The sequence below is a fragment of the Rhizobium sp. P32RR-XVIII genome (assembly GCF_012641395.1).
Classification (GTDB): domain Bacteria; phylum Pseudomonadota; class Alphaproteobacteria; order Rhizobiales; family Rhizobiaceae; genus Rhizobium.
Genome location: NZ_JABAIH010000007.1, coordinates 111,526 through 168,792, shown reverse-complemented (window position 1 = coordinate 168,792; position 57,267 = coordinate 111,526). Strand labels below are relative to the sequence as shown.

General features: G+C 60.1%; 50 protein-coding genes and 2 riboswitches (2 of these 52 cut by a window edge). Of the genes, 33 read left to right on the top strand and 17 right to left on the bottom strand.

Going from position 1 to position 57,267, the window contains the following annotated elements:
- The 3 genes from HGP14_RS20845 to HGP14_RS20835 form a co-directional block, all read left to right on the top strand.
- Positions 1–5,535: the 3' portion of a GH36-type glycosyl hydrolase domain-containing protein gene (locus HGP14_RS20845; RefSeq protein ID WP_168831793.1), read on the top strand. Its footprint begins 2,958 nt before the window's first position; only the last 5,535 of its 8,493 coding nucleotides appear in the window; the start codon falls outside the window, past its left edge; the stop codon is at positions 5,533–5,535.
- A 97-nt stretch (positions 5,536–5,632) separates the two neighbouring features.
- Complete coding sequence (locus HGP14_RS20840) at positions 5,633–6,871, top strand: OpgC domain-containing protein (RefSeq protein WP_168831792.1); 1,239 nt, start codon at positions 5,633–5,635, stop codon at positions 6,869–6,871.
- A 279-nt stretch (positions 6,872–7,150) separates the two neighbouring features.
- Positions 7,151–7,474, top strand: a complete 324-nt coding sequence (locus tag HGP14_RS20835; protein WP_168831791.1) for a DUF6074 family protein — start codon at positions 7,151–7,153, stop codon at positions 7,472–7,474.
- Positions 7,475–7,652: 178 nt separating this feature from the next.
- Here the strand turns inward: HGP14_RS20835 and HGP14_RS20830 are convergent, their stop codons facing one another.
- The gene (locus HGP14_RS20830) at positions 7,653–9,416 is read right to left on the bottom strand and encodes a glucan ABC transporter ATP-binding protein/ permease (protein ID WP_168831790.1); all 1,764 of its coding nucleotides are present in this window, start codon (positions 9,414–9,416) and stop codon (positions 7,653–7,655) included.
- 291 nt (positions 9,417–9,707) lie between these two features.
- On the opposite strand from HGP14_RS20830, the gene HGP14_RS20825 reads away from it, so the two are divergent.
- The 3 genes from HGP14_RS20825 to HGP14_RS20815 all read left to right on the top strand — a co-directional run bounded on the left by HGP14_RS20825 (position 9,708) and on the right by HGP14_RS20815 (position 14,668).
- The gene (locus HGP14_RS20825) at positions 9,708–10,448 is read left to right on the top strand and encodes a LuxR family transcriptional regulator (RefSeq protein ID WP_168831789.1); all 741 of its coding nucleotides are present in this window, start codon (positions 9,708–9,710) and stop codon (positions 10,446–10,448) included.
- A gap of 107 nt (positions 10,449–10,555) precedes the next feature.
- Positions 10,556–14,020 carry a pyruvate carboxylase gene (gene pyc / locus HGP14_RS20820; RefSeq protein WP_168831788.1) on the top strand — a complete coding sequence of 1,155 codons (3,465 nt, stop codon included), beginning with the start codon at positions 10,556–10,558 and terminating at the stop codon, positions 14,018–14,020.
- A 72-nt stretch (positions 14,021–14,092) separates the two neighbouring features.
- Complete coding sequence (locus HGP14_RS20815) at positions 14,093–14,668, top strand: NADPH-dependent FMN reductase (protein ID WP_168831787.1); 576 nt, start codon at positions 14,093–14,095, stop codon at positions 14,666–14,668.
- A 47-nt stretch (positions 14,669–14,715) separates the two neighbouring features.
- On the opposite strand, the gene HGP14_RS20810 is transcribed toward HGP14_RS20815, so the two are convergent.
- The 3 genes from HGP14_RS20810 to HGP14_RS20800 form a co-directional block, all read right to left on the bottom strand.
- Positions 14,716–15,477, bottom strand: coding sequence for an amino acid ABC transporter ATP-binding protein (locus tag HGP14_RS20810; RefSeq protein WP_168831786.1), 762 nt, complete (start codon positions 15,475–15,477; stop codon positions 14,716–14,718).
- Positions 15,474–16,154 carry an amino acid ABC transporter permease gene (locus HGP14_RS20805; RefSeq protein ID WP_168831785.1) on the bottom strand — a complete coding sequence of 227 codons (681 nt, stop codon included), beginning with the start codon at positions 16,152–16,154 and terminating at the stop codon, positions 15,474–15,476. Before HGP14_RS20805 ends, HGP14_RS20810 begins: the two co-directional genes overlap by 4 nt.
- A 210-nt stretch (positions 16,155–16,364) precedes the next feature.
- Positions 16,365–17,138: an amino acid ABC transporter substrate-binding protein gene (locus HGP14_RS20800; RefSeq protein WP_168831784.1), complete on the bottom strand. Its 774-nt coding sequence runs from the start codon at positions 17,136–17,138 to the stop codon at positions 16,365–16,367.
- Positions 17,139–17,380: 242 nt separating this feature from the next.
- Between HGP14_RS20800 and HGP14_RS20795 the strand changes: the two genes are divergently transcribed.
- The 3 genes from HGP14_RS20795 to ispG all read left to right on the top strand — a co-directional run bounded on the left by HGP14_RS20795 (position 17,381) and on the right by ispG (position 20,755).
- The gene (locus tag HGP14_RS20795) at positions 17,381–18,163 is read left to right on the top strand and encodes a DeoR/GlpR family DNA-binding transcription regulator (RefSeq protein ID WP_168831783.1); all 783 of its coding nucleotides are present in this window, start codon (positions 17,381–17,383) and stop codon (positions 18,161–18,163) included.
- A gap of 53 nt (positions 18,164–18,216) precedes the next feature.
- Complete coding sequence (locus HGP14_RS20790) at positions 18,217–19,410, top strand: MFS transporter (protein WP_205927255.1); 1,194 nt, start codon at positions 18,217–18,219, stop codon at positions 19,408–19,410.
- 94 nt (positions 19,411–19,504) lie between these two features.
- Positions 19,505–20,755 (top strand): flavodoxin-dependent (E)-4-hydroxy-3-methylbut-2-enyl-diphosphate synthase, encoded by a 1,251-nt coding sequence (ispG, locus tag HGP14_RS20785; RefSeq protein ID WP_168831782.1) that lies wholly within the window; start codon positions 19,505–19,507, stop codon positions 20,753–20,755.
- Between the two features lie 5 nt (positions 20,756–20,760).
- On the opposite strand, the gene HGP14_RS20780 is transcribed toward ispG, so the two are convergent.
- Positions 20,761–21,399, bottom strand: a complete 639-nt coding sequence (locus HGP14_RS20780; RefSeq protein WP_168831781.1) for a LysE family translocator — start codon at positions 21,397–21,399, stop codon at positions 20,761–20,763.
- A gap of 118 nt (positions 21,400–21,517) precedes the next feature.
- Positions 21,518–22,432: a polyprenyl synthetase family protein gene (locus tag HGP14_RS20775; RefSeq protein WP_168831780.1), complete on the bottom strand. Its 915-nt coding sequence runs from the start codon at positions 22,430–22,432 to the stop codon at positions 21,518–21,520.
- A gap of 133 nt (positions 22,433–22,565) precedes the next feature.
- Here HGP14_RS20775 and mtgA point away from each other — a divergent pair, with 133 nt between their 5' ends.
- The 4 genes from mtgA to HGP14_RS20755 all read left to right on the top strand — a co-directional run bounded on the left by mtgA (position 22,566) and on the right by HGP14_RS20755 (position 24,925).
- Entirely contained in the window at positions 22,566–23,312 is a 747-nt protein-coding gene (gene mtgA / locus HGP14_RS20770) for a monofunctional biosynthetic peptidoglycan transglycosylase (RefSeq protein ID WP_205927254.1), read from the top strand.
- A gap of 73 nt (positions 23,313–23,385) precedes the next feature.
- A complete protein-coding gene (locus HGP14_RS20765; RefSeq protein WP_168831778.1) occupies positions 23,386–24,033 on the top strand; it encodes a glutathione S-transferase family protein in 648 nt (215 codons plus the stop codon).
- 155 nt (positions 24,034–24,188) lie between these two features.
- Positions 24,189–24,374: a 50S ribosomal protein L32 gene (rpmF, locus tag HGP14_RS20760; RefSeq protein ID WP_003543812.1), complete on the top strand. Its 186-nt coding sequence runs from the start codon at positions 24,189–24,191 to the stop codon at positions 24,372–24,374.
- Positions 24,375–24,517: 143 nt separating this feature from the next.
- Entirely contained in the window at positions 24,518–24,925 is a 408-nt protein-coding gene (locus HGP14_RS20755; RefSeq protein ID WP_168831777.1) for a hypothetical protein, read from the top strand.
- 3 nt (positions 24,926–24,928) lie between these two features.
- Here HGP14_RS20755 and phaR read toward each other — a convergent pair whose 3' ends face one another.
- Positions 24,929–25,501, bottom strand: coding sequence for a polyhydroxyalkanoate synthesis repressor PhaR (gene phaR, locus HGP14_RS20750; RefSeq protein WP_168831776.1), 573 nt, complete (start codon positions 25,499–25,501; stop codon positions 24,929–24,931).
- 239 nt (positions 25,502–25,740) lie between these two features.
- Between phaR and HGP14_RS20745 the strand changes: the two genes are divergently transcribed.
- The 3 genes from HGP14_RS20745 to HGP14_RS20735 all read left to right on the top strand — a co-directional run bounded on the left by HGP14_RS20745 (position 25,741) and on the right by HGP14_RS20735 (position 28,049).
- Entirely contained in the window at positions 25,741–26,922 is a 1,182-nt protein-coding gene (locus HGP14_RS20745) for an acetyl-CoA C-acetyltransferase (RefSeq protein WP_168831775.1), read from the top strand.
- Positions 26,923–26,990: 68 nt separating this feature from the next.
- Entirely contained in the window at positions 26,991–27,716 is a 726-nt protein-coding gene (locus HGP14_RS20740; RefSeq protein ID WP_168831774.1) for a beta-ketoacyl-ACP reductase, read from the top strand.
- 9 nt (positions 27,717–27,725) lie between these two features.
- Positions 27,726–28,049 carry a hypothetical protein gene (locus HGP14_RS20735; protein ID WP_168831649.1) on the top strand — a complete coding sequence of 108 codons (324 nt, stop codon included), beginning with the start codon at positions 27,726–27,728 and terminating at the stop codon, positions 28,047–28,049.
- Between the two features lie 9 nt (positions 28,050–28,058).
- Here HGP14_RS20735 and HGP14_RS20730 read toward each other — a convergent pair whose 3' ends face one another.
- Positions 28,059–28,325, bottom strand: a complete 267-nt coding sequence (locus HGP14_RS20730) for a YMGG-like glycine zipper-containing protein (RefSeq protein ID WP_168831773.1) — start codon at positions 28,323–28,325, stop codon at positions 28,059–28,061.
- A 26-nt stretch (positions 28,326–28,351) separates the two neighbouring features.
- Positions 28,352–28,507: a DUF3309 family protein gene (locus HGP14_RS20725; RefSeq protein ID WP_168831772.1), complete on the bottom strand. Its 156-nt coding sequence runs from the start codon at positions 28,505–28,507 to the stop codon at positions 28,352–28,354.
- A gap of 619 nt (positions 28,508–29,126) precedes the next feature.
- Between HGP14_RS20725 and HGP14_RS20720 the strand changes: the two genes are divergently transcribed.
- From HGP14_RS20720 to HGP14_RS20700, 5 genes are all read left to right on the top strand, one after another.
- Positions 29,127–32,210 carry a helicase-related protein gene (locus tag HGP14_RS20720; protein ID WP_168831771.1) on the top strand — a complete coding sequence of 1,028 codons (3,084 nt, stop codon included), beginning with the start codon at positions 29,127–29,129 and terminating at the stop codon, positions 32,208–32,210.
- Between the two features lie 3 nt (positions 32,211–32,213).
- A complete protein-coding gene (locus HGP14_RS20715) occupies positions 32,214–32,618 on the top strand; it encodes an RNA-binding S4 domain-containing protein (RefSeq protein WP_168831770.1) in 405 nt (134 codons plus the stop codon).
- Positions 32,619–32,812: 194 nt separating this feature from the next.
- Positions 32,813–33,151 carry a ferredoxin FdxA gene (gene fdxA / locus HGP14_RS20710; RefSeq protein ID WP_168831769.1) on the top strand — a complete coding sequence of 113 codons (339 nt, stop codon included), beginning with the start codon at positions 32,813–32,815 and terminating at the stop codon, positions 33,149–33,151.
- A 388-nt stretch (positions 33,152–33,539) separates the two neighbouring features.
- On the top strand, positions 33,540–34,112 hold the full coding sequence (locus HGP14_RS20705) for a CarD family transcriptional regulator (protein WP_168831768.1): 573 nt from the start codon (positions 33,540–33,542) through the stop codon (positions 34,110–34,112).
- Positions 34,113–34,479: 367 nt separating this feature from the next.
- Positions 34,480–35,343, top strand: a complete 864-nt coding sequence (locus HGP14_RS20700) for an RNA polymerase factor sigma-32 (RefSeq protein WP_168831767.1) — start codon at positions 34,480–34,482, stop codon at positions 35,341–35,343.
- A 54-nt stretch (positions 35,344–35,397) separates the two neighbouring features.
- On the opposite strand, the gene HGP14_RS20695 is transcribed toward HGP14_RS20700, so the two are convergent.
- From HGP14_RS20695 to HGP14_RS20675, 5 genes are all read right to left on the bottom strand, one after another.
- The gene (locus HGP14_RS20695) at positions 35,398–36,942 is read right to left on the bottom strand and encodes a M48 family metalloprotease (RefSeq protein ID WP_168831766.1); all 1,545 of its coding nucleotides are present in this window, start codon (positions 36,940–36,942) and stop codon (positions 35,398–35,400) included.
- 273 nt (positions 36,943–37,215) lie between these two features.
- Positions 37,216–37,884, bottom strand: a complete 669-nt coding sequence (locus HGP14_RS20690) for an ATP-binding cassette domain-containing protein (RefSeq protein WP_168831925.1) — start codon at positions 37,882–37,884, stop codon at positions 37,216–37,218.
- A gap of 16 nt (positions 37,885–37,900) precedes the next feature.
- Complete coding sequence (thiP, locus tag HGP14_RS20685) at positions 37,901–39,532, bottom strand: thiamine/thiamine pyrophosphate ABC transporter permease ThiP (protein ID WP_168831924.1); 1,632 nt, start codon at positions 39,530–39,532, stop codon at positions 37,901–37,903.
- On the bottom strand, positions 39,532–40,554 hold the full coding sequence (gene thiB / locus HGP14_RS20680; protein ID WP_168831765.1) for a thiamine ABC transporter substrate binding subunit: 1,023 nt from the start codon (positions 40,552–40,554) through the stop codon (positions 39,532–39,534). Before thiB ends, thiP begins: the two co-directional genes overlap by 1 nt.
- 47 nt (positions 40,555–40,601) lie before the next feature.
- Positions 40,602–40,715: riboswitch (TPP riboswitch) on the bottom strand.
- 53 nt (positions 40,716–40,768) lie between these two features.
- The gene (locus tag HGP14_RS20675; RefSeq protein ID WP_168831764.1) at positions 40,769–42,307 is read right to left on the bottom strand and encodes an MDR family MFS transporter; all 1,539 of its coding nucleotides are present in this window, start codon (positions 42,305–42,307) and stop codon (positions 40,769–40,771) included.
- Positions 42,308–42,424: 117 nt separating this feature from the next.
- Between HGP14_RS20675 and HGP14_RS20670 the strand changes: the two genes are divergently transcribed.
- From HGP14_RS20670 to HGP14_RS20655, 4 genes are all read left to right on the top strand, one after another.
- Positions 42,425–42,952: a MarR family winged helix-turn-helix transcriptional regulator gene (locus HGP14_RS20670; protein WP_168831763.1), complete on the top strand. Its 528-nt coding sequence runs from the start codon at positions 42,425–42,427 to the stop codon at positions 42,950–42,952.
- Positions 42,953–42,994: 42 nt separating this feature from the next.
- On the top strand, positions 42,995–43,651 hold the full coding sequence (locus HGP14_RS20665) for a thiamine diphosphokinase (protein WP_246704519.1): 657 nt from the start codon (positions 42,995–42,997) through the stop codon (positions 43,649–43,651).
- Positions 43,632–45,479, top strand: coding sequence for an ABC-F family ATP-binding cassette domain-containing protein (locus HGP14_RS20660; protein WP_168831923.1), 1,848 nt, complete (start codon positions 43,632–43,634; stop codon positions 45,477–45,479). The genes HGP14_RS20665 and HGP14_RS20660 overlap by 20 nt, the downstream gene beginning before the upstream one ends.
- Before the next feature lie 98 nt (positions 45,480–45,577).
- Positions 45,578–46,201 carry a hypothetical protein gene (locus HGP14_RS20655; RefSeq protein WP_168831761.1) on the top strand — a complete coding sequence of 208 codons (624 nt, stop codon included), beginning with the start codon at positions 45,578–45,580 and terminating at the stop codon, positions 46,199–46,201.
- Positions 46,202–46,210: 9 nt separating this feature from the next.
- On the opposite strand, the gene HGP14_RS20650 is transcribed toward HGP14_RS20655, so the two are convergent.
- Positions 46,211–48,043, bottom strand: a complete 1,833-nt coding sequence (locus tag HGP14_RS20650; RefSeq protein ID WP_168831760.1) for an ABC transporter ATP-binding protein/permease — start codon at positions 48,041–48,043, stop codon at positions 46,211–46,213.
- A 151-nt stretch (positions 48,044–48,194) separates the two neighbouring features.
- Positions 48,195–48,272: riboswitch (SAM riboswitch) on the top strand.
- Between the two features lie 65 nt (positions 48,273–48,337).
- On the opposite strand from HGP14_RS20650, the gene metA reads away from it, so the two are divergent.
- The 6 genes from metA (at position 48,338) to HGP14_RS20620 (ending at position 54,193) form a co-directional block, all read left to right on the top strand.
- Positions 48,338–49,261, top strand: coding sequence for a homoserine O-succinyltransferase (gene metA, locus HGP14_RS20645; protein ID WP_168831759.1), 924 nt, complete (start codon positions 48,338–48,340; stop codon positions 49,259–49,261).
- A 116-nt stretch (positions 49,262–49,377) separates the two neighbouring features.
- Entirely contained in the window at positions 49,378–50,400 is a 1,023-nt protein-coding gene (locus HGP14_RS20640; RefSeq protein WP_168831758.1) for an aldose epimerase family protein, read from the top strand.
- A gap of 109 nt (positions 50,401–50,509) precedes the next feature.
- The gene (locus HGP14_RS20635; RefSeq protein ID WP_168831757.1) at positions 50,510–51,283 is read left to right on the top strand and encodes a GntR family transcriptional regulator; all 774 of its coding nucleotides are present in this window, start codon (positions 50,510–50,512) and stop codon (positions 51,281–51,283) included.
- A complete protein-coding gene (locus HGP14_RS20630) occupies positions 51,280–52,311 on the top strand; it encodes an SIS domain-containing protein (protein WP_168831756.1) in 1,032 nt (343 codons plus the stop codon). Before HGP14_RS20635 ends, HGP14_RS20630 begins: the two co-directional genes overlap by 4 nt.
- Positions 52,311–53,462: an N-acetylglucosamine-6-phosphate deacetylase gene (gene nagA, locus HGP14_RS20625; protein ID WP_168831755.1), complete on the top strand. Its 1,152-nt coding sequence runs from the start codon at positions 52,311–52,313 to the stop codon at positions 53,460–53,462. The genes HGP14_RS20630 and nagA overlap by 1 nt, the downstream gene beginning before the upstream one ends.
- A 2-nt stretch (positions 53,463–53,464) precedes the next feature.
- Positions 53,465–54,193, top strand: a complete 729-nt coding sequence (locus HGP14_RS20620; RefSeq protein WP_168831754.1) for an SIS domain-containing protein — start codon at positions 53,465–53,467, stop codon at positions 54,191–54,193.
- Positions 54,194–54,226: 33 nt separating this feature from the next.
- On the opposite strand, the gene HGP14_RS20615 is transcribed toward HGP14_RS20620, so the two are convergent.
- Positions 54,227–55,261 carry a MerR family transcriptional regulator gene (locus HGP14_RS20615; RefSeq protein WP_168831753.1) on the bottom strand — a complete coding sequence of 345 codons (1,035 nt, stop codon included), beginning with the start codon at positions 55,259–55,261 and terminating at the stop codon, positions 54,227–54,229.
- Between the two features lie 147 nt (positions 55,262–55,408).
- Entirely contained in the window at positions 55,409–55,978 is a 570-nt protein-coding gene (gene efp / locus HGP14_RS20610) for an elongation factor P (RefSeq protein ID WP_168831752.1), read from the bottom strand.
- Between the two features lie 152 nt (positions 55,979–56,130).
- Between efp and epmA the strand changes: the two genes are divergently transcribed.
- Positions 56,131–57,195 carry an EF-P lysine aminoacylase EpmA gene (epmA, locus tag HGP14_RS20605; RefSeq protein ID WP_168831751.1) on the top strand — a complete coding sequence of 355 codons (1,065 nt, stop codon included), beginning with the start codon at positions 56,131–56,133 and terminating at the stop codon, positions 57,193–57,195.
- A protein-coding gene (locus tag HGP14_RS20600) for a lysine-2,3-aminomutase-like protein (protein ID WP_168831750.1) crosses the window boundary here: on the top strand, positions 57,192–57,267 show its 5' portion. The gene runs 977 nt beyond the window's last position; only the first 76 of its 1,053 coding nucleotides appear in the window; its start codon is at positions 57,192–57,194; its stop codon lies off the right edge, out of view. The genes epmA and HGP14_RS20600 overlap by 4 nt, the downstream gene beginning before the upstream one ends.

Genomic DNA, 57,267 nt, shown 5'->3' with positions numbered 1-57,267 from the left:
CTCGAAGTTGCCGACTCGGTATCGAGCGAACTCAGAAAGGTTGCCCGCCGGACCTGGCGTTATTTCGAAGCGTTCACAACGGCGGAACAGAACTACCTGCCGCCGGATAACGTTCAGGAGACGCCACACGTCATCGTCGCGACCCGAACCTCGCCGACCAATATCGGGGTCTATCTTCTCTCGGTCATTTCCGGCCGCCAGTTCGGCTGGTTTTCGTTCGAAGAGACGATCGAGCGGCTGGAACGGACTATCGCCACCATCGACAAGATGGAAAAGTACCGCGGCCATCTCTTCAACTGGTATCACACCGATACGCTGCAGACCCTCGGGCCCCGATACGTTTCCTCGGTCGACAGCGGCAACCTCGCCGGTCACCTGATCGCCGTTTCGTCGGCCTGCCGCGATTGGGCCGAGGCGCCTTCGGCTCATATGCAGGGCAATCTCGACGGTGTCGGCGATACCGCCGGTATCCTCGGAGAAGTGCTCGCCGTTCTCCCGGATGACCGCAAGACCATTCGTCCGCTCCGTCGCCGCCTGGAAGAGCGGATCGTTGGTTTCCAAAACGCGCTCGCCGCCGTCAAGCGCGAGCACGAGTTCGCCTCCATCCGCGTCATCAACCTTGCGGTTCTCGCACGCGACATCCAGAAGCTTGCCGCGAACCTCGATCACGAAGTTAAATCAGCACAAAGCGCCGAACTCACCCGCTGGGGGGAGTCGCTCGTGAAGGTCTGTGAAGCGCATATTGCCGACAGCACATTCGATCTTTCCAATATCGATGCTTTGCGCCCGCGTCTGATCGCTCTCCGCGAAAAGGCCCGCGATCTCGCCTTCTCGATGGATTTCAGCTTCCTATTTCGTCAGGAACGCCGTCTTCTCTCGATCGGCTATCGTGTCGAAAGCAGCGAGCTCGATCAGGCCTGCTACGATCTGCTGGCATCGGAATGCCGCCTTACCAGCCTTTTCGGCATCGCAAAGGGTGACCTGCCGACCGAGCATTGGTACCGCCTGGGCCGCCAGGTCGTGCCGGTCGGTTCGCGCGGCGCGCTGGTCTCCTGGTCCGGCTCGATGTTCGAATACCTGATGCCGCCGCTGGTCATGCAGGAGCGTGGCGGGGGTATTCTCAACCAGACCAACAACCTGGTCGTGATCGAGCAGATGAACTACGGGCGCAAGCTCGGCATCCCGTGGGGTATTTCGGAAGCGGCCTTCAACGCCCGTGACCATAACCTCAACTACCAGTACACGAACTTCGGCGTGCCTTCGCTCGGCCTCAAGCGCGGTTTGGGGCACAACGCCGTCATCGCGCCCTATGCTTCGATCCTTGCCAGCCAGTACGATCCGCAGGGGGCACTCGAAAACCTGCAGCGCCTGCGCCAGGTCGGCGCGCTCGGAAAATTTGGCTTCCACGATGCCGTTGACTTCACGCCGACGCGCGTACCGGAAGGCAAGAAATGCGCAGTCGTCTACAACTACTATGCTCACCACCACGGAATGTCGATTGCGGCCATCGCAAACGTGGCGTTTAATGGGCATCTGCGCGAACTCTTTCACTCCGATCCGGTGATCGAAGCGGCTGAGCTGCTGCTGCAGGAAAAAGCACCACGGGACATTCCTGTCATGAGTGGTAAGCACGAATCCGATACGCTGCGGCCGGAGCTTCGCAAGATCTCCGACCCGCTTTCGCGGGACCGCGAACTCGTTTTCCTGTCCAATGGTCACTATTCGATGATGCTGACCGCAACCGGCGCCGGCTATGCGCGCTGGAACGGCCAGGCCGTCACCCGCTGGAAAGCCGATCCGACGGAAGACCGTTGGGGAAGCTTCATCTTCCTGCGCGATACCGCGACCAACGAATGGTGGTCGGCAACGGCTGAGCCGAAAAGCGTCGAAGGTGAAAAGGTCAACGTGCTCTTTGCCGACGAAAAGGCGGAATTCACGAAGGTCGTCGGCGACCTGAGCAGTGAAGTGGAATGCATCGTTACGACCGAGCACGATGCGGAGGCCCGCCGTCTGACGTTGTTCAATATGGGCTCCGAAGACCGCTTCATCGAGATCACCTCCTATATGGAGCCGGTGATCGCATCGGATGATGTGGACAACGCGCATCCGGCCTTCGCCCGTATGTTCGTGAAGACGGAATTCGGCAAGCGCGGCGATATCATCCGCGCCGAGCGCCAAAAGCGCGACCCGAATGAACCGAATATGAGCATCGCTCATCTGATCGTCGATGGTTCGGGTCCTGCCCGCCAGACGGAGTTCGAAACCGACCGCCGCAAGTTCCTCGGCCGCGGCCGGAGCCTCGCGGATGCTGCTGCCTTCGATCCCGGTGCAACGTTGTCGGGCACCGACGGCTTCACGCTCGATCCGATTCTGTCGCTGCGCCGTACCCTCCGCGTGCCGGCGGGCAAGAAGGTCAGCGTGATCTTCTGGACGATCGCCGCTCCCAGCCGCGACGAGGTGGACAAGGCCGTTGAACGCTATCGCCACGCTGATGCCTTCAACCACGAGCTCGTCCAGGCCTGGACGCGCACGCAGGTGCAGATGCGTCATGTCGGCGTGACGTCGCAGCAGGCTGCGGCCTTCCAGCATCTCGGCCGGTATCTGGTCTATCCGGATATGGACCTGCGTGCAGATGCTGCAGTCGTCCAGGCGGGCATGCAGTCGCAGTCATCGCTCTGGCCGCTCGCGATCTCCGGCGACTTCCCGATCTTTACTCTGCGCATAGACGATGACATGGACCTCGAAATTGTTCGCGAGGCCCTTCTGGCGGAGGAGTATCTTCGCTCGCGCGGGCTCACGGCCGATCTCGTCATCATGAACGAGCGCGCATCCTCCTATGCGCAGGATCTGCAGCACGCCGTTGACCAGATGTGCGAAAACGTGCGCCGAATTGGTCAGGCCGATGGTCTGCGCCAGCATATCTTTGCCGTCCGCAAGGATTTGATGGAAGAGGCGACGTATCACGCCCTGATCTCGGCTTCGCGTGTCACCTTGCACGCGAAAAACGGCAAAGTTGTCGATCAGATCAACCGCGCGGTTGCGCTTTCTGCGCCTTCGAAAGAAGAGCCTCAGGAAATGGAACGCGCGGAGCGGAAGGCACCGGTCAAGCGTGTAGCCGCCATCGTGCAGCCGAAGCCCGCGCCGCTTGAGATCGAAGACAAAGGCGACCTTGACTTCTGGAACGGCTTTGGCGGTTTTGCCCGCGACGGCCGCGAATATGTCACCCGCCTCGCCGGCGGCACGGCGACACCGCATCCCTGGATCAATGTGATCTCCAACGAGAAGTTCGGCTTCCACGTATCTGCGGAAGGCGCCGGTTTCACCTGGAGCGTCAACTCGCGAGACTACCAGCTGACCTCCTGGTCGAACGATCCCGTCATCAACCGCTCAGGCGAGGCAATCTACGTCGCCGATCTGGAAAGCGATGCGGTCATGACACCGTTCGCAGGACTTTCGGAGCGGAGCGATATCCGATTCGAAGCGCGCCATGGCCTCGGCTACTCGGTCTTTTCCAGCGAGCAGAACGATATTGCCCTGGAAGTGACGCAGACGGTCGATCGCCAGAAGCCCGTCAAGCTGCAGCGTGTGCGGCTGCGCAACCTCGGCGCCTCTCCGCGCAAGTTGCGGCTTTACGGCTATGTCGAGTGGGTTCTCGGCAACAACGCGCAGCGCACGGCGCCCTTCATTCTCTCGTCGCACGACGAGGAAACGGGCGCGCTGATTGCGACCAACCAGTATAGCATCGACTTTTCGAGCAGGGTTTCTTTCTTTGCTGCGAGCGAGAAGCCGTCCAGCTTCACGGTAAGCAGACGCGAATTCATCGGTAAGGCTGGTACGGTCCAGGCTCCGCAGGCGCTCAAGCCGTCCGTCGCGCTTTCCGGCGTTACGGACCTTGATGGCGATCCGGCGGCTGCGCTTGCATTCGATATCGAAATCGGTGCCGGCGAAGAGCGTCATGTCACTTTCTTCCTAGGCGACACCGGCTCGAAGGAGGAAGCTCAGGCGTTGGTCGCGGATATCCGCAAGACGTCGATCGAAGACGCCGTCCAGGCAAACCGCGACTTCTGGCAGGGCTTCACCGGCAAGGTGCAGATTTCGACACCGAACGCGGCGATGAACAACCTGATCAATACGTGGTTGCCGTATCAGAGCCTCGGTTGCCGCATCATGGCGCGTTCGGCCTTCTATCAGGCAAGCGGTGCCTTCGGCTTCCGCGACCAGCTGCAGGATACGCTGGCCTTCGTCCTTCAGGAGCCGTCGCTTGCGCGTAACCAGATCGTCAACGCCGCTTCCCGGCAGTTCCGCGAGGGTGACGTTCAGCATTGGTGGCTGCCGGGAACCGGTGCCGGTGTGCGGACGCTGATCTCGGACGACGTCGTCTGGCTCGCTTATGCAATCCACCACTATTGCAGCGTGACAGGTGACAAGAGCCTGCTTGAGGAAGAGCTGCCGTTCGTCGAGGGGCCGGAGCTGCTCGAAGGGCAGCACGACTCATTCTTCCGTCCGGAAGTTTCGGATGACAAGGTCAGCATTTACGAGCATGCGGCCGTGGCACTTGACCTCGCAATCAAGCGCAAGGGAGAAAACGGCCTGCCGCTGATCCTGGGCGGCGACTGGAACGATGGCATGAATCGCGTCGGTATCCATGGCAAGGGCACGAGCGTCTGGCTCGGCTGGTTCCTGGCTGGCGCGTTGCGGTCCTTTACGCCTTACGCTGAAGAGCGGGGTGACACTGCTCGCGTCGAACGCTGGACAAAGCATCTCGCCGAGCTGAAGGCAGCGCTCGAACGCGCCGCATGGGATGGTACTTACTACCGCCGGGGTACCTTCGACGACGGCAGCCTGCTTGGATCAAAGGAAAGTCTGGAATGCCAGATTGACTCGATCGCGCAGTCCTGGAGTGTGCTTTCCGGCGAAGGCGATCCGGATCACGCGGTAAAGGCCATCGACGCGGTCATGAACCGTCTCGTCGACAGGGAAGCACGGATCATCCGTCTGTTTACCCCGCCGTTTGCCACGTCCGCTAAGGATCCGGGTTACATCAAGTCCTACCCGCCGGGGGTTCGTGAGAACGGCGGCCAATACACGCATGCCGCCACCTGGGTGGTCATGGCGCTCGCCGAACTCAACCGAGGCGATGATGCGATGGCTTGCTTCGAGCTTCTGAATCCGATCAACCACTCTTCGGATAGGGCCTCGGCTGAACACTACCGGGTCGAGCCCTACGTCATCGCTGCCGACGTCTATGGCGAAGGGGCGCTGAAAGGACGCGGAGGCTGGACGTGGTACACGGGTTCTGCGGGCTGGCTGTACCGGGCTGCAGTCGAAGGCATTCTCGGTATCCGATTGAAAGATAAGCGCGTCTTCGTTCGCCCGGCGCTGCCGAGCGGCTGGGATGGCTTCACGGCGGAGATCGAACATTCGGGTGAGAAATACCGCATTTCGGTCTCAAAATCGTCCAATCCGGACGGCTACACTCTGTCTATCAACGACAGCGAAGTCGCCGATCCTAAATCGGGATATCCGCTCGGATAGCCGCATTTTCCACGCGCTCACTCCGGCGATTCGTTGTGGCCAGAAGGAGGAACCCTTTTGGCCACAACCGCGTTCAAATCAAACCAGGAGAGACATCATGGCGGCTTTGCCGAAGAAACCGGTCGGCGCTCGGTGTATGTCCCAGTCCCCAGTAAAGCCGCAGCGCGATACGAGACTTGATGTCTTACGGGGCCTTGCTCTCATCACGATTTTCATCAATCACGTTCCCGGCCAGATACTCGAAGATCTGACGACGAAGAATTTTGGCTTTTCCGACGCGGCCGAAGCCTTCGTGCTGATCTCGGGTATTGCCGTCGGTCTCGCTTATGGTTCAGGCTTCAAGGTCGGCCGGCGGCTGGAGATGGCGAAGAAGGCGGTGAAACGCGCTTTCACACTTTATCTCGCCCATATGATCACGACCTTCATAACGCTCGCGTTGTTCATCTGCGGCGCCTGGCTGTTCCACCGGCCGGGATTGCTGGTCGAGATCAATATCCTCGCCGTCCTGATGAACCTGAAGGAAGGCATCCCGGCTTTGCTGCTGCTCGGCCACCAGATCGGCTACAACAACATCCTGCCGATGTACGGTGCCTTGATGCTCATGGTGCCCGTGATCCTGCTCCTGAACTCGATCCATCCGCTCCTGGCGCTCGGTGTTTCGGGAGCCGTCTGGCTGCTTGCGGGCATCTATCAGATCGCCCCGCACAACATGCTCATTGCCGACTACTGGTTCCTCAATCCGCTGTCCTGGCAGTTCATTTTCACGATCGGCATCGTCGCCATCATGCATGTAAAGCGCGGCGGCAGGCTGCCTCAGCACCCGATCCTGTTCATCCTGGCCTCGGGCTATGTAGCGCTCTCCTTCGCCTGGGTGGTCGGCCACCTTTGGGCCTTGGGGAACTCGCTTGCAGCGCTTGGGCTGCCGCCGGTTCTCACCGGTTTCGACAAGACCTTCCTGTCGCTGCCGAGACTGCTGCATGTTCTGGCGCTCGCCTATCTGGTTATCAATATACCAGCGCTGTCGAGCGCGCTGCGCCGTCCGTCGGATCATCCGCTGACGATAATCGGCCGTCACTCGTTGAACATATTCGTTGCAGGAACCATCCTGGCGATGGTCGGGCAGGTGCTGCTTTACGTGACCAACCACGACCAGATCTTTGGGCCTGTCCTTGTTATTGTCGGCATTGCCGTTCAGTTCGCTTATGCCTATCACCTCGAGCGGAAACGCATCGGCGGCAGCGCGAAAACCATATCGATGGGAGGAACTGCTCCCATTCCTGTCCCCGTCCGCGTCAATGAGGACCAGAAGTTTTATCGCGATAGCCGAAACAACTAATTGCTCTGGTGTTCGGCGCAGGTTCTGCGCCGCCGGCACCGCTGGTGCTCGCAGTCAGGGGCTTCCTAAGCAGGGCTTTGGCCGAGAAAAACAGTCTAGACATGCGGACATTCGGCATATGTTTCAGACCTGACACCTAAAACCAGTCGCCGGCAGGCGGTTGCCGGGCTTGGGTCGAGCTGCGTCCAGGAAACCTCCGGCGGCCAGCCGGTCCCAAGGAGGGAAGGCAAACGTTAACCACACGAGCCTAACAGTCTCATGGAAACATGGATCGATTCGATGGCATCTTCTTTCGACACTCATTTCGCTGCGCTGACCACGAGTGAAATCGTGATATTTCCGAACCGCCCCCGGCCGGGCGATATCGAGCGCTGCGCCGCGGCTCTTGATGATCTGCATGGGGAAGCGGCTGTCGCGTTCTGGAAAGCGGAGTGCCGTCTGCTGGCGGATGAGCTGACGCGATGCGGGTTGGGCGAGGCGAAGATGCGGGAGCGCGTCTTGTCTTTCCAGGCCGCAGTTCAGGCTGCGCTGGTGGAGAGGCACCAGATGCGGGCCATAGCCGAAAGCCGTGTAGCGCAAGACAGAAAGCGCCGTAGCTTCTAACCGTCCCTCGCCTCAACTCGCCAGCCCCGGCGCCATGCATTTCTTGCGCGTTCATCTATCCAGGCGTTAAGTCCGTCGTCGATTGACGCGCCCCATTGGCGGGCCACCAAATGGAAGCCCGCCAACAAAAATGGCCGGAAGTTTCCTTCCGGCCATTTCAGTTCGTCTTTCAACATATTTAAGCGGCTTCGGTCGTATGAGCTTTGCGGACCTCTGCGTCCGTCAGGATGCCGCTGGCGCGAAGCAGGGCGGCGAAGCGGCCGTTGCTATGGCTGAGCTCGTCGAAGCTGCCCTGCTCGACAACGCTGCCGCCGTCGAGGAACAGCACCTTGTCCGCTTCGCGTACCGTCGACAGACGATGCGCAATGATGAAGGTGGTGCGGTTCTGACGGAGGTTGTCAATCGCAGCCTTCACGCGGTTCTCGGTTTCCACGTCGAGCGCGCTGGTCGCCTCATCGAGCACCAGGATCGGTGCGTCCTTGAGGATGGCACGGGCGATGGCGACACGTTGGCGCTCGCCGCCCGAGAGCCTGTTGCCGCGCTCTCCGACATGGGTCTCATACTGCTCCTCGCGCGTCTCGATGAAGTCGGCAGCGGCTGCTGCTTCGGCAGCGCGGCGCATGTCCTCTTCGCTGGCACCTTCGCGGCCCAGGCGGATGTTGTCGCTGATCGAGCGATTCAGCAGACCCGCATCCTGGAAGACGGTCGCGATGTAACGGCGCAGCGACTTACGGGTGATCTTGGTAATGTCGTGGCCATCGACCAGGATCTGGCCGCTGTCCGGATCGTAGACGCGCTGCAGGAGATTGACGAGCGTCGTCTTGCCGGCGCCGGTGGGGCCCACGATCGCAACCGTCTGGCCAGCCTTCACTGAGAAGGAGACGTTATGCAGGCCCTGCGACGAGTTGCCGAAGCCGAAGGAGACGTCCCGGAATTCGACCTCACCCTTGACGTCCTTGATATCGGCATTGCCAGCCGGCTCTTCGCGCTCGCGGACGGAGTCTTCGAGTACGTAAAAGTCTTCAAGTTTCGACCGAGCCTCGAAAATCTGCGTTGCGAACTGGCGCATCTGGTCGAGACGCGAGATCAGCAGGTTCGCAAAGCCGATAAAGGCGATGACGTCACCGATCCGCAGCTCGCCGGCCTGAACCATCAGCGTGCCGATCACCAGGATGATCATCATGGCAATGGTGGATGCCATGCGGTTCAGCGCGCCGGCAATTGCCCACCAGTCGAGCACCGGGTACTGAGCCTGCAGCAGACGGTCAGCAAAGCCTTTGAGCGCCCTGGTTTCAGCTTCGATGCGGTTGTAGCTGTGCAGCACCGAAACGTTGCTGATCGAGTCGCTGACATGCGAGAAGACGGTGTGGTAGTGGTTCTCGACCGAGGCCTGACCATCCTTCGTGCGGCTCATGACGACGCGGCCGATCAGCCAGTAGGCGAGGCCAAGCACGACCAGGACGCCCGATAGACGCAGGTCCATGGACATGGCGGTCGGAACCAGGAGCGCGATTGCGACGGCGGTCGACAGGTGATTGCGCATGAATTCGAGCCAGAGGCCGAACAGCGTTTCACAGGCGCGCAGCAACGTATGCAACGCATTCGATGTGCCGCGCTGGTGATGCCAGGAGAGCGGCATGGAAATGATGCGGCCAAATGCTTCCGTCAACAGTGTAGCGCGCCGCCCGTGCGCCAGCCTGTCTGCCTCACGCGCCACAAGGACGAACGCAATCGTATTGAAGACGGCAAATCCAGCCCACATGAAGAGGATCGGCTTGACCTCACCTTTGCCCGAGATGGCATCGATGATGCGACCGAACAGGATAGGCTCGGCAATCGTGATCGCAGCTAAAACAATGTTCGCAACGACCACCAGGGATACGCGGAGCTTGTAAGCGCCAAGGTAGCGCAAAGCTCTTGCATAGACCTTGAATAACGACACGGCGTACCTCTTGTGTGCGATCTGCAAAACGGGATGTTGCGATGCTATAAAAAGCCACCTGAACCGACGATTAACGGAGTGTTCAGATGATCCTTATCTGCAGGGTGCGACGAGATGACTCGATCGGCCGCTGTTCGGCCAGCTAAAAGTGCAACAATTTCCACTTGCATTTAAACCAAGCATTAGCACACCATAAAATTTAGTAGGACCCGTTGGTAATGACACCACTATTCCTGATTCGGCGAGCTGATCGCCGTCTTCAGGCCGCCCGTTGCCGGGCAGGGGGCACTTGTGAATATTCATACATTAGTTCAGTCTCTGGTCGTGCTTGAGGAGTGTAAGCAACCAGAGGGTGTTGTTGAGGAGCTGCGGCGAGCCGTCCACCTCTACGGTTTCGAATATTACGGGCTCCTTCGTCACCTGAAGCAGAGCGAGGAACCTTGGCGTCTGGTCCTTGCCGGGCATTGGCCCGAGAAATGGCCACAAACCTATATTGAGAAAAAGTACGTCCTCGTAGATCCCACGGTGCGGTATCTGGCTCGGGCGCAGAGACCATTTCGATGGAAGGAGAGCCTTGCGGCCTATCGGCGCGACCCAAATCAGCGGCGGATGGAACAAATGATGGCGGATGCGCATGCCCATGGCCTGCGCGACGGTTACATCTTTCCCATTCACGGGAGGAGCGGCGTGCTCGGAAACCTAAGCGTCGGCGGCGGGCCAGTTGAATTGTCGCCGGTCGAGATGTCGCTATTCGAAACGATCGCGCGCAAAGCCTTCTGGCGGCTGCTCGAGCTCAAGGGTGAAGCGAAAGCTCTCGAGAGTGCTACATCGCTCGAGATGCCGCTGACGCGGCGCGAGATGGAAATTCTGCATTATCTTGCGGAGGGGCTGACCTCCGTTGAGATCAGCAAAGTGCTCAAGATCTCCAACCACACGGTAGATTGGTATATGAATGGACTTCAGCAAAAGCTGAAGGCCAAGAACCGCCAGCAAGCGGTGGCGCTAGCCTTCCGGCACGGTCTCGTTACCTAGCTCTCCGGAAGTTCTACCGGAAGGAAATTGAACTTTCCGTGACAGCGCGTTAAGACTTCTCTTCGCGGGTGCAGCATTGCCCGTTTCAATGCCGTGAGGAGACTGCATTGCCCATTTCCAAGATACTGGTCGCCAATCGTTCCGAAATTGCCATCCGCGTGTTTCGCGCGGCCAATGAACTCGGGATAAAAACGGTCGCCATATGGGCGGAAGAGGACAAACTTGCGCTGCACCGCTTCAAGGCCGACGAGAGCTACCAGGTGGGGCGTGGCCCGCATCTTGCCCGGGATCTCGGGCCGATCGAAAGCTATCTTTCGATCGACGAAGTGATCCGGGTCGCAAAACTTTCCGGCGCCGATGCCATCCATCCCGGATACGGACTGCTTTCCGAGAGCCCGGAGTTCGTGGATGCCTGCAACAAGGCCGGCATCATTTTCATCGGCCCGAAGGCCGATACGATGCGCCAGCTCGGCAACAAGGTGGCGGCCCGCAATCTGGCGATCTCGGTCGGCGTGCCGGTCGTTCCGGCCACCGAGCCGCTGCCGGACGACATGAAGGAAGTCGCCCGCATGGCCGAGGAAATCGGCTATCCGGTGATGCTGAAAGCCTCCTGGGGCGGCGGCGGGCGCGGTATGCGCGCGATCCGAGAGGCGAAGGATCTCGCCCGCGAAGTCACCGAGGCCAAGCGCGAAGCGATGGCCGCCTTCGGCAAGGACGAGGTCTATCTCGAAAAGCTCGTCGAGCGTGCCCGGCACGTCGAAAGCCAGATCCTCGGCGACACGCATGGCAATGTCGTGCACCTCTTCGAACGCGACTGCTCGATCCAGCGCCGCAACCAGAAAGTGGTCGAGCGCGCGCCGGCGCCGTATCTCGCCGAAGCGCAGCGCCAGGAACTCGCCGCCTATTCGCTGAAGATCGCCCAGGCGACGAACTATGTCGGTGCCGGTACCGTCGAATACCTGATGGATGCCGATACCGGCAAATTCTACTTCATCGAAGTCAACCCGCGCATCCAGGTCGAGCACACGGTGACCGAAGTCGTCACCGGCATCGACATCGTCAAGGCGCAGATCCACATCCTCGACGGTCATGCGATCGGTACGCCGGAATCGGGCGTTCCGAAGCAGAAGGATATCAAGCTCAACGGCCATGCGCTTCAGTGCCGGATCACCACGGAAGATCCCGAACACAATTTCATTCCGGACTACGGCCGTATCACCGCTTATCGCTCGGCCTCCGGCTTCGGCATTCGCCTTGACGGCGGCACGTCCTATTCGGGCGCCATTATCACCCGCTACTATGACCCGCTTCTGGTCAAGGTCACGGCCTGGGCGCCGAACCCGCTGGAGGCAATCGCCCGCATGGACCGTGCGTTGCGCGAATTCCGTATCCGCGGCGTTGCGACCAATCTGACCTTCCTGGAAGCGATCATCACGCATCCGAACTTCAAGGACAACAGCTATACGACGCGCTTCATCGACTCGACGCCGGAGCTTTTCCAGCAGGTCAAGCGCCAGGATCGCGCGACGAAGCTGCTCACCTATCTTGCCGATGTGACGGTCAACGGTCACCCGGAAGTCAAGGATCGTCCACGACCGCCCGCAGACATTGCACGACCGGTTGTGCCCTACACCAACGGCGGCGGCATTCCAGACGGCACGAAACAGCTTCTGGATAGGCTCGGTCCGAAGAAGTTCGGCGAGTGGATGCGAAACGAGAAGCGCGTGCTGGTGACCGACACGACAATGCGTGACGGACACCAGTCGCTCCTTGCCACGCGTATTCGCACCCATGACATTGCCCGCATCGCCGGCACCTATGCGCATGCGCTGCCCAACCTGTTGTCGCTGGAGTGCTGGGGCGGAGCGACCTTCGACGTCTCCATGCGCTTTCTGACGGAGGATCCCTGGGAGCGTCTGGCGTTGATCCGCGACGGTGCCCCCAATCTGCTTCTGCAGATGCTGCTGCGCGGCGCCAACGGCGTCGGCTACAAGAACTATCCGGACAATGTCGTCAAATATTTCGTCCGTCAGGCGGCCAAGGGCGGCATCGACCTTTTCCGCGTTTTCGATTGCCTGAACTGGGTCGAGAACATGCGCGTGTCGATGGATGCGGTGGCCGAGGAGAACAGGCTCTGCGAAGCGGCGATCTGCTATACCGGCGATATCCTGAATTCCGCGCGTCCGAAATATGACCTGAAATACTATGCCGACCTCGCCGTTCAGCTCGAGAAAGCCGGCGCTCACATCATCGCGCTGAAAGACATGGCCGGCCTGCTGAAGCCGGCGGCAGCCAAGGTTCTCTTCAAGGCGCTGCGGGAAGCAACCAGTCTGCCGATCCACTTCCATACCCATGATACGTCCGGCATTGCTGCGGCAACCGTGCTTGCGGCGGTCGATGCCGGCGTCGACGCTGTCGATGCCGCCATGGATGCGCTGTCCGGCAACACGTCGCAGCCTTGCCTGGGCTCGGTCGTCGAAGCGCTTCGCGGTTCGGAGCGCGATCCGGGGCTCGATCCGGAATGGATCCGCCGCATCTCCTTCTACTGGGAAGCGGTGCGTCATCAGTACGCGGCTTTCGAGAGCGATCTCAAGGGACCGGCGTCGGAAGTCTACCTGCATGAAATGCCTGGTGGCCAGTTCACCAACCTCAAGGAGCAGGCCCGCTCGCTCGGCCTCGAGACCCGCTGGCACCGCGTTGCGCAGGCCTATGCCGACGCCAACCAGATGTTCGGCGATATCGTCAAGGTGACGCCGTCCTCCAAGGTGGTCGGCGACATGGCGCTGATGATGGTCTCGCAGGACCTCACCGTTGCCGATGTCGTCAATCCGGACAAGGAAGTGTCGTTCCCCGAATCGGTCGTTTCGATGCTGAAGGGCGATCTCGGCCAGCCGCCGGGCGGATGGCCGGAAGCCCTGCAGAAGAAGGCGCTGAAAGGTGAAATGCCCTATACGGTGCGCCCCGGGTCGCTGCTCGAAGACGCCGATCTCGATGCCGAGCGCAAGGCGATCGAAACCAAGCTGGAGCGTCAAATCAGCGACTTCGAGTTCGCATCCTACCTGATGTATCCGAAGGTCTTCACCGATTTCGCCTCGGCTTCCGAGACCTACGGCCCGGTCTCGGTGCTGCCGACGCCCGCCTATTTCTACGGTCTCGCGGATGGCGAGGAACTCTTTGCCGATATCGAAAAGGGCAAGACGCTGGTCATCGTCAACCAGGCGATGGGTGGCACCGACGACCAGGGCATGGTCACGGTCTTCTTCGAACTAAATGGCCAGCCACGCCGCATCAAGGTTCCGGACCGCGCGCACGGTGCGTCGGGTGCCGCCGCCCGCCGCAAGGCGGAGGCGGGCAATGCGGCCCATGTCGGCGCCCCGATGCCGGGCGTCATTTCCCGCGTCTTCGTTTCGCCGGGCCAGGCCGTCAGCGCGGGCGATGTGCTGGTTTCCATCGAGGCCATGAAGATGGAAACGGCAATCCACGCCGAGAAGGACGGCACGGTTGCCGAAGTGCTGGTGAAGGCCGGCGATCAGATCGATGCAAAGGATCTGCTGGTCGCTTATGCGGGTTGACCGGCCGCTGAAAGGTTGAGGGCGGCTTTAGGAGCCGCCCTTTTTTGTTTTGTGAATAGAGAAAGGGTTGAAATGAGTAAGATCAAGATTGCAGTCATCGTTGGAAGCACGCGCATTGGCCGCTTCGCCGATCATCCGGCGAAGTGGATTGCCGACATTGCCCGGAAGCGGCCGGAATTTGAGGTCGAGGTCCTCGATCTTCTGGACTATCCCATGCCCTTCTTCGGTGAAGCGCGTGCCTCTGAAGCCGAAAGCGAGACGGCGGAACGCTGGAAGAAAAAACTGCGCGAATTCGACGGCTTCATCTTCACCGTCGCCGAATACAATCATGGGCCGACCGCCGTTTTGAAGAATGCCATCGATCTGGGCGATTTTATCCAGAAGCCGGTCGGCTTCGTCGGCTACGGCGGTGTCGGCGGCGCTCGCGCCGTGGAGCAGCTTCGTTTGGTATTCGTGGAAATGAGCGCCGCTTCGGTGAAGACGGGCGTGCACATTTCCTTCCCGGAGTATCTGAGCGTCGTCAAGGAAGGCAAGAGCCTCGGCGACTACGCGCACCTCAACGAAGCCGTCAAGAACATGCTTGACCAGCTGAGCTGGTGGGGCAATGCGCTGAAGGCAGCCCGCGCCGTCGTCACCGCAGCCGCCTGATGAGCTGACGGTGAAGCCGGGATTGTTTCGGACGATCCCGGCTTTTCTCAGATGTCGTAAGTATGCGCGGCGTTGATCGTCGAAATGAAGCGCCTGGTGCGCTCGCGTTCGGGAGCGGTGAAGATGGTCTTTGCCGCGCCGGTCTCGACGACGCTTCCCGCTTCCAGGAACACGACGTTGTTGGCGATCTTTGAGGCGAGCCGCAGATCATGCGTCGCCATGGCCATGGTCGTGCCTTCGCGGGCGAGCTGAGCCAATACTTCCACTACTTCCGCCGACAGCTCCGGATCGAGGGCCGAGGTCGGCTCGTCGCAGAGCAGGACGCGCGGCGAGGGCGCCAGCGCGCGGGCAATCGCGACGCGCTGTTGCTGGCCGCCGGAAAGCGTCGCGGGCCAGGCATCTGCCTTGTGCGCCATGCCGACCTTGGTCAGCAATTCCATGGCGCGGGCATGTGCCTTGTCTTTCGGCCATTTGAGGACGGTGACGAGGCCCTCCATGACATTTTCGATTGCGGTCTGGTGCGGAAAGAGCTGGAAATTCTGGAAGACCATGCCCGTCTGACGGCGGATCTTCTGGATCGCCGGCCAGGCGACGCGCTTTCCGGGCGCGAAGGAGAGCGCCTCCTCGCCGAGGCGGATGGCGCCTGCGGTCGGAATCTCCAAGAGATTGATACAGCGGAGCAGAGTGCTCTTGCCGCCGCCGGAGGGGCCGACAAGGGCCGTGACGCTACCTTCCGGGATGCGGATGCTAATGTCCTTCAGGATGACGGCATCGCCGAAGCGCTTTTCGATGTGAGAAAGCTCGATCATGCATTTGCCTCCAGCATGCCGCCGTAGCGCGCAAAGCGGCGCTCGAGCCGCACCTGCAGCGCGGAAAGGACGGAGCTCAAAGCAAGGTATATCAAAGCAGCCTCGATGTAGAGGATCAGCGGTTCATAGGTCGTCGCAACGATGCGCTGGGCCGCCTGGAAAAGCTCAGGCACGGTGATCGCGGCCGCCAGAGAGGTATCCTTGACCAGCGAGATGAAGGTATTCGAAAGTGGCGGCACGGCGACACGGCCGGCCTGCGGCAGGATCGTGCGGCTCATGGCCTGGCGCCAGTTCATGCCGATCGAATAGGCGGCTTCCCATTGACCCTTGGGCACGGAGGAGATGACGGCACGGATGATCTCGGAGCTGTAGGCGCCGATATTCAGCGTGAAGCCGATGAGGGCTGCCGGGAAGGCATCGAGCAGGATGCCAATGCTCGGCAGGCCGTAAAAGATCACGAAAAGCTGCACGAGCAGCGGTGTGCCGCGGATGATCCAGACATAGAAGCGGGCAACGGCCACAACCGGCGCCGGAGCGAACAGCCGCGCGACGGCGGTGATCAAGCCAAGGATCAGCCCGAACAAAAAGGAAAGCAGCGTAAGGGGGATGGTGAACTTGATGCCGCCCCAAAGAAGCGTAGGCAGCGATTCCACCATCAATTGAAGCCAGTGCGGCACGGGGTATTCCCTCTCGCTGGTTGATGCGTTGACGTGGAATACCCTTCCCCAACCCCTCCCCACAAGGGGGAGGGGCTTAGAGGATGCGTCGTACGGGCATAAAACGGCTAATCATCCCCATTAGCGCGGTCCTTGATTGCGGAACGGCCAATAAAAAACCCTCCCCCTTGTGGGGAGGGGTTGGGGAGGGGCCTTTTGTATAGGCGGGACTTACTTCGAAACGTCCTGGCCGAAATACTTGTCAGCGATCTTCTTGTAGGTGCCGTCGGCCTTGATTTCCACCAGCGCCTTGTTGATTGCGCCCAGCAGCTCCGGCTCACCCTTGCGGATGATGATGCCGGAATAATCGGCGTTCTCCTGCTGGGCGGCGATCTTCACGTTTGCGTCCGGCTTGTGCTTCTTGAAGTCCAGGAAGGAGAGGCTGTCATTGATCGTCGCATCGGCACGGCCGGTAAGCACCAGCTGGATCGACTGGTCGAAGCCGTCGGTGCCGACGAGTTCGGCGCCGGACTGCTCGGCAAGCTTGCCGAAGTTGCTCGTCAGAGACTGGGCAGACTTCTTGCCCTTCAGGTCCGCGAAACTCTTGATGCTGTCGTCGTCGGCGCGGGCGATGAGCACGGCCTTGGACGCGATGTAAGGTTCGGAGAAGTCGTACTTCTGCTTGCGGGCATCGGTGATGCCGACCTGATTGATAACGGTATCGTAGCGCTCGGAGTCGAGGCCAGCGATCAAGCCGTCCCACTTGCCTTCGACGAATTCAGGCTTGACGCCGAGCTTGGCGGCAATCGCTTCGCCGATCTCGACGTCGAAGCCTACCAGCTTGTTGCTTCCGTCATGATAGGTGAAAGGCGCATAAGTGCCTTCCGTGCCGATCTTCAGGACCCCTGCGGACTTGATGGCGTTGAGATTGTCGCCGGCTTGAGCCGAAGCAAAGGCAGCTGCGGAGATGAGGGCTGCGGCGGCGATGGTCTTGAGCAGTTTCATTTTTTGCGTGTCCATTCTGGAGGAATTCAATGATGGATAGATTGCAGAAAATAGCGCAGCACGAAGCGTAGAAAACTGCAAAGAAATTGGGCAAGTGCGAATATTTTTCTCATTTATTTCGGTTTTTGGCGCGGCTTGTTTCATGTTGTCAGAAATCGTGTGACGGATGCCTGTTGTCTGCACGATCATATACGTTTATGCACGATTACACGTTGAATTTGTATCCGGCGGGCTAATCGAGCATGAACACGCATGAAATGCTCCTCAAGGAGCGGCAGAGCATCATATCGGGGAAGCTTCAGGCGAAAGGCCGCGTGCTCGCGACGGAACTTGCCTTGGAATTCGGGGTTTCGGAAGACACGATCCGCCGGGATCTGCGTGAGATGGCAGCCGCGGGACTTTGCGAGCGGGTCTATGGTGGCGCGCTGCCGGTTTCGCCTGCAGGCGGGAGCCTGACGCAACGCATGGGCATCGCGCTCGATCGCAAGGAACTGCTGGCTGAGGCCGCCGTCTCGCAGATAGCCCCGGGCTCGACCGTATTCTTTGACGCCGGAAGCACGAATCTTGCGATCGCCAATGCATTGCCCGTCGACCTGGCGCTGACGGCTGCAACGAACGCTCCGGCAATTGCCGCCGCCTTGATCGACAAGCCCGGCGTCGATGTCATTCTGATTGGCGGTATGGTCGACCGGCAGGTGGGCGGTGCCCTAGGCGCCAAGGCAATGCGGGATATGGAGCAGTTCTCGCCCGACCTTTGCATTCTCGGCGCCTGCGGTGTCGACCTGGAGGCGGGGGTCACGACTTTTGGCTTCGAGGATGCCGAGTTCAAGCGATTTGCGACGTCGAAAAGCAGGAAGGTTCTGGTTGCCGCGACTTCGGAAAAATTCGGAACAGCGGCTCCACACAGCATTCTGCCGATCGTGCAGTGCGAATGCCTTGTGGTGGAGCACGATGCCGACGAGGCGCTGCTTGCGGCCTTTCGCGAGCGGGGCTGCCGGACAGTGAAAGCGCAGAAGACGCGTTGATTTACGTTTGCGAGCCGGCTTAACGCCGGTTGCGGAAGGAAGACGGTATTACAATGGATAATCCTCCAAATGTTGTTAACGGCGTAAGGCGCGGCTTCCTGCCGAAAAGCAGGGTTGCTGTTTCGCTGCTGTTCCTGATGAACGGGTTTGTCGTCGGTAGCTGGGCACCGAAGATTCCGGATTTCGCCGAACGGCTGCAACTGACGAAGTTTCAGCTTGGTTTGATGATACTGGTGTTCGGTCTCGGGTCACTGACGATGATGCCGATTGCCGGCGCACAGATTGCCAAGCATGGATCGCGCGTGATTTCGCGGGCCACTGCAATTTGCGTGCTGCCGATCCTTCTCGCGCTCACGGTGGCGTCGAATGTCGTTACCGCGGCAATTGCGCTTTTCCTGTTCGGCGGCTTCATCGGTGCGATGGATGTCGCCATGAACGCCAATGCGGTTGCCGTTGAAAAATCGATGCGCCGGGCGATCATGTCGTCCTGTCATGCCTTCTGGAGCCTCGGAGGTCTGATCGGCTCAGGCCTTGGCGGTTTCGTCATCGCCAAATTCGGCGTCCTCGGCCACGCCGGACTTGCGACTTTGCTCGCGCTGATTTTCCTGGCTGGCGCCTGGGCGATCATACTTTCCGATCCGCCGCATCCGGACGAGAAGAAAGAGAAGACGCGGCTGCCGATCGACCCTCTGCCCTGGCTGCTGGGATTGATGGCTCTCTTTTCGATGGTTCCGGAAGGTGCGGTGCTGGACTGGGGTGCGCTTTACCTCCGTCAGGAGTTGAGTGCTTCCGTGGCTCTTTCCGGCTTCGGTTTTGCCGCCTTTTCATTGACGATGGCCATCATGCGTTTCGCTGGCGATCTGGTGCGAGACCGGCTCGGCGCGGTCAAAACGCTGCGCGTCTGCACCCTCTTTGCCATTGTGGGCATGCTCGCCGCCGCTTTCGCGCCGAGCGCCGAGATCGCGATCATGGGTTTTGCATTCTGCGGCATCGGCATTTCGAACATGGTGCCGATCGCCTTTTCTGCGGCGGGCAATGTTCCTGGCCTGAAAGCAGGAATCGGTCTCTCGGTCGTCACGACGATGGGCTATTCCGGGATGCTGGTCGCACCGTCTGTAATCGGTTTCGTCGCCGAACATGTCGGTTTCGGCGTGGTCTTCATGGCGTTGCCGGTGTTGCTGGTCGTCGTGCTGGTCTTCTCAAGGCTTGCACGCTACGCAGACGGCATTTCCGGCAGTGGCCACTAGCACCGCCGAGCAAAAGTGATGCGTTGGGCGTTGACAAGAAAGCAGGTATGATCCACCTGAAAGCACGAATTTGAAGGGTTCAAGAGCTCTATCCATGTCCTCAGCCAGCGATTTTGATCCGAAACCGCGCCGGGCTTCCGTCGCTGTCGACGTAGGTGGCGTCATCGTCGGCGGTGGTGCGCCGGTCGTCGTGCAGTCGATGACGAATACCGATACGGCGGATGTCGATTCCACGGTCGCGCAGGTGGCGGCCCTCTTCAAGGCAGGGTCGGAACTCGTGCGCATCACCGTCGATCGCGATGAAAGCGCTGCAGCCGTTCCGAAGATTCGCGAGCGGCTGCTACGCCTCGGCCTTGATGTGCCGCTTGTCGGCGATTTCCACTATATCGGCCACAAGTTGCTCGCCGATCATCCGGCCTGCGCTGAAGCGCTTGCGAAATATCGGATCAATCCCGGCAATGTCGGCTTCAAGGACAAGAAGGACAAGCAGTTCGCCGAAATTATCGAGATGGCGATCCGCTACGACAAGCCGGTGCGCATCGGCGTCAATTGGGGTTCGCTCGACCAAGACCTCCTGACGGCGCTGATGGATCAGAACGCCCAGGCAGGCTCGCCGCTTTCGGCCCGTCAGGTCACCCGCGAGGCAATCGTGCAATCGGCGCTGATCTCCGCCAATCTCGCAGAAGAGATCGGCTTGCCGCGCAACCGCATTATCCTGTCGGCCAAGGTCAGCCAGGTTCAGGATCTGATCGCCGTCTATTCGATGCTGTCGGAGCGCTCCGATCACGCTCTTCATCTCGGCCTCACCGAAGCCGGCATGGGCACCAAGGGTATCGTCGCCTCGTCTGCAGCCATGGGCTACGTGCTCCAGCACGGCATCGGCGATACGATCCGCGTTTCGCTGACCCCAGAGCCGAATGGCGACCGCACGCGCGAAGTGCAGGTGGCGCAGGAACTGCTGCAAGTCATGGGTTTCCGGCAGTTCGTGCCGGTCGTTGCCGCCTGCCCGGGTTGCGGCCGTACGACTTCGACGGTTTTCCAGGAGCTGGCGCAGAACATCCAGAACGACATCCGCAAGAACATGCCGGTCTGGCGCGAGAAATATCCGGGCGTCGAAGCGCTGAACGTCGCGGTCATGGGCTGCATCGTCAACGGACCCGGAGAAAGCAAGCATGCCGATATCGGCATTTCGCTGCCCGGCACCGGCGAAACGCCGGCCGCACCGGTTTTCATCGACGGCAAGAAGGCGCTGACGCTGCGCGGGCCGAAGATTGCTTCGGACTTCGAGGCGCTGGTCGTCGACTACATAGAAAAGCGTTTCGGCCAGAAGACCGCTGCTGAATAAGCCAATTAGATCCGGCTGGTGAGCAGCTTCAATCCTGCAAAGCAGTAGAAGGCAGACATCGCGCCTTCGATCCAGCGGCGCAGCCCGCGATAGACCTTCAGCGCATGCGGCGTCGAAAACAGCGCCGCATATCCCATGAAGATCGTAAAGCCGGTAATCATGCAGACGGCGATGATGAGCACGGCAACCGAAGCCGGAGCGCCTTGCGGCATGCCGAGCGCGATGATCGCAAGCCAGGCGAAGATCGCCTTGGGATTGGTGACGTGGATGCCGTAACCACGCAACAACAGGGCTTTGGTCGAGAGCTTCCTTTCGTCCGCTGTCCGTGGAATATCCTTGCCGGCGCGCATCGCCTTGAAGGCTTTGTAGGCGAGGTATAGCAGATAGAGCCCGCCGAAGACCTTCAGGATTTCCAGAGCGATGGCATAGGTCTGCAGGATCGTCGCAAGCCCGAGGGCGGCAGCGCAGGCCCAGGTGAAGGAGCCGCCGAAAATCCCAAGCGCGATCGTCATGCCCGCTTTGCGGCCCTGTGTCATCGAGGTGGATATTATCGCCATGACTGCCGGGCCGGGGCTGATGACGGCGATGATATAGGCGATGTAGGCAGGGAGAATTTGCGGCAGGTAGGACAGGGTTTCGCGCATCTTGCGTCTCTTGTTCGGCCGGTTGGCTGTATGCCCCGTTTTCTAGGCCGAGCTCCCGGCGATCGACAAGAGACTGCGTCTCGTATGTCGGCGGAAATATTGTCCCGGTGACGCTTTTTCAGCTCTTGCGTCCGGCGATGAAGCGAGCCGCTTCGGCCAGGATGGTACTGCGCTCGGCGTAAGGAGACAGCAGTGCTTCGGCCTCGCGCACATGCTCAGCAAGCCTGGCTTCCGCCCAATCGATGCCATGGAGGCCAACTAGCGTGCCCTTGCCACGTCCGGCATCCTTGCCCGTCGCCTTGCCCATTGTGGCGGCATCCGAGGTGAGATCGAGAATGTCGTCTGCGAGCTGGAAGGCGAGCCCGATCTTCTCGCCGAAGGCGCGCAGACGCTTGCGGTCATCGCTCGGCGCGCCTGCGACGATCGCACCTGCCTCACAGGCAAAGCGGATCAAGGCTCCGGTCTTCATCGCCTGCAATGTAACGATACCCGGCTCGCCGGGCGCGTTCTTCTCGGCCGCGAGATCCAGTGCCTGGCCGCCGGCCATCCCACCCAAGCCCGCGGCGCGCGCGAGCGCGAGGGTCAGAGCCACCTTGCTTTGATCGGGAAGTTTTGTCTCGTCAGCGGCGATGATGTCGAAGGCATAGGTCAAAAGGCTGTCGCCTGCGAGGATTGCGGTGGCTTCGTCGAAGGCGATGTGAACCGTTGGTTTGCCGCGGCGCAGATCGTCGTCGTCCATGGCGGGCAGATCGTCATGGACGAGCGAGTAGCAATGAACGCATTCGAGCGCCGCAGCTACTCTCAAGGCTGCCTCCTTGTCTCCGCCGAGGAGAAGCGCGCTCTCCACGACGAGGAGCGGACGCAGTCGTTTGCCACCGTTCAGCACCGCATAATGCATCGCCGCCCTCAGATTCTCGGGGCGGTCGATTTCATCGTTGAGCATGCGATCCGAAAGCAGCCTATCCAGCACCGCCTCGATTTCCCGGGCGTTGGTTTTCAAGCGTGTTTCGAAGGCTTCGGGGCTCGCGTCCATGCGCGCTCTTTGGCACGAGCAGCAGCGCGGTTGCAATGGAATTGTAGATGACTGAGGCAAGTTTTCGGTTGCGCTCTGGCCTTCAAGCCCGGCAAACGGTATGAGAACGCAGGGAACAGGTCGGGCTCGCAGATTGGATATTACGCCGGAAAGAGAGGACAGCATTGCGATGCCGGCTCATCGCCGTTTGTTCGCTTGGCTTCAGAGCCGATCGATCATGATGCGCATCGTCCTTGCGATCGCCGGACTTCTGATCCTGCCTTACGTCCTGATCTTCGTGTATCTCATCCCTTTCATTCACCCCGTCTCGACCCTGATGTTGCGTGATCTCTTGCTTTTGCGGGGTTACGACCGGCAATGGATCTCTATCGATGACATCTCGCCGGTTCTCGTCCAGTCGGTGATGATGTCCGAGGATGGGCAATACTGCTTCCACGACGGTGTGGACTGGGGGGAAATGCGCATGCTGGTCGAAGATACGCTCAATGGCGAAAGCACTCGCGGCGGCAGCACAATTCCCATGCAGACGGCCAAGAACCTGTTTTTGTGGAACAGCCGCTCCTTTGTGCGCAAGGCGCTCGAACTGCCGCTGGCGGTGGCTTCGGATCTCGTCTGGACGAAGCGCCGGCTGATGGAGATCTATCTTAACATCGCCGAGTGGGGACCGGGCGTTTACGGCATCGAGGCGGCGGCGCGTTACCACTTCAAGGTACCCGCTTCCAAGCTGTCGCGGCGCCAGGCTGCCCTTCTGGCCGTTTCGCTTCCGAACCCGATCGATCGCAATGCCGGAAAACCCGGCCGTGGCCTTCGGAGGCTTGCTGCCGTCATCGAGCGCCGGGCCCAAGGGTCCGGCGATTACATCAGATGCATTTATGACTAGGGCATGAATTATTCATTGGTCGCCGCCCTAGGCCGCCGGTAAGTTCGCTTCGAATTCAAAGCGCGGATGGCCCATGGACAAGCTTACTCTCTACATTGGCAACAAAAATTATTCCTCATGGTCGTTCCGGCCATGGATTGCGATGGAAGCGGCCGGAATTCCCTTCGAGGAAATTCTGATCCCCTTTGATTTCCCCGCAGGCAATCCGCGCTTCAGGGAAATCTCGCCGACGGGCAGGGTCCCGGTTCTGCGTCACGGCAATCTGCAGGTCTGGGAATCTCTTTCCATCATCGAGTATGTGTCCGAGCTCTATCCGGAAGCGGGGCTTTGGCCCAACGATCGAGCCCAACGCGCCGCGGCGCGCTCGGTCTCGATGGAGATGCTCTCCAGCTTCCGGGCGCTCAGAGGTGCTTGCCCGATGAACATCCGGCGCGAGAGAGCCAAGATCGCGCTTCCCGATGGCGTGATGGACGACGTTGCGCGCATCGAAACGATCTGGCGGGAAATGCGCGCCGCCTCCGGCGGTCCCTTCCTCTTCGGTGCCTTCTCGGCCGTCGATGCGATGTTTGCCCCGGTCGTCAACCGCTTCGATGTCTATGATCTCGTGACCGCCAGTGACACGCTGAGTTACATCGCGGCGGTGAAGGCGCATCCGGCCTGGTTGAAGTGGGAAGCTGCCGCCCGGGCGGAGCCCTGGATCGTCCCTGAAGACGAGGCCTGAGCCGTCATTCGCCAGAATCGCAAAAAATGCGTTTGGGGACTGGTCAACCAACTTCAAGGCATGTATAAGCGCGCGAAATTTCCGAAATCGCGATACGTCCGTTTCGGCCGCCAGCTTGGCCGGGAATGTGTTGCCTGTGAATTGGAGTATGTAAAATGGCTGTACCGAAGAGAAAAACGAGCCCGTCCAAGCGCGGTATGCGCCGTTCTGCAGACGCACTCAAGGCTCCGACCTATGTTGAAGACAAGAACTCCGGCGAACTGCGCCGTCCGCATCATATCGATCTGAAGACCGGTATGTATCGCGGCCGTCAGGTTCTGACGCCGAAGGAAAGCGCATAAGCTTTCAGGTTCTGGTCCGTGAGGATTTAAAAGGCCGGCTTCAACGCCGGCCTTTTGCTTTTGAGCATTTATCTATTTCGACGACTTGAAGTTGCGTCGAGATCTGCTGCAGTATTCCCCAGTCAAAGAGGGGGAATGACAAGATGATCGCTGCAGTGCCGCTGATGGTAATTCCGTTTATTCTCTACAATATGGCGATGCTCGGCTTGATGGGCAGCGGTGGTATTCCCGCGCTTCAGCAGGACGTCATCGTTCTTTCGATGATTTCCGGTGCGATCTGGAGCATGTCGCTTGGCGATCTCTTCATCGTCGTGGCTCTGGTGGTTCTGTTTTTCGAACTCTTGCGGGCTACCCGCCACGGATCCGGCAGCCTAGTCAACCACATGTTGTCGATGCTCGTTTTCATCGCCTTCCTGGTCGAGTTCCTGCTCGTGCAGGACGCGGCAACGCAGGTGTTCTTCATCCTGATGACGGTTGCGCTGATAGACGTGATCGGCGGATTTGCCGTTTCGATCCGCAGTGCCGGGCGCGATGTGTCGATCGGGCTCTGAGCCTTAAAGACTATCGAGCTTGTTCTGCAGCGCCCGCAGCTGTTCCTTCAGCTCGTCGATGTCCTTCGACTCTGTCTTTTTCGTCTCCTTTGCAGGGGGCGTCATAAACGGAGAGAACATTTGCATGGCCTGTTGGAACATCTCGGTGTTGCGGCGGACCTGCTCTTCGACCATCTGCATCGGCAGCTGCAGGTTCTTGCCGAGCGGCGTTTCGCCAAAGGCACGGGTCACTTGCTCGCGCATCTGAGACTGCTGTTCGGTGAAGGCGCGCATGGAATGTTCCAGGAAGGTCGGAACCACCATTTGCATTTGATCGCCATAATAGGTGATGAGCTGACGCAGGAAGGAAATAGGCAGCAAGGTGTTCCCCGTCTTCGATTCCTGCTCGAAGATGATCTGGGTCAAGACCGAATGCGTGATGTCGTCACCGGTCTTTGCATCCTGTACCGTAAAGTCCTCCCCCCTTTTTACCATCTCCGCCAAATCTTCCAGCGTCACGTAGGTGCTGGTGCCCGTGTTGTAGAGGCGGCGGTTGGCGTATTTCTTGATAATTATCTGACCCTCGTTCTTGGCCATATCAGTCTCCTGATCCCCGTCTGATTGTTATGGATACTCCTCCGCTACAGACTGTAGACGCAAAAGAAGCCCGGTGACAATCTCTTTGTGCGATGCGGCAACTCCTTTGCCTAAAGGCATAAAATTGCATTTTCGTAAGCGCTCACGAAAATTGCGTTGTCATCGTGTTGCCGTTTGACTCGGGGCCAAAGCTTTGCCAGTTTCAACTTATAAATGATGAAGGAAACGAGGAGGCCCCCATGAGCAATTCATCGATCGTCATCGCCAGCGCAGCCCGCACAGCGGTCGGCTCTTTCAATGGTGCATTCGCCACTGTCCCGGCGCACGAGCTTGGAGCAACCGCCATCAAGGGCGCACTTGAGCGCGCGGGCGTTGATGCGGCGGAAGTCGACGAGGTCATCCTCGGCCAAGTGCTTCAAGCGGGAGAAGGACAAAATCCGGCTCGCCAGGCCGCCATGAAGGCAGGGGTTCCCAAGGAGGCGACGGCCTGGGGCGTGAACCAGCTTTGCGGCTCGGGGCTGCGCGCCGTGGCGCTCGGCATGCAACAGATCGCCATGGGGGATGCAAAGATCATCGTGGCTGGCGGCCAGGAGTCCATGTCGATGGCACCGCATGCCGCGCACCTGCGCGGTGGCACCAAGATGGGCGACATGAAAATGGTCGACACCATGATCAAAGACGGCTTGATGGATGCTTTCTATGGCTACCACATGGGCATCACGGCCGAAAATGTCGCTCGTCAGTGGCAGCTTTCCCGCGCCGATCAGGATGAGTTCGCGGTGTCCTCGCAGAATAAAGCCGAAGCTGCCCAGAAGGCAGGCCGCTTCAAGGACGAGATCGTTCCCTTCGTCATCCAGACGCGCAAGGGCGATGTGACGGTGGATGCCGACGAATATATCCGTCACGGAGCAACGCTCGATACCATGGGGAAGCTTCGGCCGGCCTTCGACAAGGACGGCACGGTAACGGCCGGGAATGCCTCGGGGATCAACGATGGTGCGGCAGCTGCCGTGCTGATGACGGAAGCAGAAGCCGGCAGGCGCGGGGTTCAGCCGCTTGCACGCATCGTTTCCTGGGCAACTGCCGGCGTCGATCCCCAGGTCATGGGTACTGGCCCGATCCCTGCGTCGCGCAAGGCACTAGAAAAAGCCGGCTGGTCGGTCGGAGACCTCGATCTGGTCGAGGCAAACGAAGCCTTTGCGGCTCAAGCCTGCGCAGTGAACAAGGATCTTGGCTGGGATCCCGCAATCGTCAATGTCAATGGAGGAGCAATTGCGATCGGCCATCCGATCGGTGCATCCGGGGCACGGGTCCTCAACACCTTGCTCTTTGAAATGAAACGGCGTGGCGCAAAGAAGGGGCTTGCCACTCTTTGCATCGGCGGCGGCATGGGCGTCGCCATGTGCTTCGAGGCGCTCTGAATAGGCCTTGGAACCAACGATTCACCAGCGCCTGAGCAAAGGCGGAACTAGAACGAGGGGAGCGAAATATGAGCAGAGTGGCTCTGGTCACCGGCGGCACCCGTGGAATCGGCGCCGCCATTTCGATGGCGCTCAGGAACGTGGGATACAGGGTCGCTGCCAACTATGCCGGCAATGACGAAAAGGCGAAGGCCTTCCACGAGGTGACCGGCATTCCGGTCTTCAAGTGGGATGTTTCGGATTACGACGCTTGCGGTAAGGGCATCGACAAAGTAGCGGACGAACTCGGTCCAGTCGAAGTGTTGGTCAACAATGCCGGCATCACCCGCGACGCAATGTTCCACAAGATGACGCCGCAGCAGTGGCACGACGTTATCAATACGAACCTCACAGGCCTGTTCAACATGACGCACCAGGTCTGGGGCGGAATGCGCGACCGCAGCTTCGGGCGGATCGTCAACATCTCGTCCATCAACGGCCAGAAGGGCCAGATGGGGCAGGTGAACTACTCAGCCGCCAAGGCAGGCGATCTCGGCTTTACGAAGGCCCTTGCGCAGGAAGGGGCGGCGAAGAACATTACAGTCAACGCCGTCTGCCCGGGATATATCGGTACGGAAATGGTTCTTGCCGTTCCCGAGAAGGTACTCAACGAAAAGATCATTCCTCAGATCCCTGTCGGCCGCCTTGGCGACCCGGAAGAAATCGCCCGCTGCGTTACCTTCCTGGTGTCGGACGATGCCGGCTTCATCACCGGATCGACGATTACGGCGAATGGCGGCCAGTTCTTCGTCTAAGTCTGCGCGATGAAGCTTGCGTCACCTACGGTGGCGCTCGTTCCTTGCCTTGACCGGAACTTTCTGCGCCGCCCGATCGTCGCCGCGCAGGGCGGCTGCGGTTGTCGTGAGAAATGCTGCCGCGACAAGGATGGCGAGAGCGGAATTCAAAATGATCTGAGCCATGAGATCCGTTCCTTTCTTACACAGGCTTATTGCCGTGATGTTGACAAGGAATATGCGCCTTACGCCCGAGGCGCGGTAGATTTGCCTTTCATGACCGATCGTCAACATATTGTTGACGGCGAGCATAAACAAAAACGGGCGCCGAAGCGCCCGTCTGAACCCTTCTAATGGCAGTTCTCAGTAACGGCGTGGGCAACGTGCTTCGTAGCGGCGGCCATACCGGTCGCGATAGACGCAGTAGCCGCGGTGTTCCACGGACTGGCCGATCAGCGCCCCAGCAAGACCACCGGCAACAGCGCCGACTGCAGCGCCGCCCCAGCTGTTGCTCACAGCGCCACCGATGATCGCCCCAGTGCCGGCACCAATTGCCGTTCCTTGTTCAGTCGGGGTGCAGGCCGCAAGTGCGCCTACCATAGCGGCTACGATGGCAATTCTCTTCATCATGTCTTTTCTCCGTAGGTTACAAGCCGCTAAATTCGGCCCATTAAAACAAGGATAAGAACGATAATGAGAACTAGCCCCAAACCGCCGGAAGGTCCATAGCCCCAGCCACGGCTATAACCCCAATTCGGCAGGGCACCAAGCAGGAGCAGAATAAGAATAATAAGAAGTATTGTTCCGAGCATGTTTTGAATTCCTCCAATTCGCCGTGACGAATGGACAATAAACACGCATCTGTCTTTTTTGTTCCCGGTTGGGATGAGACGCCGGTGATTTTTCTGCCTATCGGTGCATTGCGCAGGCGCGCCGTTCAAATCTTAACAAAGCCGCTCAAACAGCGGCGCATGGTCAGCTTTCCATTCGAGCTTTATGGTTAAAATTATATTCAAATACAATATGTTGCGGTGAACAAATCCGGAAACGCCGGGTGTCGGTGATTCGTAGGCGATTCGTTCTGCATTTGATCAATGGTTAATGCAGGTGCGGTACGACGGAGTGCCGATCGGTGCGAATCCGGCTTCCGAAACTAGGACACGGCGTGTAGCCTGATTCAGCATCTAGTAGGAAAAACCGATTCAAAACCAATACTTAGCCGTGAACAAAAGCTGAATCACGGAGAGTCACCGATTCGTCGCTGATTCGTTCTCAGGCTGTTCCGAATCTGAAAACAGCGACTTAGCGCCATTTTTTGAATCGAGTTTGCAGCTCGCCTCTTGCGTTTGAAGAGGCACCTGTCCATGTGTTGTCTGCTTAGGAAACAAAGCGCCCTTGACCCTGAGGCTCCCCGCCTCACTTGCATGGACAATGAAACTGACATCGCAGCCCATGATACTGAGCGGGCGCGGCGTGACCGCGGTGCTCGGGCCGACCAATACAGGCAAGACCCACTATGCTATCGAGCGCATGGTTGCGAGCGGTACCGGCGTGATCGGGCTGCCGCTGCGTCTGCTGGCGCGTGAGGTCTATACGCGTGTGGTCGAAAAAGTCGGCGCGCAGAACGTCGCGCTCGTCACTGGCGAGGAGAAAATTTCTCCGCCGAATGCGCGCTTTTCCGTGTGCACGGTGGAGGCCATGCCGCGCGAGACAAAGGCTGCCTTTGTCGCCATCGACGAGGTCCAGCTCGCCGGTGATCTCGAACGCGGCCATATTTTCACCGACCGTATTCTGCATCTGCGCGGCCGCGACGAGACCCTGCTACTCGGCGCTGGTACGATGCGTCCCATTCTCCAGCAGCTCCTGCCGGGTATTACCGTTGTCGAGCGTCCAAGACTGTCGCAACTCCTCTATGCTGGTCAGAAGAAGACTACCCGTCTTCCCCAGCGGACGGCTATCGTCGCCTTCTCGGCAGATGAGGTCTACGCCATTGCGGAATTGATTCGGCGCCAGCGTGGAGGAGCCGCGGTTGTTCTCGGCGCGCTGAGCCCCCGCACCCGAAATGCCCAGGTCGCGCTCTACCAGGCAGGCGATGTCGAATACCTCGTGGCGACCGATGCGATCGGAATGGGCCTCAACCTGGATGTCGATCACGTCGCTTTTGCGCAGGACCGCAAATTCGACGGCTATCAGTTCCGCAATCTCAATCCCGCCGAACTCGGACAGATTGCCGGACGCGCCGGCCGTCATATGCGTGACGGCACCTTTGGGGTGACGGGGCAAGTGCAGCCTTTCGACGAGGAATTGGTGCAGCGGATCGAGGCGCACGAATTCGACAATGTCAAAGTCCTGCAGTGGCGGACGACGGACCTCGATTTCTCCTCGATACGCTCGTTGCGGGCAAGTCTGGAAACTCCGCCGCGCGAGCAAGGCTTGACGCGTGCCTTGCCCGCCGTCGACCAGCAAGCTCTGGAGCAACTGGCTCGCTATCCGGAAGTTATTGACTTGGCTACCAGTCCGCAGCGCGTGGAGAAGCTATGGGAAGCTTGCGCCCTGCCGGACTATAGGCGTATCACGCCCGCACAGCATGCCGATCTGATCTCGACCCTCTTTTCCGATCTCGTGCGCTATGGCACGGTGAACGAGGGGTTTCTCGCAGAGCAGGTGCATCGCGCGGATCGTACGGACGGCGAAATTGACACGCTTTCGGCACGAATCGCGCAGATAAGAACCTGGACCTATGTGTCGAATCGACCCGGCTGGCTTGCCGATCCGACACACTGGCAGGAAAAGACGCGGGAAATCGAAGATCGATTGTCCGATGCGTTACATGAGAGGTTGACGAAACGCTTTGTTGATCGCAGGACATCTGTGCTCATGAAGCGCCTGAGAGAGAATGCGATGCTGGAAGCTGAAATCAGTGTGAATGGCGATGTCTTTGTTGAAGGACATCATGTGGGACAGTTGTCCGGTTTTCGGTTTACCCCCATTTCGGGTGCGGACGGACCGGATGCAAAGGCAATCCAGGCTGCTTCGCAAAAGGCGCTTGCCCTGGAATTCGAGGCTCGTGCCGCACGCCTCCATGCTGCCGGAAACAGCGATCTGGCGATAAGTTCTGATGGTCTCGTCCGCTGGCTCGGCGATCCGATCGCCCGCCTTGCCGGCAGCGACCACATCATGCGCCCCCGTGTTATCCTGCTCGCGGACGAACAGCTCACGGGGAACGCGCGCGATCACGTTGCCGCGCGCATCGAACGCTTCGTCAATCATCATATCAGCACGGTTCTGAAGTCGCTCGATGATCTTTCGCGCGCTGAGGACCTGCAGGGCCTTGCTAAGGGACTTGCGTTTCAACTCGTCGAAAATCTCGGCGTGCTCTTCCGCCGCGACGTGACGGAAGAGGTGAAGTCGCTGGATCAGGACGCGCGCGCTTCCATGCGCCGATATGGTGTTCGCTTCGGCGCGTACCACATTTTCGTTCCGGCACTTTTGAAGCCGGCTCCGGCCGAACTCATCACCCTGCTGTGGGCCTTGAAAAACGACGGCTTGGAAAAGCCGGGTTATGGCGATCTGATTCCGGTGCTTGCTGCCGGCCGCACGTCCGTCGTGACCGATCCGAGCTTCGAGCGGGCCTTCTACAAGCTCGCCGGCTTCCGTTTTCTCGGCAAGCGCGCCGTCCGCATCGATATTCTCGAGCGGCTCGCGGACATCATCCGTCCGTTGCTGCAGTGGAAGCCTGGCCAGGCAAACCGGCCGGAAGGCGCCTACGACGGCCGCCGCTTCACGACGACGACAGCGATGCTTTCGATTCTCGGCGCGACGCTGGAGGACATGGAAGAGATCCTCAAGGGCCTAGGTTATCGCGCCGATCCCGTGACGGCCGGAGAAGCGGCAACTCATCTGGCTGCTCAGGACGCGTCTGTCGCTCCAGCAGCGGAAACCTCCTCCGAGGACGCCGCCGAGAAGGCAGATCACGACGACGCCGACAGCACAACCGAAGAAGCAGCCTCCGAGGTGCCGGAAACGGAAGCCAAGCCTGCAACGGAAGCCGAGACTGCCGAAGGATCTGCGGCGGAGACATCGGAAGCCGGCGAGGCTGTCGAACCGAAGCCGGTTCTTCTGTGGCGGCTCGGCGGCCGCAACGACAACCACCGCCAGGCACGCGGTCAACAAGGTGAGCGCCGCGGCGGCGAACGTCAGCAGCAGGGCAACCGGCGGCATAGTGGCAATGGTGGGGAAGGCGGCGAAGGCAACCGTCGCGAAGGCCGCGATGGAAAACGTCAGGACCGCGGTCGCGACGGCGGAAAGCCGCATCAGGGCCGTGGCGATCGCAACGAGCAGCGGGGCGACCGTCAGGATCGTGGCGACCGCAAGGATCGTAATGAACGCAACAACAATCGCGGCGGCTCCCAGCCGCTGCGCTTCGAGGCGAAGCCACCGCGGAAGGAAAAGCCAATCGATCCGGATTCTCCTTTCGCAAAGCTCGCTGCCTTGAAGGAGCAGATGAAGAAATAGCCTATGCGCAAGGAGACACAGCCAGAAAGCGGTTCGCGGCAGCGCATCGACAAGTGGCTGTTCTTCACGCGCATGGTGAAGTCGCGTTCCCTGGCGCAAAGCCACATCCAATCAGGCCATGTTCGCCTCAACGGCGAGCGCGTACAGCTCCCCAGCCAGACCGTGAAGGCGGGCGACCGTATCGACCTTGCGCTTGAGCGTCGGGGCGTTGTTCTGATCGTGAAGGCGCCGGGCGAACGGCGCGGGCCTTTCGAGGAGGCAAAACTGCTCTACGAGGATCTGACGCCGCCACCGGATGAGGCAAAACGTCTCACGCCTTACGAGCAGGCGATCCGTGCGACGGGCACCGGGCGGCCGACAAAAAAGGAACGGCGCGCAATCGACAGGCTGACGTCGGACGACGATTAGAAAACTCTGTCTCTCAAGCCGGGGCAGGGAGATCGTTTATTCTTGAAATCCGGCGGCAAAGCCGGTACGTCACAGGCAACTTGCCGGGGAGTGCGACTTGCTCCCAAGCCTGCCCACGCTGTCCTCCGGCTTGGGGGAATGGTGCGACGTTCCAGGTTGCCCGCCCCGCCTACATGAAATTCCTGGAGTTCTCCATGACCTATGTCGTGACCGACAATTGCGTTCGCTGCAAATATACCGACTGTGTGGAAGTCTGCCCCGTCGACTGCTTCTATGAAGGAGAGAATTTCCTCGTCATTCATCCTGACGAATGCATCGATTGCGGCGTCTGTGAGCCGGAATGTCCTGCTGAGGCCATCAAGCCGGACACCGAACCGGGGCTGGATAAGTGGCTGAGGATCAACGCAGAATATGCCAGCATCTGGCCCAACATCACCGTCAAGAAAGAACCGCTGCCGGAAGCCAAGGAGATGGATGGCCAAACCGGCAAGTTCGAGCAGTATTTCTCCGAGAAGCCGGGTTCGGGCGACTGATGATTGCCTGCCCGTGAAATCGGGTTCACAGGCAGCTTAAACGTTTGAATTATGCTCTGCTTAAATGCGTGCCATGTGCTGCGTGCATGGCCCATCTTAAGCAAATTATTGATTTCGTCATATTTTTGTGATAGGTTTCGCACACTGATCCATTTGAGGCACGAGTGTGCCCAAAACCATCACGAAAGCAAAAGAAATCCGTACGCGGTTCCCCGTAACATATCAATGCCTTGGGCTGTTCGATCCTTGATCGCGCGCAAGAGCTTCTTTTGCTTCGGTCTGGTGGGACCAGAGTGAAGTCACCCGACGGAACTGATCCGTCTCATCCGGGCCTGACTGACCCGGCTCCGGCCGCCGCCGGACGCGTAATAGGGAGTTTTTGATTAGAATGACGATCCAGCAGAAAAAACCTTCAGCAGCACGCCATGGCTTCAAGACCGGTGAATCGATCGTGTACCCCGCTCATGGCGTCGGTACCATCACCGCTATCGAAGAGCAAGAAGTCGCCGGCATGAAGCTGGAACTTTTCGTTATCGATTTCGAGAAGGACAAGATGCGCCTGAAAGTCCCGGTTGCCAAGGCCATGAGCATTGGCATGCGCAAGCTTTCGGAAACCGATTTCGTGGAGCGCGCTCTGAAGGTGGTGCAGGGAAAGGCGCGCGTAAAGCGTACCATGTGGTCCCGCCGCGCCCAGGAATACGATGCCAAGATCAATTCCGGCGACCTGATTTCCATCGCTGAGGTGGTTCGCGATCTTTATCGCGCCGAAAATCAGCCAGAGCAGTCCTATTCCGAGCGCCAGCTCTATGAAGCTGCGCTTGATCGCATGGCGCGCGAAATTGCCGCTGTGAACAAGATGTCGGAAACGGAGGCCGTGCGGATCGTCGAGACGAACCTCAACAAGGGGCCGAAGCGCGGCAAGGCCATCGACGAGGACGAGTCGCAGGACGAAGCGGCTTAAATACCGTCGCATTGTTTCAAGAAAAAGCCCGGCTTTCAGCCGGGTTTTTTTGTGGAACTTTTTCTGGCCTGCCGCGTTTCTTGGACGTCAGTGCGGACTGCATTCGGCCCTCGCCGAATGTTCGCAATCCTGTAAACGTTCGATGAGGAGCGGATCATGCTTTCCACGATTTGCCAGGCCGGCAACTTGAAGAAACAGGTCCAGCCTTACCGCCTTACCGGCACATGATGAAGAGATAGGGCTCCCTCCTGAAAAATCCAGGAGCGGGGCCTTTACGCATTGGGACGCCGGATTGGTGTGAGGCTCTCTAAACAAATCTCGTTTGTTTTCTTTCCAGGGCACGAGGCCTGATTTTTAGGAGACCGATATGAAGAACATGTCTGCAGACCGGCGCATGATTAAAATCGCCATGGCGGCTCCGTATCTTGCTCGCGAAGAAGAACATGATCTCGCTCTCCGTTGGAAGGACAACGAAGATCGTGGGGCCCGCAACCAGATCGCGATGGCTCATATGCGCCTCGTCATCTCGATGGCGGGTAAGTTTCGCAACTTCGGTTTGCCGATGAGCGATCTCGTTCAGGAAGGCTATGTCGGCCTTCTGGAGGCGGCGGCTCGCTTCGAGCCGGAGCGCGAGGTGCGTTTTTCCACTTACGCAAGCTGGTGGATCCGCGCCTCGATCCAGGATTATATTCTGCGCAACTGGTCCATTGTCCGCGGCGGCACGAGTTCGGCCCAAAAGGCCCTCTTCTTCAATCTGCGCCGTCTTCGCGCCAAGCTCGCCAGAGGCGACTCGCACCTGACGCTTCAATCCATCCATCAGGAAATAGCCGCAGCCCTCGGTGTCAGCCTCGCCGACGTGCAGACGATGGATGCTCGTCTTTCCGGCAATGATGCCTCGCTGCAGGCGCCGTCCGTTTCAGGCGACGCCGACAGCGCCGAAAAGATGGACTTTCTGGTCAGCGAAGATCCCCTGCCGGACGAACAGGTGTCCAATATGATCGACGGCGAGCGACGCCGTGTCTGGCTGACGTCGGCGCTGAAGCACCTGAACGAACGTGAAATGAAGATCATTGCAGCACGCCGTCTTGCAGAAGAAGGCGCTACGCTCGAGGAGCTCGGCGCCGATCTCGGTATCTCGAAGGAACGCGTTCGCCAGATCGAGAGCCGCGCGATGGAAAAATTGCGCACCGCCCTTGTCAGCGCGGATCCGCATATGGCGGCGCATGCTTGAAAGTCTCTTTAGTTCCAGCAGCACCACTTCACCCGGCTAAAAAGCCGGGTTCTTTTATTCGGAAATGATTTTCACGCGGTCGCCGGGCGACACCGATGCGCCGGTCGGGAGGGCATTGATCAGCTTGAAGAGGTCGAGCTTGCGATCCGTGCCCATCATCCGGGCTGCCAGCGTCGTAATGTTTTCACCGGGCCGAACGGTGACGACGCGGACCCTGAGAGGCTTCAACGTTGCGGCTTCCTGCGGCGTCATGCGACGGAAGCTGGCGCGCAGGACGTCTGCCGTCTGCTCCAGCGTGGCATTGCCCTTCGGAACGGCCGTGAGGAAGCGGAAGATCTGTGAATTGTTGCGTATCACCGTGACGTCGAAATCCCATCGATCCGCGCTGGCGCGTGCCGTTGCCGCTTCCATCCCGTTGAGCGTGATCGGCCGGATCGTAGAGGGATCGAGGCCGGTGACCCAACCGCTCGATATGTAATTGGTCAGGCTCTGGTTACCGCTGTCCGCCACACCATCGAAGCGGATCGCCACATCGCCCGGACCGGTCGCCATGACGGCTTCGACTTTGTTGTCGATGGTGAAGTCCGGCGGCACGTCGAAGCGAATGCCGAGGCCGCCATGCAGGAAGGTCTGGCCGCGTACATAGCCTTCCTCCGGGCTGTCGCCGTACAGAAGACCGTCGATACCATCAAGGTAATAACCGTGGCCCGTGTCGCCGACGGTGCCTTCCTGGCCGAAGGCTCGGGCGTGCTCGCGTGCGAGTTCGATGCGCTGCGCCGAGTTCGGGTGGCTCGAAAGGAAGTCCAGGCTCTGGTCCGCCTCAGGATCGGCGGACATAAAGCGGCTATAGGCCCCCATGGAATCGAGGAAACGAGCGGCGGCGTAAGGATCATAACCTGCCTCACCCAGCATGCGGACGCCGATCACGTCAGCCTGCAGTTCCTGCTGCCGGGAAAAGGCCGCGAGACGCAGCTTTCCTCGGGCAAGGGCCTGCTTGCCGGCAACGTCGCTTGACAGCACCTCGGCAACCACACGGCTGGCAATGACTTCCGCCTCCTCGCGCTTCTGGCGCTCGATGCCGTGATTGGCGGTAACGTGGCCCATCTCATGCGAGAGCACAGCCGCGACTTCCGAAGCATCATTGGCGAGTGCCAGCAGACCACGGGTCACGTAAAGATAGCCGCCCGGCAGCGCGAAGGCGTTGATCGCCGGCGAATTCAATATTGTGATCCGGTAGGACTGGCTGGGGTTTTCCGACACCGCCGTCAGCGCGCCGGCGATGCGGGCGACAAGGCGTTCGGTCTTGGCATCCTTGTACTCACCGCCATAGCTCGCAACGATACGCGGGTGTTCGCGCGCGCCCATGGCTGCACGCGGATCGTTCTTTTGTACTTCGTCGACGATCTGCGGATTGGCCGAGGGCGAGACAGTCGGCTGATATGTTTGCTCTAGGATGGACTGGCAGCTACTGAGCGCTACCGCAGCCGCGGACAAGAGGAACGCACGGCGGCTCCACCTGGGGGTAGCGGAAAACACGTTACTGGAGGGCGCAGGGCGTTTCCACGTCGTCATGCTGTCCAGTCTAGCTCTCCGAGTCATCTTGTCTTTCGGCCGGTTTGCTGCGTGTCCGATCCGACCGATTCCAACGGGGTTCAACAGGCTTCCATCCCGGGTCTCGCACTGCGCAACGGGAATACCCGAGCCACTGCTGTAACTGATTTTCGTGTCGGTTGCATAGCGAGACTCTGCGTAATTATAGCGCTTATGCTAACTCGCAACCGCAACGTAGTTAAGGAGTTTCTCTCGCTCCGATGAAATTGTGGCGAAAGTGCCATCACTGCGGCGAGATTCGTCAACCTTGCCGAAATTACCTTAGCGCGGGGTGTCTTCGTGCGGGAGATAATCCGCAAGCGGTGCAGCAAGAGCAATCGTTCCCTTATCTATGGAAACACCGTAATCGGCTACGCGGCGCACCTCATTAGGATCGTGCGAAACGATAACGACCGTGTTGCCAGTTTCCTTGTGCAGGTCGATCAGCAGGTCCGCCATGCCGGTACGCAGGCCGGGGTCAAGGGCCGCAAAAGGTTCGTCCAGCAAGAGGACGGCCCGCTTGCGCACAAGTGCCCGCGCAAATGCAGCCCGCTGTCGCTCGCCGCCTGAAAGCGTTGCGGGCAAGCGCCTTTCGAAACCGGCGAGGCCAACCTTTTCCAGCGCTTGGGAGATGGTTCTCCGGTCTTCGACCCTAAGCCTCAGCGCAGGATCGATACCGAGACCGACATTGGTCAGGATATCGAGATGCGCGAAGAGATTGTTGTCCTGGAAGACAATTGAGACCGGGCGTTCGGCGGGATGGACTGCTGTTACGCCTCTGCCATGCATCAGCACGCGGCCGCTATCGGGCTTTTCGAAACCTGCGAGCAGGTTGAGGAAGGTCGTTTTTCCGGAGCCGGACGGGCCGCTCACTGCGATGATCCGGCCTGCCGGGAGGTGGCAGTCGAATTGAAAAACGTGCGCGCCGAGCTTCAGCCGGACGTTCTGCATTTCGATCCCGGCTTGGTCAGCGGCCACCACTCTCGCTCCCTTGTTTTGACTGCCCCGCGGTTCCGGCGATGGTCAGCAGCAGGCAGATCATGCCGAGGATCAATGCAAGACCGTCGGCGTCGTTCGTCCGGTAGCTACCCATGCGGCTATAGACGAGCCAGGGCAATGTGACGAAGCCTTCGGAGCCGAAGAGCGCAACGGCGCCAAGGTCGCCGAGCGAGAGCGCCATGGCGAATGACAGCGCAGTCAGCAGAGGTTTTCTCAACGCCGGCCAATCGATGAGTCTCCACCGTGCGGTGCCAGTAATGCCGAGGCTTGCCGCGAGTTTCTGCGTCCGGCGCTGGTGGACGACATAGGCTGGCTCCAGCACGCGCATGACAAAGGGCAGTGCCATCAGCATGTTGATGAGAACGACGATCAGCGGCGCGAAGCGCGAGGCATCGCCGAAGGGTCGAAGTGCCATGAACCATCCGGTGGCGAGCACAACCGGCGGCACAAGCAGGATCATCGCCGAGGCGCTGCCCATGGCTGTGAAAAAGGACTTGCTGGCGACGCCGCGACGCCGCGACGAGGCGATGGCATGCCGGGCGCGAATGATGGCCATCGAGAGGATGATGGAGAGCAAAGCCGCCGAAAGCGAAATCGCGAAGCTCATTCCCGCTGACTGCCAGAAGATCTGTTCCCTCAGCAGCTTCAAGAGATCGGCGCGCAGCCCTGCCATGATGACAGAGACGAGCGGAAGGCCGAGAAAGAGCACGGCAATCAATAAAATCAGGGCGTCGGTCACTCTTGCGCTCACGCCATCCAGCCGCTTGATGTCCTTGCCTGTGGTCAAACCCTCATCCGCGGCGAGCGGAAGAAGGGACATCGCGCCGAGGATCATCGCGGTGAGCGCGATCTGCAGGAGCGACAGAGCGATTGCGCGACCCGGATCGAAATCGAAGCGCAGCGACTGATAGATCGCAACCTCGATCGTCGTCGCTGCCGGCCCACCACCCAGGGTCAGGACCAGCGTAAAGCTGGTGGCACACAGCATGAAGATCAGCCCGGCGATACCCGCAATGAGTGGGCGGATCGCCGGCCATTCGATGAAGCGGAAGATCGACGGCGGGCGCATGCCGAGACTGCTTGCCATCAGCCAGTATTCCGATGGTACTCGCTCGAGACCGGCGAGCATCAGCCGGCAGGCAAGCGGCAGATTGAAGAAGACGTGAGCGAGGAGAATGCCGGTCAACCCATAGATGCTCACGGGTTCGGCAAGTCCAAGCTGCATCAGCAGCGCATTCAGCAGCCCCTGCCTGCCCCATATGCCAATCAGTCCCAGCGCGCCGATCAGCACGGGCAGCCCCATTGGGACCGCCATCAGACGAATGATCCAGATGCGGCCGGCAAAATGCGGCTGGCGGGCGAGCGCGCGTGCGACCGGGATCGCAAGGATGATGGAAAGCGCGGTTGAAAGCAGTGCCTGCAGCACTGTAAAGCGCAGCACCCGGAGGATATAGGGGTCGAGAAGAATGCCGGCGACGGCTGATCCGCCACCGGCAAGAAGCAACGAGAACGCTGCGAGGCCGACGAACAACCCGATGGCGGCGAGGCCGACCGCCCCGCCGGTCAATGCACGTTGTCGCTCGGCCGCGGTCTGCAGCATCAGTTCATGCTCATGGCCGTGAGCCACTCGTCGATCCAGGCCTTGCGGTTTTGGGCAACCTCGTCAGGGCTCATCAGAAAGGTCTTGGAGGGCGTGACGAGTTTACCGAAGGCATCCGGCAACGGCGCGGAGGTGGCGGAAACCGGCATCATCCAGTTGTTCGTCGGGATCGTATCCTGGAAGCCAGGTGTCACCATGAATTTCAGGAAGTCGCGGGCGAGATCCTTGTGCGGCGCGTTCTTCAGCAGGCCTGCGACTTCGATCTGGATATAGTGACCTTCGGAGAAAGCGGCGGCCTGGTAGCGATCGGTATTTTCGGCGACCATGTGATAGGCCGGAGACGTGGTGTAGGAGAGAACCATCGGAGCTTCGCCCTTGGTGAACAAGCCGTAAGCCTCCGACCAGCCAGGCGTCACCGTCAGGATGCGGTTCTTCAGTTTGGCCCAGGCTTCCGGCGCCTTGTCGCCATAGACGGCCTTGACCCAGAGCAGCAGGCCGAGGCCCGGCGTGGAGGTTCGCGGATCCTCGATGACGATCTTCTGCGAAGGATCGCCCTCGACCAGATCCTTCATGCTCTGCGGCGGGTTCTTGATCGCCTGGGTGTCGTAGACGATGGCGAAGTGGCCGTAATCGTAGGGAACGAAGACATCGTCCGCGAAGCCACCCGGCACTTTCAGGGCACTTGCATCGACACCGCTTGTGTCGAAGAGGCCGGTCTCCTTGGCTTCGGTGATGAGGTTGGTGTCGATGCCGAGCACGACGTCGGCTTTGGTTGAGGCGCCTTCCAGCTTCAGGCGCGAAAGCAGTGCGACGCCATCGGCGACGCTGACGAAATTGATCGTGCAGCCGCATGTTTTCTCGAAAGCTGCCTTGACCTTCGGGCCTGGTCCCCATTCGGACGTGAAACTTTCATAGGTATAGATGGTCAGCGCCTTTTTCGCGGCGTGAGCGGCCGTCAAGCCGAGTGTCGCGGCGAAGAATGCTGCGGTCAGCGAAGCGATGATCGATGTGCGGCCGGACATGGCGCGCCTCCTCCTTGGTTTCGTTTGAGCGGGAAAAGGGCGTTGCCGAATGTCACGCGTCTAATCCCTCCGCCGGTGTTAACCGGATCAGGTTCCGCGGGTTGGCTGTAAGCCTCTCAGCCGGGTGTCCTTGCGGACATCCGGCACCCCGTTAGAGCGTCGGCAGATGTATCGCCATGAAGGCTTTATGACAAGGGCGAAGGCGCCGTTGCAACTATTCGGCGGCTTCCGCGGCCGCTGCCGAATTTGCCGCTTCGCTCTCCGATCGCGGGAGCTGAACCGGCTTCAGTATGACCGCTGCCAAAAGGCCGATAAGGGCGATGGCACAGGAGGTCATGAAGAGCGGCGAGAAAGCGGCGGCATAGGCATCGGCGACGGCGTGGCGGCTTGCTTCGGGAAGGGCTGCCAGCATCTTCGGCGTCAGTTCCTTGATATTGGCAACCCCTGGAATGGATTGCCCGGCATTAGAGAGTTGCGACGCGATGATTGCCCCGTAGATCGAAATTGCGATCGACGCGCCCCCCATGCGCGACAGTGTCACCGAGCCAGTCGCCGCGCCAACGTCACGCGGCGGCGCGGCATTCTGCACCCCGATGACCGGCACCTGCTGAGCAAGACCGATACCGATACCATGCAGCGCCAGGATCGCGCCGATCAAGGCGATCGGTGTTCCCGCATGGACCTGCGAGATCAGAGCAAAGGCAATCGCGCTGCAGCTGAAGCTCGCAATCGCGAAGGGCTTGTATCGCCCGGTTATCGAGATGATGCGCCCGGCGGAGAGCGAGCCGCAGACCAGTCCAGTCGTCAGAAGAACGAAGAGCAGCCCGGCTTGCGACGGCGAAAGACCAGTCGTCGTCTGCAGAAAGAGGGCAAAGTAGTTCACCATGCCGATTGCTATGCCGCCGCTCATAACGGAGATCACCAAGAGCAGGCTGAAGACGGGATTGCGAAAAAGGGTCAAGGGAACGATCGGCTCGGGTGCACGGCGCTCGACGAAGATCCAGGCAACGGCACAGACGATGCCGAAACCGACGATGGCGAGGCTTAGCGGCGAAACGAGGGAGCCGAAAAGCTCGCTGCCATCGGCCGTCATCACGATGCTGGTGGTCGTCAGCGCCAAGAGGATGGCGCCGGCATAGTCAATTTTCGGGCGACGCTGCGGCTTGCGGTAGGGCAGCATGAGCGCAAGGCCGACGAGGACCACAAACCCGATCGGCACGTTGACCAGAAAGATCGAACGCCAGCCGAAAAGGTCGCTCATCATGCCGCCAAGCACCGGTCCGATGGCGCTGGAGGCCATCAGGGTGAGGCTGGAATAGCTTTGGTAGCGCGCCCGCTCGCGCGGTTCGAAAAGATCGGCGTTGACGGCGAAGATCGAAACCATAATGCCGCCACCGCCGAGCCCCTGCAGAACGCGGGCCGCGATCAGGGTATTCATGGAGACGGCGAGACCACAAACGGCCGAGCCGAAGGTGAACAAGGCAATCGCCGCCATCATCACATATTTTCGGCCGAAGAGATCGCCGAGCTTGCCGTAAACAGGCATGACGGCGCTGAGCGACAGCAAATATGCCGAGCCGATCCAGCCGAAGCGTTCGAGGTGGCCGAACTCACCGACGATCGTCGGCAACGCCGTGGATACGATCTGATTGTCGAGCATCGCCATGAACATGGAGATCATCAAAAAGAAGAAGAGGATGAGCCGCCGCCGGTGATCGGTCACGAGCGGTGCGGGCGCTAATTGCATATTCATGAGGAAACTTTCTGGCTTTGATTGGCAAATTTATGTGCTATTAGCATATAAATGTCAATGACAGATGAGTGACATTTGCATATTCTCATCTGCCACAAGCTCTGTTATGATTTGCGAATGAATGAAACCATGACCAAACCTGCCGAACTCGACCAGGATTCGCCGGATGCCATCGGTGTGCCGCGCATCGGCCGCAGCATGACTCGCCTGCGCCTGATGACCGGCCGCCGGCTGATCGGCCGGCTGGCGATCGAGAGTGTGGCGCCCGGTCTCGAACTCTCGCACCTTGATGTCCTCGACGCGCTCCGCCGGACTCAGACGACCGGCGAAGTCACGGTTGGTACCATCGCCGAGATGCTGCGCATCGATCCGTCGCGTGCCAGCCGCATCGTCGCAGATATGGTCAGCCGCAACGTGCTTCGCCGCAAAGCGTCCCAGGCAGACGCGCGGCGTATCATCGTCGTCCTGACCCCGCTCGGACAGCGGCTTCTTTCGGAGATCCGGGCACAGAAATTGTCATTCATTTCGGAGATTGTCGCCGACTGGCCGACGAAAGATGTCGAAGACTTTGCGGCGCTCTTCGAGCGTTTCATCGACGGCTATGAAGAGGTCTTCCTGTCGCGCGACAAGGATACGCCCGGCTGATCGCTGCCCCTTTCCCTTGACCCCCGCTTTGCGCTATGGGCAATGCCCATGAGCCAATCCATCTTCACGATCCTGCTCGGCGGTGAACTCGTCCTGACCGAACGTCTGCGCGGCGCCGTCCTTGGCAGCCGCTTTATCGCGGCCGATGGCGGCATGCGACATGCGGCAGCGCTTGGCGTGGTGCCAGAGCTTTGGGTGGGGGATTTCGACTCCACGCCGGCCGATCTTGCAGGCGCCTTTCCGGATGTTCCAAGGCAACCCTACCCGACGGCCAAGGCTGCCACGGACGGCGAGATCGCGGTTTCCGAGGCGATCGCGCGCGGTGCCAGACGGCTGGTCCTTGCCGGGGCGCTCAGCGGCGAGCGTTCGGATCACGCGCTGCAGCATCTGCTCTATGCCGTCAGCCTTGCCGAGCAGGGCTTCGACGTTCTGCTCACCTCCGGAAAGGAGGAGGCCGTTCCGCTTATTCCCGGCTCGATGGAGATCGACCTGCCGAAGAGCAGCCTTTTTTCGGTATCCGGCTTCAGTGAGCTTCGGGGTCTCCACATCGAGAATGCGCGCTATCCGCTCGCAGATTTCCATCTGCCCTTTGGCTCCTCGCGCACCATTTCCAACGTCGCGGAGGGAAAGGTTCGTTTCACGCTCGGCAGCGGCCGGGCGATCGTCCTTGCCCGTCCTTATGATCTTTCCGGAGTCTGATTTTTGGCCCCCCCCTATCCTGAAACTCGACAACATCTTCCTGAGCTTCGGCGGAACGCCCCTCCTTGCGGGCGCGAACCTGCAGGTTGAGCCCGGCGACAAGATCTGCCTGGTTGGGCGCAACGGGTCGGGCAAATCGACCCTTCTGAAGATCGCTGCAGGAATTGCCGAAGCGCAATCGGGCGAGGTTTTCCGCCATCCTTCCTCGACGGTGCGCTATCTGGAGCAGGCGCCGGACTTTGCCGCGTTCAAGACGGTGCAGGCTTACGCGGAAGCCGGTCTTGGACCGGGAGATGACCCCTATCGTGTCGCCTACCTTCTCTCACACCTCGGCCTCACCGGGGAAGAGGACCCGAACAGCCTGTCCGGCGGTGAAGCCCGTCGCGCAGCGCTTGCCCGCGTGCTGGCGCCCGAACCGGATATCCTTCTGTTGGGCGAGCCGACGAACCATCTCGACCTGCCGACCATCGAGTGGCTGGAAGGAGAGCTTCAGAAGAGCCGCAGCGCGCTCGTATTGATCTCGCACGACCGCCGCTTCCTCGAAAAGGTTTCAACGGCGACCGTCTGGCTCGACCGCGGCACGTCGCGGCGCCTCGACAGGGGCTTTGGGCATTTCGAAGCCTGGCGTGATCAGGTGCTCGAGGCCGAAGAACTGGAACAGCATAAGCTCGGCAAAGCAATCGAGCGCGAAGAGCACTGGCTACGCTACGGTGTGACCGCCCGGCGCAAACGCAATATGCGCCGCCTCGGCGAACTACAGACCATGCGGTCGCAGTATCGTGGCCACAAAGGACCGCAGGGCACGGTCCAGGCCACCGCTTCCGACGCTCAGGAATCCGGCAAGCTCGTCATCGAGGCGGAAAAGATAAAAAAGACATTCGGCGATCGGCTGATCGTCGCGCCGTTCTCGATCCGCGTTCATCGTGGCGATTGCATCGGTCTTGTCGGGCCGAATGGCGCGGGTAAGACAACACTGCTCAAGATGCTGACCGGTCAGCTCTCGCCGGATAGCGGAACCGTGAAGCTCGGAACCAATCTTGAAATCGCAACGCTCGACCAGAAGCGCGAGGACCTCAATCCGGAGGATACGCTTGCGAATTATCTGACCGACGGACGCGGCGAGAACCTGCTGGTGAACGGCGAGCAGCGTCATGTGACCGGCTACATGAAGGAGTTCCTCTTCCAGCCGGAGCAGGCACGCACGCCTATAAAGAACCTGTCCGGCGGCGAGCGTGCGCGGCTGATGCTGGCCCGCATCCTTTCGCGGCCGACCAATCTCTTGATCCTTGACGAACCGACCAACGATCTTGACATCGAGACGCTGGACCTGCTGCAGGAAATCGTTGTTGGTTTTCCCGGAACCGTCATCCTTGTCAGCCACGACCGCGATTTTCTCGACCGGACGGTGACCTCGACCATCGCGCCCGCTGTTCCCGATGCGCCTGACGGCCGGTGGATCGAATATGCGGGCGGCTATTCCGACATGCTGGCGCAGCGCAAGGGCGCCATGGAGGAGCGGCGTAAGGCGGAGAAAGCCGCAGAAAAGCCGAAGGGCGAGGCGACGCAGGCTTCCGAAGCGCCGAAGGCGAAGGGGAAGCTTTCCTTCAAGCAGAAGTTCGCGCTCGACAACCTGCCGAAGGAGATGGCCAAGGCCGAAGCCGAGATCGCCAAGCGCGAAGAAAAGATGGCGGACCCGAACCTTTTCACCAAGGATCCCGCCGCTTTCAACAAGCTCGCAGCCGAAATGGAAAAGCTGCGCGACAGCCTGACGACGATGGAAGAGGAATGGCTTGAGCTCGAGATGCTGAGGGAAGAGCTCGAGGGCTAAGCTCTCACATTTCCTTGATTCGCCGGTAGCCGGCAGCAGGCCTAGAGTTCGCCGCGGCAGCCGGGGATATGCCGATCATGGCGACGAGGAAAAGTTATATGTCTAGAAGGCTCTATTCCGGAATTTTCGCAGTGGCAACCGCCGGTGCGATCACCCTTTGTGCAGCTCAATATAGTCAGGCCGCAGACACGCAGCGCGTCCGCATTCGTGGCTCGATCGAAAGCCTCAGCGGCGATACGCTGATGGTCAAGACGCGCGAGGGCGTCGAACAGAAGATCGCGATGAAAGCTGGCTGGAAAGTCAGCGGCATCAAGCCTGCGTCGGTCGATGACATCAAACCAGGCGACTTCGTCGGCGTCGGCTCCATGCCGAAGAGCAATGGTCCGAACGATGCAATCCAGGTGCTGATCTTTCCGGCTTCGATGAAAGGGACCGGGGAAGGCGACCGCCCCTGGGACGCGAAACCGAATAGCGACATGACCAATGCAACCGTCAGCAACGCGGTAAAGGCCGTTAACGGCCACACCATCACCCTAGCTTGGCAAGGCAAGGAGAAGACGATCTCCATTCCCGACGGAACGCAGATCGTCACCCTAGCGCCAGCGACCAAGGATGACCTCAAGCCGGGTGCGGGCGTTATCGTTAGCGCGGAGAAGGCATCCGACGGCAGTGTTTCCGCTGGCCAGGTGTCCGTCGGGCTGAGCGGCATTACGCCAATGTAAGCTTCTAGCCTAGAGCACCCGGGCAGGCTTGGCCGGCCTGCCGGTGCCCGCCTTTGGCGGAGCCAAAACTTCCGTCTTCGCAGTGAGCGCCTCCAGATGCAGAACGCGCGGCTGCAAGACTTCCATGTAGATTTCCGACCGGCCGATATAAATAATCGTCATATCGGGCAGGTCGGCCAGCAGGTTCGTCAGCGTCGACTGCCATTCCGGCTCCAGGCCTTCGAGCACTTCGTCGAAAACCACCCAGCGCGGGCGGGCCAGGAGCAGACGGGCGAAGCCGATTGCCTTCTGTTCGTCTGCCTCCAGGATCTTGTCCCACCGGGCCCGCGTGTCGAGCCGTCCTATGAGGTGGTGGAGACCGGCCTTTTCGAGTGCTGCCTTGACGGCATCGTCCTCGTAGGCCGTTGCCGGTTCAGGGAAGGACAGGGCTTCACGCAGCGTGCCGCCCGGTATATAGGCCACTTCCGGAACGAACAGGATGTCCTTGGCGGGCGGCAGCCCTATCTTGCCGTTGCCGCAGGGCCAGACGCCGGCGAGTGCCTGGAACAGCAGTTTGCGGTTCACGTTGTGATCGCCATTGATCATGACCTTCTCGCCAGCCTTGATCGTGACATCCTTCTCGCGGACGGCAAAGCCGCCGCAGTAATCGACTTCCTCTCCGAGCTTGGCGGCGATCCTGACATTCTTGAGGGTCAGCGTATCGGCGTTATCCTGGTAGGCAATTACATTCTTCGGATTGAGCGGCTCGTCGATCCCCTGCAGGGCATAGCGGAAATCGGTCACGCGCATCAGCGTGGCACGCCATTCGGCAATTGGGCCGAAATTGGCGACATACCAGCGCAGTGCCGTGTTCACTTGGTTGAAGGCGCCAACCGACATCATCAGCTCGCCGAAGGTCAGGCTACCCGAGAAATAGGCCGGAGCCGCGACGATGATCGGGATGACGATGACCAGCCAGCCGTAACCGGCCGAAACCCAGGTCAGGTTGGTGGTCGCCATCGTCAGCCGCTTCAGGATGGCAAGGACCGTGGTGATGTCCGTATTGATCCGTTGCCGTTCGTTTTCCTCGCCGCGGGCGACGGTAATCGCCGGCAGATTCTCGTTCGCATGCATCAGCGAGAAGCGGAGCTCCGCCTCCTTCGAGAAGCGGTCGGCGTTCAGTTTCACCAGTTTCCGGCCGACGATCTGGCTGAGGATGGAGGCGGATGCAGCATAGAAGACCGCAGCCCAGACCATGTAGCCCGGGATTGCAAAGGTGTAGGTGCGGAAATGGAAGACGAAGCCGCTCGAAAGCTCCCAGAGGACACCGATGAAGCTGACAAGCAGGATTGTCGACTGGAGAAGGCCGAGCGTCAGGCCGGTGGTGCTTTCTGCGAGATTGCGGGCATCTTCATGCAGCCGCTGGTCCGGGTTGACGCCGATCAGGCCCGATGACGCGAGGCGCAGCGCACGCTTGCGCTTCAGCCACTGATCCACGAGGTCACGGGTCAGCCCTTCGCGCATATAAAGCGCGGTCATCTGGTTGAGCCATGCCTGACCGACGTTCAGCAGCAGCAGCGAACCGGCAATTAGCGCGAAGACCTGAAGCTGATGAAAGAACTCGCCGACGTCGCGGCGCTGCAAGGAATCGTAGAACGGCGCATTCCAGCGGTTCAAGACGACCTGACCGTAGGCGGTCGCCAGGATCACACCGACCAGAATCAACGCGAGAATCAGAATCTTCCCGCGTGCATTGGAATCCCAGAATGCCGAGAACATCAGTTTCAGCCGGTATCCGAGGCTTAAATCGTAACCTACTCTATCCTGCGCTTGAATGCTCGGCCTGCCTTTGACCACTTTCATTGTGACTTCCTATGCGTACCACAGTCCCTGATTAACATGGTGACGCGTGCTGTCCAGCAACAGATTCTACCAGCCATTAATGCGTGAGTGACCCTAGCTCAAAGTACAGCTTGCGAATTCGGATTGATTCGTGTGTCTGCTAGCGCTATCTAAGAGACCTCGTGGTGATTTGGCCGGCCGGCTTGCAGCCACGTTAAATAAGTCGCTAAAGGGCCGCGTGCGGACCGGTAGCGATTCTTGTCGCCGCCGGTTTTTTATTTTGCCGGTACACATTGTTTTGATCGAGTAACCGCAATGCCCATCAAGATTCCCGATACGCTGCCCGCTTTTGAAACCCTCGTTCATGAGGGGGTCCGGGTGATGACGGAAACGGCGGCAATCCGTCAGGATATCCGCCCTCTGCAGATCGGACTCCTCAATCTCATGCCGAACAAGATCAAGACCGAGGTGCAGATCGCCCGGTTGGTCGGTGCTACGCCGCTGCAGGTGGAGCTCTCGCTGGTCCGCATCGGAAACCACAAGGCCAAAAACACTTCCGAAGATCACCTGCTTGCCTTCTATGAGACGTGGGAAGAGGTCAGGCACCGCAAGTTCGACGGCTTCATCATCACCGGCGCGCCGATTGAGACCCTCCCTTACGAGGATGTGACCTACTGGAAAGAGATGCAGCGGATCTTCGACTGGACGGAGACGCACGTCCATTCGACGATGAACGTCTGCTGGGGCGCGATGGCGGCGATCTATCACTTCCACAAGGTTCCGAAATACGAGCTGAAGGAAAAGGCCTTCGGCATCTATCGCCACAAGAACCTGAAATCCTCGTCCGTCTATCTCAATGGCTTCTCGGATAATTTCGAAGTTCCGGTCTCGCGCTGGACCGAGGTGCGGCGCGCGGACATCGATAAATCGGAAAGCCTCGAAATCCTGATGGAATCAGACGAGATGGGCGTCTGTCTCGCACATGAGGAAAGAGGCAAGCGGCTCTATATGTTCAATCATGTAGAATACGATTCGACGTCGCTTTCGGACGAATACTTCCGCGATGTGAATGCGGGCGTGCCTATCAAGATGCCGCACAATTATTTTCCGCATAACGATCCGTCGCTCCCGCCGCAGAACCGTTGGCGCAGCCACGCCCACCTGCTCTTCGGCAACTGGATCAACGAGATCTACCAGACGACGTCCTATAACCTCGACGAAATAGGCACCAAAATCTGACCGGCGGCCAGTGCCAGGTCGCGGGACGGCGTCGCTTTTGCATTTCGTGGTTGCGAGCCGCAGCAAATGGAGGCAGGTTCGGGGCCTGAACCCAACAGATTTGCGGATGGCAGACCATGGCTGAAAAGCTCGAACGGGAAGTTTTCGGAACGACGAAGGACGGCGAAACTGTCTACCGCGTCGAGATCAAGGGCGGCGGCCTGACCGCCAAGATCATGACCTGGGGCGCTGTCATTCAGGACCTGCGGCTTGAAGGTCACGACGCCCCGCTGCTTCTGGGGTTCGATAATTTCGCCGACTATCCGGCACACTCGTCCTATTTCGGCGCCACGCCCGGCCGCTGCGCCAACCGGATCGGCGGCGGCAAGTTCACGCTGGACGGCAAGGCCTATCAGCTGGAACTCAATGAAAAGGGTGTCTCGCATCTGCACGGCGGCAGCGACAACATCGCCAAGCGCAACTGGACGATCGTCGAGCACGATGTCGATCGCGTCGTCTTGAAGATCGTCGATCCGGACGGCCGAGCGGGCTATCCTGGCAACTGCACGGTCCAGGCGACTTACCGGGTGCACGGAAACGGCGAATTCTCGATCGTCTACGAATCGACCACCGATCAGCCGACACTCGCCAATGTCTGCCAGCACGCTTACTTCAATCTCGATGGCCGCGATGATGCGCTCGGACACGACATTATGATCGCTGCGGATCACTACCTTCCGACTGACGAGCGACAGATTCCGACCGGTGAGCTAGGTCCCGTCGCCGGCACGGCGTTCGACTTCCGCGAGATGGCGCCGATGGAGCGGTTCGAAGGCGGCGAGCAGGCGCTCTACGATCACAACTTCTGCCTCTCGAAAGAGCGCACTGCCAAGCGTTCCGTCGCGCTGGCGCGCAGCGTCAATTCGGGCGTCTCGCTGGAGGTGCGGACAACAGAGCCTGGCGTGCAGTTCTATGCCGGCTTCAAGCTCAATGTCGCCGTTCCGGGCCTCGACGGCCGCAAATACGGGCCGTTCGCGGGCTTCTGCCTGGAAACCCAGGTCTGGCCGGACGCCATAAATCATCAGGGCTTTCCGAATGCGGTGTTGCGCCCAGGCGAAGTCCTGCGGCAGGAAACCGATTACATCTTCACCAAGAATTGATCATAGGTCCCTGTCGCCTTTGAAACCCTCGTGCTTGTCACGAGGGTTTTGCTTTCCTGGTCTAGAATTATCTTGAAAATTGGTCCTAAACAGGTTCTATTATCGGCTTATGGATAGAACCAGTCTGGTGACGGAGCTCAATGCCCGCGGTCTGCGCGACGAGGCGATGACTGGCCCGCTTTACAAGCGGTTGGCCCTGGCGCTGACCGGCCTTATCCAGGAAGGCCTTCTTAAACCGGGTGCCGCCCTTCCCGGCGAGCGCGATCTTGCCGAAGCCCTCAAGCTCGGGCGCGTGACGGTACGAACCGCCTATCGTGATCTGATGAGTTCCGGCACGCTGGAATCTCGCCATGGCAGCGGTACGTTCGTTTCGAGCAAGGTCGAACGCATGGAGCAACCGCTCTGGCGTCTTTCCTCCTTCTCCGCCGATATGCGCTCGCGCGGCCGCTCGCCGGCGGCAAGGATATTGTCGCGTGCGATCACTTCGCCGTCGCCGGAAGAAGCTTTCCTGCTCGGACTCGCACAGGAGGAGCCTGTTCTTCGTCTCGACCGTCTCAGACTCGCGGATGGTCAGCCACTGGCGATCGAAAGGGCCGTTGTGCCGCTCAAGTTCCTGGACGACAATGCCGGTGACGAGGGATCGCTCTACGATGCACTGGCCGCAAGCGGGCACAAGCCGGTGCGGGCGCTGCAACGGCTGACAGCTGTTACGCTCGATCCTTCCTCGGCCTCGATGCTGAACGTGAAGACCGGTGCACCGGCGCTCTTGATCGAACGGATTTCGCGCCTGGAAGACCAGCGCGTCGTTGAATACACCCGCTCGCACTATCGTGGCGATGCCTATGATTTCGTCGCCGAATTGAGAATTGGAGATGACCTATGAGTGAGAACCAGTCGCTGATGCTGCAGGAGTCGGGCCAGTCGCCGGACGTCGCCGCGACGATGCTGCAGAAGGAGAAGCCGGTCTTTGCCGAAATCGCCAAGCTTTTCTCCTCGGCAAGGCCGAGCGTTGTTACGACTGCCGCACGCGGCTCTTCCGACCATGCCGCGACCTTCTTCAAATACCTTTTCGAGATCACCTGCGGCGTTCCCGTCGCCTCCATCGGCCCATCGATCGCATCCGTCTATGGCGCGCCCCTGCATCTAAAGGGCGGCGTCCATTTCACGGTTTCGCAATCCGGGGCCAGCCCGGATATCGTCGCCCTTCAGGACGCTGCAAAGCGCGGTGGCGCGACGACAATCGCCGTTGTCAACGTCACCGACAGTCCTCTTGCCAAGCAGGCCGACATCGTGCTGGGGCTGAATGCGGGCGCAGAAAAGAGCGTTGCCGCAACGAAGTCCTTCATTGCCTCGGCAGCGGCGCTCGCCGGTGTGACGGCCGCAATCGCCGGCACGGCCGATTTGCAGGCATCGCTGGAGAAGCTGCCGGAGGCGCTGTCGGCGACCGCAGGTATTGATACTGCAGCCGCTGAAGACGTGCTCTTCAATGCGACATCGCTTTATACAGCGGGCCGCGGCCCGGCATTTGCGATCGCGCTCGAGGCGGCCCTGAAGGCCAAGGAAACATCCGGCCTTCACGCCGAGGCCTTCTCGCTGGCCGAGCTGATGCATGGCCCTATGCGCCTCGTCCAGCCGGGTTTCCCCATCGTCGCCTTCGCGCCGGACGATGCCGCTTATGCCAACAACGTTCAGGCGCTGGAACGGCTGCAGAAGCTCGGCGCAACCACGGTGCCATTCTCGGCGCAGCCGCTTCCCGGCATCAATCTGCGCGTGCCGACGACGGGCAACGGTTTGCTCGATCCGCTGGTTTCGCTTCTCGTCTACTATCGCTTGATCGAGTCGGTAACGCGCCGCAAAGGCTTTGATCCCGACAGGCCGGCGAACCTGCTCAAGGTCACGGAGACCATCTGATGTCCCGCAAGATTTTCACCGGCGCCCGGATTTTTGACGGCGAGAGGTTTCACGACGAGAAAGCGCTGATCGTGGCCGACGGCCGCGTGGAGGGCATCGTATCGCGCAGCGAGCTGCCCGAGGGTGAAACCATCTTGCTTGACGGTGGCGTGCTTTCCGCCGGTTTCATCGATGCGCAGGTCAATGGCGGTGGCGGGCGGATGCTGAACGACGAGCCTTCGCCGGAATCGATGTACATCATCGCCGACGGACATCGTCGCTATGGCACGACGGCGCTGTTGCCGACACTGATCACCGATACGGCAGACGCGACGGCGGCGGCGATCGAGGCCGCGAAGGACGCGGTCAAGACAAATCGCGGCGTCGCCGGTCTTCACCTGGAAGGTCCGCATCTCGCGCCGGCTCGCAAGGGCGCCCATCTGGCCGAGCTGATGCGTCCCGTCGAAGACAAGGATGTCAAAGCCTTCATCAGGGCTCGCGAAGCGATCGGCACGCTGCTTGTAACGATGGCCGCCGAGCAGGTGACGGTCGCGCAGGTTCGCGAACTGGCCGAAGCCGGGGTCATCGTTAGCATCGGCCATTCGGACTGCACCAGTGAGCAGGCCGAAGAGCGTTTCGATGCCGGCGCGCGGGGTGTCACCCATCTCTTCAACGCCATGAGCCAGTTGGGCCATCGCGCTCCCGGTCTGGTCGGCGCCGCGATCGATCATCCGTCGACGTGGTGCGGGATCATTGCCGACGGCCATCATGTCGATCCGAAGGCGCTGCGCACGGCGTTGCGTGCCAAGCGCGGCGAAGGCAAGCTCTTCCTCGTTAGCGATGCAATGTCGCTCGTCGGATCCGACAAGGACAGTTTTACATTGAACGGCAGGACCGTTCATCGCGAAAGCGGCAGCTTCTGCTCCAAGGTGGTACTGGCCGATGGAACGCTTGCCGGCTCGGACGTCGATATGGCTTCCAGTATCCGCTATTGTGTCGCCTATCTGGACCTGACGCTTGCCGAAGCCCTGCGCATGGCGACGCTTTATCCGGCGCGCTTCCTGCGTCTCGAAGGGTATGGCCAGCTGTCGCCGGGATACCGCGCCGATCTCGTCCACCTGACCGACAAGATCGAAGTTACGGCGGCCTGGATCAGCGGGGAGAGGAAATAGCGATGACGGCGATCACCAACGCGTATTTTACCAACCTGATCGAGCGGCTGGGGCAACTGAAGTCCACGCTCGAAGATCCGATGCGTCAGGCGGCTGCGGCAATCCTCGATGCTGCACGCAACGACAAGCGCGTTTACGTGTTCGGAACCGGCCATTCGCACATGCTGGCGGAAGAGGTGCACTATCGGGCCGGCGGGCTCGCCTTCACGGTGCCCATTCTCGTCGGCTCTGCGATGCTGCACGAGGGGGCAGTCATCAGCTCAGTCTACGAGCGCACTCAGGGCCTCGTGCGGCCGGTCCTGGAGCGATACGGCGTGCAGCCAGGCGATGTCGTCATCATTGCTTCGAACTCGGGCGTGAACGCCGCGCCGATAGAGGCTGCGGATTACGCACGCGAGATCGGGGCGAAGGTGATCGCAATCACCTCGGTTGCCTATTCAAGCGCGATTGCCAACGGGCGGCGGCGGCTTGCGGATACCGCCGATATCGTGCTGGACAACGGCTTGCCGCCGGGCGATGCGGTTCTTGCTCTCACGGGCACGGACATCAAGGTCGGGCCTGTTTCCACGGCCGTCGGTGTGACCGTTTTGAATGCGATCTTCGCGGAAGTGGCATCGGAACTTTCGAAGTCCGGAGATGCGCCTATTTATCTCAGCGCCAATATGCCGGGTGCGGCCGAGGTCAATCAACGGCTTGTCAAGAAGTACCGGCCGCGCAATCCTCACCTCTGAGAGAACAGGCCGGCGTTTGCCGGCCTTTCCATGTCAGGCGACCTGCGGGCGCCAGGCGATCATGCCCTCGGTGCGGGCGCGCACCTCGGGCGGGGCGAGACAGGAGGCGACGACCTCATAGCCCGGCGTTCCCGGATAGGGCGCGACGAAGAACGGCGGGCTGTGATTGGGCGGGCAGAGGATGATCGCCTCTTTCGGTCCCATCGCGTTCAGATCAAGGATCACCGAAGAACGGGTCATTAGAAAAAGCGGTTTTGCCTCGGCGCTGCGGCGGCGCAGCCAGGCAATTACTGCTTCCTGGGAGGCCTGCTCCAAACCCTGCTCGACCATATCGATGACATGGATGGTCGAGGCGGCGGACTGCAGCGCAACGACGAGCGCCTTCAGCGCTGGGGATATCGTCGCTCCATCTTCTGCAAGCCATTGCAGTATCTCCTCGACCTGCTCCTTGAGCGCGGCATCGGCGTCCAGCCGGGCGTGCGCTTCTGCGGCTTCGTCCTGCAGGCGGTCGAGGCCGAGGAAACGGGCATCGGGCAGGTTTTCCGCAATTGCGTGGGCGAGGCGGGTCTTGCCGCTACCAAGCGGGCCGGTGATGAAGGTCAGAGGCCGGATCTCGCGCAATTCGAATTCTTCACCGCCCCAGGGCCACGGCAGGCGGAACGGTACACCGATGGCAGGCGCCGGCTGCATCAGGCGGACTAGCTCGCCTGCATTCGGCATGCGGCCGATGGTGATGTCGGCGCGCAACGCGCGGACCTTGTCGACGGCTCCGGCGAGTTCAACGATGCGGTTTTCGAGTGTCGCCTGATGGGCAGCAAGGGCTGGCTCCAGCGATTGCGGATCGCCCTTCAGAACGCGGCCGATCTGCGACAGGCTGAGGCCGAGGGCGCGCAGGGCTACGATTTCGGCGGCGCGTGCCATCTCGGCGGGACCATAAGTGCGCCATCCCGACGATGTGCGGACGGGCACGATCAGGCCGCGCTGTTCGTAAAGGCGCAGGGCCTTTTGGGAGATGCCGAGCCTGCCGGCAGCTTCGGACGGGCTTAGGAACTGTGCGGAGTAACTCACGAATCACCTCTTTGTTCGTTGACCGCATCCTTATCGGGGCGGTCCCAAGGGCCGGGTCAACCGGTTATTCGCGGAATTCCGCCGTCAAACGAAAACGGCCCGAAGCAGGTGCTTCAGGCCGTCCGAATTTCCAAAAAACCGATGCGATCAGTTCTTTGCGCGCTCAACGTAGGAGTTGTCTTCCGTGGCGATGACGACGCGCGTACCTGCGTCGATGTGCGGCGGCACCAGGGTGCGTACGCCATTCGAAAGGATCGCCGGCTTGTAAGAAGAGGAAGCCGTCTGGCCCTTGACGACCGGCTCGGTCTCGACAATTTCGAGCGTGACATGGCGCGGCAGTTCGAGCGCCAGCGGAATGCCTTCGTGGATCGACAGAATGCAGGTCATGCCTTCCTGGAGGTAGGCCTTCTGGTCGCCCATGGTGTCGACATCGACGACGACCTGGTCGTAGGTTGCCGGGTTCATGAAGTGGAAGCCTTCACCGTCTTCGTAGAGGAACTGGAAGTTCACGTCTTCGACGAACGCACGCTCGACCTGCTCGGTCGTGCGCCAGCGTTCGGAAACCTTCACGCCGTCGACGATGCGGCGCATGTCAACTTGAGTGACCGGCGTGCCCTTGCCCGGGTGAAAGTTCTGGGCGGTGAGAACGACGTAGAGCTTGCCGTCCACGTCGAGAACGTTGCCCTTGCGGACGGAGGAGGCGATGACCTTGACCATAAGACTTCCTTGTAACTCGGCATTCGGCGTCGTAGAGGATCTGCCGAAGTATCCCCGGGAGACGCAAATTTGTTTTTCGTTGGGGCGCAACTATCCTAAAATCCGGCAAAACGCCACCCCCGCGTTGACCGATACGGCGAAGAAAGCTTTGAATGAACCTGACGAGCGGCAAAGCGTCTCCCTGGTGGACACCCGGCGTCCATGCGGATCGCCGCCCTTTCCTGATCGGGCGCAATGCGATCCAGGCGGCGGTGCGCGGCTACTTCGCAGGCGAGGATTTCATCGAGGTCGATACGGCGACGCTGCAGGTTTCGCCGGGGAATGAGGCGCATCTTCACGCTTTTGCGACACAGGCTCTGACGACGGACGGGCAGGCGGCGCCTTTCTACCTGCACACATCGCCGGAATTTGCCTGCAAGAAGCTGCTTTCGGCGGGCGAACAGCGCATCGCTTGCTTTGCCCATGTCTACCGAAACCGTGAGCGCGGCCCGCTCCATCATCCCGAATTCACGATGCTGGAATGGTATCGGGCCGACGAAAGCTACGAAACATTGATGATGGATTGCGTGCGGCTTCTGGCGCTTGCCGCCGAGACCGTCAAGACGCCGAAGCTGACCTACCGGGGCGCCGAAGCCAACCCATTCGCGGGGCCCGAGCGTATCACTGTCGCCGAGGCGTTCGAGCGCCATGCGGGCATCGATCTGCTTACTTCGGTCGCGACCGACGGGTCGACGGATCGGGAGCATCTGGCTTCCGAACTGCGGCGGAACGGCATGCGCGTTTCGGCCGATGATGCCTGGGCGGACCTCTTCAGCCGCGTGCTCGTCGAAAAGATAGAACCGCATCTCGGCTTCGGCCGCGCGACCATTCTTGACGAGTATCCGGTATCCGAAGCAGCGCTCGCCCGTCCTTCGGCCCGCGATCCACGGGTTGCCGAGCGTTTCGAGCTTTACGCCTGCGGCGTCGAGCTGGCGAACGGCTTCGGCGAACTGACGAATGCAACCGAGCAGCGCCGTCGCTTCGAAATCGAGATGGCCGAGAAAGCGCGCATCTACGGCGAGCGTTACCCGATCGACGAGGATTTCCTCGAGGCGCTTTCGATTATGCCGGAAGCCAGCGGCATCGCGCTGGGCTTCGACCGGCTGGTGATGCTCGCCACAGGTGCGTCGCGTATCGATCAAGTGCTCTGGGCGCCTGTCGCGGAGTATGGCCGATGAATATCGTCCGGCCGGTCAAAAGCGTCGATGACCTGGCGAATGCCGGGTTGATCGCCGAGCGCGACCGGTTGG

Excerpts from the sequence above, each read along its gene's own strand:
- HGP14_RS20840 (WP_168831792.1), top strand. The coding sequence starts at position 5,633 with ATGGCGGCTTTGCCGAAGAAACCGGTCGGCGCTCGGTGTATGTCCCAG.
- HGP14_RS20835 (WP_168831791.1), top strand. The coding sequence starts at position 7,151 with ATGGCATCTTCTTTCGACACTCATTTCGCTGCGCTGACCACGAGTGAA.
- HGP14_RS20815 (WP_168831787.1), top strand. The coding sequence starts at position 14,093 with ATGAGTAAGATCAAGATTGCAGTCATCGTTGGAAGCACGCGCATTGGC.
- HGP14_RS20810 (WP_168831786.1), bottom strand. The coding sequence starts at position 15,477 with ATGATCGAGCTTTCTCACATCGAAAAGCGCTTCGGCGATGCCGTCATC.
- HGP14_RS20800 (WP_168831784.1), bottom strand. The coding sequence starts at position 17,138 with ATGAAACTGCTCAAGACCATCGCCGCCGCAGCCCTCATCTCCGCAGCT.
- HGP14_RS20795 (WP_168831783.1), top strand. The coding sequence starts at position 17,381 with ATGAACACGCATGAAATGCTCCTCAAGGAGCGGCAGAGCATCATATCG.
- HGP14_RS20790 (WP_205927255.1), top strand. The coding sequence starts at position 18,217 with ATGGATAATCCTCCAAATGTTGTTAACGGCGTAAGGCGCGGCTTCCTG.
- ispG (WP_168831782.1), top strand. The coding sequence starts at position 19,505 with ATGTCCTCAGCCAGCGATTTTGATCCGAAACCGCGCCGGGCTTCCGTC.
- HGP14_RS20780 (WP_168831781.1), bottom strand. The coding sequence starts at position 21,399 with ATGCGCGAAACCCTGTCCTACCTGCCGCAAATTCTCCCTGCCTACATC.
- HGP14_RS20775 (WP_168831780.1), bottom strand. The coding sequence starts at position 22,432 with ATGGACGCGAGCCCCGAAGCCTTCGAAACACGCTTGAAAACCAACGCC.
- HGP14_RS20765 (WP_168831778.1), top strand. The coding sequence starts at position 23,386 with ATGGACAAGCTTACTCTCTACATTGGCAACAAAAATTATTCCTCATGG.
- rpmF (WP_003543812.1), top strand. The coding sequence starts at position 24,189 with ATGGCTGTACCGAAGAGAAAAACGAGCCCGTCCAAGCGCGGTATGCGC.
- HGP14_RS20755 (WP_168831777.1), top strand. The coding sequence starts at position 24,518 with ATGATCGCTGCAGTGCCGCTGATGGTAATTCCGTTTATTCTCTACAAT.
- phaR (WP_168831776.1), bottom strand. The coding sequence starts at position 25,501 with ATGGCCAAGAACGAGGGTCAGATAATTATCAAGAAATACGCCAACCGC.
- HGP14_RS20745 (WP_168831775.1), top strand. The coding sequence starts at position 25,741 with ATGAGCAATTCATCGATCGTCATCGCCAGCGCAGCCCGCACAGCGGTC.
- HGP14_RS20740 (WP_168831774.1), top strand. The coding sequence starts at position 26,991 with ATGAGCAGAGTGGCTCTGGTCACCGGCGGCACCCGTGGAATCGGCGCC.
- HGP14_RS20735 (WP_168831649.1), top strand. The coding sequence starts at position 27,726 with ATGAAGCTTGCGTCACCTACGGTGGCGCTCGTTCCTTGCCTTGACCGG.
- HGP14_RS20730 (WP_168831773.1), bottom strand. The coding sequence starts at position 28,325 with ATGATGAAGAGAATTGCCATCGTAGCCGCTATGGTAGGCGCACTTGCG.
- HGP14_RS20725 (WP_168831772.1), bottom strand. The coding sequence starts at position 28,507 with ATGCTCGGAACAATACTTCTTATTATTCTTATTCTGCTCCTGCTTGGT.
- HGP14_RS20720 (WP_168831771.1), top strand. The coding sequence starts at position 29,127 with ATGAAACTGACATCGCAGCCCATGATACTGAGCGGGCGCGGCGTGACC.
- HGP14_RS20715 (WP_168831770.1), top strand. The coding sequence starts at position 32,214 with ATGCGCAAGGAGACACAGCCAGAAAGCGGTTCGCGGCAGCGCATCGAC.
- fdxA (WP_168831769.1), top strand. The coding sequence starts at position 32,813 with ATGACCTATGTCGTGACCGACAATTGCGTTCGCTGCAAATATACCGAC.
- HGP14_RS20705 (WP_168831768.1), top strand. The coding sequence starts at position 33,540 with ATGACGATCCAGCAGAAAAAACCTTCAGCAGCACGCCATGGCTTCAAG.
- HGP14_RS20700 (WP_168831767.1), top strand. The coding sequence starts at position 34,480 with ATGAAGAACATGTCTGCAGACCGGCGCATGATTAAAATCGCCATGGCG.
- HGP14_RS20695 (WP_168831766.1), bottom strand. The coding sequence starts at position 36,942 with ATGACTCGGAGAGCTAGACTGGACAGCATGACGACGTGGAAACGCCCT.
- HGP14_RS20690 (WP_168831925.1), bottom strand. The coding sequence starts at position 37,884 with ATGCAGAACGTCCGGCTGAAGCTCGGCGCGCACGTTTTTCAATTCGAC.
- thiP (WP_168831924.1), bottom strand. The coding sequence starts at position 39,532 with ATGCTGCAGACCGCGGCCGAGCGACAACGTGCATTGACCGGCGGGGCG.
- thiB (WP_168831765.1), bottom strand. The coding sequence starts at position 40,554 with ATGTCCGGCCGCACATCGATCATCGCTTCGCTGACCGCAGCATTCTTC.
- HGP14_RS20675 (WP_168831764.1), bottom strand. The coding sequence starts at position 42,307 with ATGAATATGCAATTAGCGCCCGCACCGCTCGTGACCGATCACCGGCGG.
- HGP14_RS20670 (WP_168831763.1), top strand. The coding sequence starts at position 42,425 with ATGAATGAAACCATGACCAAACCTGCCGAACTCGACCAGGATTCGCCG.
- HGP14_RS20665 (WP_246704519.1), top strand. The coding sequence starts at position 42,995 with ATGCCCATGAGCCAATCCATCTTCACGATCCTGCTCGGCGGTGAACTC.
- HGP14_RS20660 (WP_168831923.1), top strand. The coding sequence starts at position 43,632 with ATGATCTTTCCGGAGTCTGATTTTTGGCCCCCCCCTATCCTGAAACTC.
- HGP14_RS20655 (WP_168831761.1), top strand. The coding sequence starts at position 45,578 with ATGTCTAGAAGGCTCTATTCCGGAATTTTCGCAGTGGCAACCGCCGGT.
- HGP14_RS20650 (WP_168831760.1), bottom strand. The coding sequence starts at position 48,043 with ATGAAAGTGGTCAAAGGCAGGCCGAGCATTCAAGCGCAGGATAGAGTA.
- metA (WP_168831759.1), top strand. The coding sequence starts at position 48,338 with ATGCCCATCAAGATTCCCGATACGCTGCCCGCTTTTGAAACCCTCGTT.
- HGP14_RS20640 (WP_168831758.1), top strand. The coding sequence starts at position 49,378 with ATGGCTGAAAAGCTCGAACGGGAAGTTTTCGGAACGACGAAGGACGGC.
- HGP14_RS20635 (WP_168831757.1), top strand. The coding sequence starts at position 50,510 with ATGGATAGAACCAGTCTGGTGACGGAGCTCAATGCCCGCGGTCTGCGC.
- HGP14_RS20630 (WP_168831756.1), top strand. The coding sequence starts at position 51,280 with ATGAGTGAGAACCAGTCGCTGATGCTGCAGGAGTCGGGCCAGTCGCCG.
- nagA (WP_168831755.1), top strand. The coding sequence starts at position 52,311 with ATGTCCCGCAAGATTTTCACCGGCGCCCGGATTTTTGACGGCGAGAGG.
- HGP14_RS20620 (WP_168831754.1), top strand. The coding sequence starts at position 53,465 with ATGACGGCGATCACCAACGCGTATTTTACCAACCTGATCGAGCGGCTG.
- efp (WP_168831752.1), bottom strand. The coding sequence starts at position 55,978 with ATGGTCAAGGTCATCGCCTCCTCCGTCCGCAAGGGCAACGTTCTCGAC.
- epmA (WP_168831751.1), top strand. The coding sequence starts at position 56,131 with ATGAACCTGACGAGCGGCAAAGCGTCTCCCTGGTGGACACCCGGCGTC.